General features: G+C 70.6%; 44 protein-coding genes, 1 tRNA gene, 1 other RNA gene and 1 pseudogene. 12 read left to right on the top strand and 35 right to left on the bottom strand.

The window, feature by feature from the left end; translation table 11 throughout:
* The first annotated feature begins 98 nt into the window (after positions 1–98).
* Positions 99–1,247 carry an MFS transporter gene (locus ACTIGN_RS01035; RefSeq protein WP_439620547.1) on the top strand — a complete coding sequence of 383 codons (1,149 nt, stop codon included), beginning with the start codon at positions 99–101 and terminating at the stop codon, positions 1,245–1,247.
* A 32-nt stretch (positions 1,248–1,279) separates the two neighbouring features.
* On the opposite strand, the gene trhO is transcribed toward ACTIGN_RS01035, so the two are convergent.
* On the bottom strand, positions 1,280–2,152 hold the full coding sequence (gene trhO, locus ACTIGN_RS01030; RefSeq protein ID WP_439620545.1) for an oxygen-dependent tRNA uridine(34) hydroxylase TrhO: 873 nt from the start codon (positions 2,150–2,152) through the stop codon (positions 1,280–1,282).
* A 123-nt stretch (positions 2,153–2,275) separates the two neighbouring features.
* On the opposite strand from trhO, the gene gloA2 reads away from it, so the two are divergent.
* Both gloA2 and ACTIGN_RS01020 read left to right on the top strand, forming a co-directional pair.
* The gene (gloA2, locus tag ACTIGN_RS01025) at positions 2,276–2,662 is read left to right on the top strand and encodes an SMU1112c/YaeR family gloxylase I-like metalloprotein (RefSeq protein WP_439620544.1); all 387 of its coding nucleotides are present in this window, start codon (positions 2,276–2,278) and stop codon (positions 2,660–2,662) included.
* Between the two features lie 85 nt (positions 2,663–2,747).
* On the top strand, positions 2,748–3,731 hold the full coding sequence (locus tag ACTIGN_RS01020; protein ID WP_439620542.1) for an alpha/beta hydrolase family protein: 984 nt from the start codon (positions 2,748–2,750) through the stop codon (positions 3,729–3,731).
* Positions 3,732–3,748: 17 nt separating this feature from the next.
* Here the strand turns inward: ACTIGN_RS01020 and ACTIGN_RS01015 are convergent, their stop codons facing one another.
* The 9 genes from ACTIGN_RS01015 to ACTIGN_RS00975 form a co-directional block, all read right to left on the bottom strand.
* Entirely contained in the window at positions 3,749–3,988 is a 240-nt protein-coding gene (locus ACTIGN_RS01015; RefSeq protein WP_439620541.1) for a hypothetical protein, read from the bottom strand.
* A gap of 381 nt (positions 3,989–4,369) precedes the next feature.
* The gene (locus ACTIGN_RS01010; protein WP_439620539.1) at positions 4,370–4,813 is read right to left on the bottom strand and encodes a hypothetical protein; all 444 of its coding nucleotides are present in this window, start codon (positions 4,811–4,813) and stop codon (positions 4,370–4,372) included.
* Positions 4,814–4,837: 24 nt separating this feature from the next.
* Positions 4,838–5,758 (bottom strand): DUF1559 family PulG-like putative transporter, encoded by a 921-nt coding sequence (locus ACTIGN_RS01005; protein WP_439620537.1) that lies wholly within the window; start codon positions 5,756–5,758, stop codon positions 4,838–4,840.
* Positions 5,759–6,242: 484 nt separating this feature from the next.
* A tRNA-Val gene (locus tag ACTIGN_RS01000) sits at positions 6,243–6,314 on the bottom strand.
* 17 nt (positions 6,315–6,331) lie between these two features.
* The gene (gene hscB / locus ACTIGN_RS00995; protein WP_439620535.1) at positions 6,332–6,853 is read right to left on the bottom strand and encodes a Fe-S protein assembly co-chaperone HscB; all 522 of its coding nucleotides are present in this window, start codon (positions 6,851–6,853) and stop codon (positions 6,332–6,334) included.
* An 85-nt stretch (positions 6,854–6,938) separates the two neighbouring features.
* Positions 6,939–7,364: a HesB/IscA family protein gene (locus tag ACTIGN_RS00990; protein WP_439620533.1), complete on the bottom strand. Its 426-nt coding sequence runs from the start codon at positions 7,362–7,364 to the stop codon at positions 6,939–6,941.
* A gap of 68 nt (positions 7,365–7,432) precedes the next feature.
* The gene (gene iscU, locus ACTIGN_RS00985) at positions 7,433–7,858 is read right to left on the bottom strand and encodes a Fe-S cluster assembly scaffold IscU (RefSeq protein WP_439620531.1); all 426 of its coding nucleotides are present in this window, start codon (positions 7,856–7,858) and stop codon (positions 7,433–7,435) included.
* Positions 7,859–7,911: 53 nt separating this feature from the next.
* Positions 7,912–9,132, bottom strand: a complete 1,221-nt coding sequence (locus ACTIGN_RS00980) for an IscS subfamily cysteine desulfurase (protein ID WP_439620529.1) — start codon at positions 9,130–9,132, stop codon at positions 7,912–7,914.
* Between the two features lie 22 nt (positions 9,133–9,154).
* Positions 9,155–9,661, bottom strand: a complete 507-nt coding sequence (locus ACTIGN_RS00975; protein ID WP_439620527.1) for an RrF2 family transcriptional regulator — start codon at positions 9,659–9,661, stop codon at positions 9,155–9,157.
* A gap of 294 nt (positions 9,662–9,955) precedes the next feature.
* Here ACTIGN_RS00975 and ACTIGN_RS00970 point away from each other — a divergent pair.
* Positions 9,956–10,414, top strand: a pseudogene (locus ACTIGN_RS00970) (glycosyltransferase family 2 protein); the annotation flags it as partial.
* A 265-nt stretch (positions 10,415–10,679) separates the two neighbouring features.
* Here ACTIGN_RS00970 and ACTIGN_RS00965 read toward each other — a convergent pair.
* The 5 genes from ACTIGN_RS00965 to ACTIGN_RS00945 all read right to left on the bottom strand — a co-directional run bounded on the left by ACTIGN_RS00965 (position 10,680) and on the right by ACTIGN_RS00945 (position 15,499).
* Complete coding sequence (locus tag ACTIGN_RS00965; protein WP_439620526.1) at positions 10,680–12,038, bottom strand: CCA tRNA nucleotidyltransferase; 1,359 nt, start codon at positions 12,036–12,038, stop codon at positions 10,680–10,682.
* A gap of 710 nt (positions 12,039–12,748) precedes the next feature.
* A complete protein-coding gene (locus ACTIGN_RS00960) occupies positions 12,749–12,949 on the bottom strand; it encodes a hypothetical protein (protein ID WP_439620525.1) in 201 nt (66 codons plus the stop codon).
* A gap of 79 nt (positions 12,950–13,028) precedes the next feature.
* Positions 13,029–13,766 carry a DUF7873 family protein gene (locus ACTIGN_RS00955; protein WP_439620524.1) on the bottom strand — a complete coding sequence of 246 codons (738 nt, stop codon included), beginning with the start codon at positions 13,764–13,766 and terminating at the stop codon, positions 13,029–13,031.
* 282 nt (positions 13,767–14,048) lie between these two features.
* A complete protein-coding gene (locus ACTIGN_RS00950; RefSeq protein WP_439620523.1) occupies positions 14,049–14,885 on the bottom strand; it encodes an amidohydrolase family protein in 837 nt (278 codons plus the stop codon).
* Between the two features lie 65 nt (positions 14,886–14,950).
* Positions 14,951–15,499, bottom strand: coding sequence for a hypothetical protein (locus ACTIGN_RS00945; protein WP_439620522.1), 549 nt, complete (start codon positions 15,497–15,499; stop codon positions 14,951–14,953).
* Between the two features lie 155 nt (positions 15,500–15,654).
* Between ACTIGN_RS00945 and ACTIGN_RS00940 the strand changes: the two genes are divergently transcribed.
* Both ACTIGN_RS00940 and ACTIGN_RS00935 read left to right on the top strand, forming a co-directional pair.
* Positions 15,655–16,794, top strand: coding sequence for an endonuclease/exonuclease/phosphatase family protein (locus tag ACTIGN_RS00940; protein ID WP_439620520.1), 1,140 nt, complete (start codon positions 15,655–15,657; stop codon positions 16,792–16,794).
* Positions 16,795–16,852: 58 nt separating this feature from the next.
* Complete coding sequence (locus ACTIGN_RS00935; protein ID WP_439620518.1) at positions 16,853–17,098, top strand: hypothetical protein; 246 nt, start codon at positions 16,853–16,855, stop codon at positions 17,096–17,098.
* Between the two features lie 51 nt (positions 17,099–17,149).
* On the opposite strand, the gene ACTIGN_RS00930 is transcribed toward ACTIGN_RS00935, so the two are convergent.
* The 19 genes from ACTIGN_RS00930 to ACTIGN_RS00840 form a co-directional block, all read right to left on the bottom strand.
* On the bottom strand, positions 17,150–17,407 hold the full coding sequence (locus tag ACTIGN_RS00930; protein ID WP_439620516.1) for a hypothetical protein: 258 nt from the start codon (positions 17,405–17,407) through the stop codon (positions 17,150–17,152).
* 89 nt (positions 17,408–17,496) lie between these two features.
* Positions 17,497–20,232 (bottom strand): hypothetical protein, encoded by a 2,736-nt coding sequence (locus tag ACTIGN_RS00925; protein ID WP_439620514.1) that lies wholly within the window; start codon positions 20,230–20,232, stop codon positions 17,497–17,499.
* 3 nt (positions 20,233–20,235) lie between these two features.
* Positions 20,236–22,986, bottom strand: a complete 2,751-nt coding sequence (locus ACTIGN_RS00920) for a hypothetical protein (protein WP_439620513.1) — start codon at positions 22,984–22,986, stop codon at positions 20,236–20,238.
* Positions 22,983–23,708 (bottom strand): hypothetical protein, encoded by a 726-nt coding sequence (locus ACTIGN_RS00915; protein WP_439620512.1) that lies wholly within the window; start codon positions 23,706–23,708, stop codon positions 22,983–22,985. Before ACTIGN_RS00915 ends, ACTIGN_RS00920 begins: the two co-directional genes overlap by 4 nt.
* Complete coding sequence (locus ACTIGN_RS00910; protein WP_439620510.1) at positions 23,705–24,841, bottom strand: AAA family ATPase; 1,137 nt, start codon at positions 24,839–24,841, stop codon at positions 23,705–23,707. The genes ACTIGN_RS00915 and ACTIGN_RS00910 overlap by 4 nt, the downstream gene beginning before the upstream one ends.
* A complete protein-coding gene (locus ACTIGN_RS00905) occupies positions 24,834–25,466 on the bottom strand; it encodes a hypothetical protein (RefSeq protein WP_439620509.1) in 633 nt (210 codons plus the stop codon). The genes ACTIGN_RS00910 and ACTIGN_RS00905 overlap by 8 nt, the downstream gene beginning before the upstream one ends.
* Positions 25,467–25,530: 64 nt before the next feature.
* Positions 25,531–28,968, bottom strand: a complete 3,438-nt coding sequence (locus ACTIGN_RS00900; RefSeq protein WP_439620507.1) for a hypothetical protein — start codon at positions 28,966–28,968, stop codon at positions 25,531–25,533.
* A gap of 532 nt (positions 28,969–29,500) precedes the next feature.
* Positions 29,501–30,283, bottom strand: a complete 783-nt coding sequence (locus ACTIGN_RS00895) for a dienelactone hydrolase family protein (RefSeq protein ID WP_439620505.1) — start codon at positions 30,281–30,283, stop codon at positions 29,501–29,503.
* A gap of 217 nt (positions 30,284–30,500) precedes the next feature.
* Complete coding sequence (locus ACTIGN_RS00890) at positions 30,501–30,977, bottom strand: hypothetical protein (RefSeq protein WP_439620503.1); 477 nt, start codon at positions 30,975–30,977, stop codon at positions 30,501–30,503.
* A complete protein-coding gene (locus ACTIGN_RS00885) occupies positions 30,940–32,505 on the bottom strand; it encodes a SpoVR family protein (RefSeq protein WP_439620502.1) in 1,566 nt (521 codons plus the stop codon). Before ACTIGN_RS00885 ends, ACTIGN_RS00890 begins: the two co-directional genes overlap by 38 nt.
* A gap of 58 nt (positions 32,506–32,563) precedes the next feature.
* Positions 32,564–34,984 carry a transporter substrate-binding protein gene (locus ACTIGN_RS00880; RefSeq protein WP_439620500.1) on the bottom strand — a complete coding sequence of 807 codons (2,421 nt, stop codon included), beginning with the start codon at positions 34,982–34,984 and terminating at the stop codon, positions 32,564–32,566.
* An 82-nt stretch (positions 34,985–35,066) separates the two neighbouring features.
* Positions 35,067–37,682 carry a transporter substrate-binding protein gene (locus ACTIGN_RS00875; protein WP_439620498.1) on the bottom strand — a complete coding sequence of 872 codons (2,616 nt, stop codon included), beginning with the start codon at positions 37,680–37,682 and terminating at the stop codon, positions 35,067–35,069.
* A 664-nt stretch (positions 37,683–38,346) separates the two neighbouring features.
* The gene (locus ACTIGN_RS00870) at positions 38,347–39,450 is read right to left on the bottom strand and encodes a DUF444 family protein (protein WP_439620496.1); all 1,104 of its coding nucleotides are present in this window, start codon (positions 39,448–39,450) and stop codon (positions 38,347–38,349) included.
* 193 nt (positions 39,451–39,643) lie between these two features.
* On the bottom strand, positions 39,644–40,063 hold the full coding sequence (locus ACTIGN_RS00865; protein ID WP_439620495.1) for a type II toxin-antitoxin system VapC family toxin: 420 nt from the start codon (positions 40,061–40,063) through the stop codon (positions 39,644–39,646).
* Positions 40,060–40,362, bottom strand: coding sequence for a hypothetical protein (locus tag ACTIGN_RS00860; RefSeq protein WP_439620493.1), 303 nt, complete (start codon positions 40,360–40,362; stop codon positions 40,060–40,062). The genes ACTIGN_RS00865 and ACTIGN_RS00860 overlap by 4 nt, the downstream gene beginning before the upstream one ends.
* Positions 40,363–40,473: 111 nt before the next feature.
* Positions 40,474–40,571: signal recognition particle sRNA small type (gene ffs / locus ACTIGN_RS00855), an RNA gene on the bottom strand.
* A 59-nt stretch (positions 40,572–40,630) separates the two neighbouring features.
* A complete protein-coding gene (locus tag ACTIGN_RS00850) occupies positions 40,631–42,676 on the bottom strand; it encodes a PrkA family serine protein kinase (protein WP_439620491.1) in 2,046 nt (681 codons plus the stop codon).
* A gap of 199 nt (positions 42,677–42,875) precedes the next feature.
* Positions 42,876–43,070 (bottom strand): hypothetical protein, encoded by a 195-nt coding sequence (locus ACTIGN_RS00845; protein WP_439620490.1) that lies wholly within the window; start codon positions 43,068–43,070, stop codon positions 42,876–42,878.
* A gap of 52 nt (positions 43,071–43,122) precedes the next feature.
* Positions 43,123–44,046, bottom strand: coding sequence for an FAD:protein FMN transferase (locus tag ACTIGN_RS00840; protein WP_439620489.1), 924 nt, complete (start codon positions 44,044–44,046; stop codon positions 43,123–43,125).
* A 188-nt stretch (positions 44,047–44,234) separates the two neighbouring features.
* Between ACTIGN_RS00840 and ACTIGN_RS00835 the strand changes: the two genes are divergently transcribed.
* From ACTIGN_RS00835 to ACTIGN_RS00810, 6 genes are all read left to right on the top strand, one after another.
* Positions 44,235–45,338 carry a formylglycine-generating enzyme family protein gene (locus ACTIGN_RS00835; RefSeq protein WP_439620487.1) on the top strand — a complete coding sequence of 368 codons (1,104 nt, stop codon included), beginning with the start codon at positions 44,235–44,237 and terminating at the stop codon, positions 45,336–45,338.
* 138 nt (positions 45,339–45,476) lie between these two features.
* Entirely contained in the window at positions 45,477–46,784 is a 1,308-nt protein-coding gene (locus ACTIGN_RS00830; protein ID WP_439620486.1) for a Gfo/Idh/MocA family protein, read from the top strand.
* A gap of 521 nt (positions 46,785–47,305) precedes the next feature.
* Entirely contained in the window at positions 47,306–47,872 is a 567-nt protein-coding gene (locus tag ACTIGN_RS00825; RefSeq protein ID WP_439620485.1) for a hypothetical protein, read from the top strand.
* Positions 47,873–48,589: 717 nt separating this feature from the next.
* Entirely contained in the window at positions 48,590–49,954 is a 1,365-nt protein-coding gene (locus ACTIGN_RS00820; protein WP_439620484.1) for an efflux RND transporter periplasmic adaptor subunit, read from the top strand.
* 88 nt (positions 49,955–50,042) lie between these two features.
* Complete coding sequence (locus tag ACTIGN_RS00815; RefSeq protein ID WP_439620482.1) at positions 50,043–53,591, top strand: efflux RND transporter permease subunit; 3,549 nt, start codon at positions 50,043–50,045, stop codon at positions 53,589–53,591.
* Positions 53,592–53,786: 195 nt separating this feature from the next.
* A complete protein-coding gene (locus ACTIGN_RS00810) occupies positions 53,787–54,710 on the top strand; it encodes an MBL fold metallo-hydrolase (protein ID WP_439620480.1) in 924 nt (307 codons plus the stop codon).
* A gap of 51 nt (positions 54,711–54,761) precedes the next feature.
* Here ACTIGN_RS00810 and lptD read toward each other — a convergent pair whose 3' ends face one another.
* Positions 54,762–57,485: an LPS assembly protein LptD gene (lptD, locus tag ACTIGN_RS00805; RefSeq protein WP_439620479.1), complete on the bottom strand. Its 2,724-nt coding sequence runs from the start codon at positions 57,483–57,485 to the stop codon at positions 54,762–54,764.
* Between the last annotated feature and the right edge of the window lie 186 nt (positions 57,486–57,671).

Raw genomic sequence — 57,671 nt, 5'->3', positions numbered from 1 at the left:
ACTTCGGTCGCCGGCTCCGTCTTTCCTGGGGTTGCCCCGCCCGTCCGGGTGCGTACGCAAGCACTGTGCGCCCAAAAAACCGACAAGGGGTCTGCGACATGGACGAGCAGCAGGGTGCGGGCCGCACCGCGGTCCGGAGCGTGTCGGCGTGGTTCTTCCTTAACGGGTTCACTCTGGCGGCGTGGGTGGCCCACGTCCCCCGACTGAAAGAAGACCTGCACACCACGACCGGGCCGCTCGGGCTGGCGCTGCTGTGCATGTCGGCCGGTGCGGTGCTGGGCATGACGCTCGCCCCGCGGGTCACGCGCCGCGTCGGCGCGGCGCGGGCCGCGTGGCGGGCCGGCACCGTGATGGCGCTGCTCCTCGGGTTCCCGCTGTCCGCCGGGTCCGTGCCCGGGCTCGGCCTCGCGCTACTCGCGTTCGGGGCCGCCAACGGGATCATGGACGTGACCATGAACACCGCAGCCGCGGCCGTCGAGCGCGACCTCGGCCGGCCGGTGATGTCGGCGTTCCACGGGTGGTTCAGCGTCGGAATGGTGCTGGGCGTCCTCGGCGGCGTCGCGGCGCTGTCCGCGGGCCTGCCGCCGCTGGCGCACGCCGGGGGCGTGCTCGCCCTCGCCGGCGTGCTGCTCTTCGCGGCCCCGCCGACCGGGATCGGGACCCCGCCCGCCCCGACCGAAGCGGCACCGGCCGCCGGCGGCAACAGCGGCCGCGTGTTCGCGCTCGCGGCGCTGGCGTTCGTGAGCATGTTCCTCGAAGGCGCGGTCGCCGACTGGGCCGGGCTGCTCTCGGCCGGGTTCGGGGCCGACTCGGCGACCGCGCCGCTCGCCTACGTCGCGTTCACCGTGACCTGGGCGGCCGGGCGGTTCGCGGGCGACGCGCTGACGCGCGCCGCGGGCGACGTGGTCATGGGCCGCCTCGGCGGGGTCCTCGCGGCGGCGGGCATCCTGGTCGGCGTGCTCTCCGAGTCGCCGCTCGGCGTGGCCGCCGGGTGCGCCGTGATCGGCTTGGGCCTCGCGAACGTCGTCCCGATCCTGTTCCGGGCCGCGGCCGCGGTCGACCCGAGCGGGCGGGGCACGGCGATGGCGACCGTCACGGGCGTGGGGTACGCCGGGTTCCTAGTCGGCCCGCCGGCCGTCGGGTTCCTGGCCGAAGCGGTCGGGCTCCCGCGCGCCCTGCTGCTCGTCGTGGTCGGCGGCGTCGCCCTGACCGCTGGGGCCGGCGCGCTGCGCCCGCGGGCGAGGTGAGCCGCACGCTGTGCCGCCGGGCAGCGGCGGCGTCACCGCACGCAACGTGTCGCGGTGCGCGTGTCGTTCCCTCGCTGGTCCCCTTCCGGCGAGCGGAAGCACCGCGGGCACGACACGCCCACCACGGTCCGCGGGTCGGCCGCCTCCTCGGGGGTGAGCACGCCCTGGCACGCGAAGCACAGCCCGTGGCCCGACTCTTCCAGCCCGGGCGTGAGGGCGACCCGCTTGTCGAACACGAAGCAGATGCCGTCGAAGTGCGCGCCCCCGCACTCCTCGAAGTACTTCAGGATGCCGCCGTCGAGCTGGAACACGTTCGCGAACCCGCGGCCGATCAGGTACGGGGCCGCCTTCTCGCACCGGATGCCGCCGGTGCAGAACGTGACGACCGGGACCGCGGGGTCGGCCGGCGGCAGCCTGTCGGCGGCGGCGGGGAAGTCGCGGAAGTGCTCGACGCCGATGGGCACCGCACCGCGGAACGTGCCGAGCCCGACCTCGAAGTTGTTCCGCGTGTCGAGCAGCGTGACCGGCCGGCCCTCGTCGAGCCACCGCTTCAGCTCCCGCGCCCCGAGTCGCGGGGCCGGGCGGGTCACCGGGTCGACGCCGGGCACCCCGAACGCGATGATCTCCTTCTTGATCTTCACCAGCATCCGCGAGAACGGCTGCTCGCGGCTCGTGCTCACCTTCGCTTGCAACCCCTCCAGCCCGGGGACGCCCCGCAGCAGCGCGAGGAGGTGCTCGACCCCCGCGGCCGCGCCGGCGACGAACAGGTTCACCCCCTCGGTGCTGAGGAGGACGCTCCCCTTCAGCCCCGACTCGCGGCACGAGGCGACGAGCCGCTCGCGCAGCGGCTCGAGGCCGTCGAGGGCGGCGAACTGGTACGCGGCGACGTTGACGACGGCCGACACGGCGGGCTCCGGAAGCGGCGACAAACGGGGCACGAGTTGGTGTATGGTTTCGTTCGGGCGCGGGCCCCGGTACGCGGTTCGCACCCCGGCCCCGCCGCCCGGTCCCCGCCCCCGCGAGACGCCATGAACATCCTCGGCACGCACCACGTCGCGGTCATCTGCTCGGACTACGAGCGGTCGAAGCGGTTCTACACCGGGGTGCTCGGCCTCGAAGTGGTGTCCGAGGTCCACCGGGCGGCCCGCGACTCGTACAAGCTCGACCTGCGGCTCCCGGACGGCACGCAGGTGGAGCTGTTCAGCTTCCCGGGCCCGCCGAGGCGGCCGAGTTACCCCGAGGCGTGCGGGCTGCGGCACCTCGCGTTCCGGGTGCCCGACGTTGCGGCGGCCGCCGCGGACCTGGAGGGGCAGGGGGTGGCGGTCGAGCCCGTCCGCGTGGACGAGTACACCGGAAAGCGGTTCACGTTCTTCGCCGACCCCGACGGCCTGCCCCTGGAGCTGTACGAGGCGTGACGCGCCCGGAGCGAATCCTGTAACCGGTCCGCCCGGTCCGGGTTGACTCGGCGGAGCCGCACCTCGGTCCCCTCGGGATTCGCACATGCCCACCCGCGCCCTCGGCCTGTTGGCCCTGTTCGTCGCTCCGTGCGCCCTCGCGGGGCGGCCCGCCGCGTACGACCCGCTCGCGGCCCCCAAGGGGGCGCTCCCCGAGCCGATCGACACCGTTGTGAAGGACAGGGCCCGCGACCGCGAGATCCCGGTCCGCGTGTTCCTCCCGTCCGACAAGGCGGCCGCGAAGGTCGTGCTGTTCAGCCACGGGCTCGGCGGCTCCCGCGAGATGAACGCGTTCCTGGGCCGGCACTGGGCCGGGCGCGGGTACGCCGTCGTGTTCCTCCAGCACCCCGGCAGCGACACCTCCGTGTGGAAGGGCAAGGCACCCAAGGACGTGATGCCGGCGATGCAGAAGGCCGCGTCGGTCGAGAACTTCTCGCTGCGGGTCAAGGACGTGCCGGCGGTCCTCGATCAACTCGAAGTGTGGAACAAGGAGGCCGGCCACGCGCTGAGCGGCCGCCTCGACCTGTCGCGCGTCGGCATGTCCGGGCACTCGTTCGGCGCGGTCACCACCCAGGCCGTGAGCGGGCAGACGTTCCCCGGCGGGAAGGCGCTGTTCACCGACCCGCGGATCAAGGCGGCGGTGGCGTTCAGCCCGAGCGCGCCGGCGGCCGGCGACCCGAAGAAGGCGTTCGGCGAGGTGACGGTGCCGTGGCTGCTGATGACCGGCACGAAGGACACGTCGCCGATCCGGGACATCGACCTGAAGTCGCGGCTCGCGGTGTTCCCGGCGCTCCCGGCCGGGAGCAAGTACGAGGTGGTCCTCGACAACGCCGAGCACTCGGCGTTCACCGAGCGTTCGCTGCCCGGCGAGCGGGAAAAGAGAAACCCGAACCACCACAAGGTGATCCTGGCGCTGAGCACCGCGTTCTGGGACGCGTACCTGCGCGACGACGCGGCGGCGAGGGCGTGGCTCGACGGCGACGGCCCGAAGTCGGTGCTGGAGAAGGGCGACACCTGGCAGAAGAAGTGACGCGAGCCCGGCCGGGGTCACCCGCCGTCGCGCGGCGGGAACAGGCGGGTGAGCCGGGCCTTCACGTACGAGTACGCCTCGACCTCCGCCCGGTGGAGTTCGGTGTGGTAGGTGACCTGACCGGGGATCTCGATGAGCCACGTCTCGCGGTCGAGCACATCGGGCCGCTTCATGGAAATGCGGAACACGTCCCGTGCGGGGGTGCCCGGCTCGGTGCGACTGAGGACCGCGTACCAAGTTGTGACTGCCGTCCCCACTGCGGCCCCTTCACCGGTCCCGGGCGAAGCGCTCCAATTTTACTATCGGTCATCAGTCGTACGCCGACAACAGATTCCGGTTGAATTCGGCACCGCCGGTACCCCCGGGGGCTCCCCAAGCGGCACGGACGGGTGACCGGCGACTGGGCGCCGCTGGGGAAAGTGAGAGCGGCCGCGGGGGGCCCCCCCGGGGGGGCCCCCGCCCCGCGGGGGGGGGGGGCCCCCCGGGGGGCCCCCCCACCGGGGCCCCCCCGGGGGGGGCGGCGCCGGGCGCCGCGGGGGAACGTGTGCGCGGCGGCGGTGCCACACGCGGGTGGCACCGCGGCCGCTCGGGTTTGCGTCCCCCCGGGCGTACCGCACTACGCGGTCCCCGGGAGCGGGTCACTTCGCAGGACCCGATTGGGTGATCGCGAACGGCGGCAGCTCGGTCGCCCCGTCGCGAACCTCTGCCGTCAGCGGGGTGTGGTTCCGGTCCTGGTACACCGCCGGCACCTCGTTCTTCTGCGCCTCCATGCCGCCGCCGGGCTGACTGGGGTCGTTGCCGCCGCTCACCTTGCTCACCAGGACGGCGTAGGTGCCCGGCTTGACGGGGTTGTTGGGCGCGTCCCGGGTGACCCGGAACCGGCCCCCCGCGTCCGTCTTCGCGGCGTGCAGGCCCAGCGCCGCGTTCCCCTTCGGAACGAACTGCACCTCGGCGCCCGCCAGCGGCTTCCCGTCCAGGGTCACGCTCCCCGTCACTTCGGCCGACGGGCTGCCCGCCGGGCTGCCGCACCCGACGGGCAGAGCGGCCACGAGGGCGGCGGCGAGCGTTCGTCGCAGTGTCATGGGTCGATCCTCCGGTCGGGTGGGTTACCAGTCGCTGCCGAGGACGTTCCCGTCCCGCGGGTCGCAGGCGTTCTGCCACGTCGCCGCCGACACGGCGGAGGTGACCGACCGCACGCTCGCGTCGCCCAGGCACACGTTCATCACCCCGGTGTGAAACGCCTGGCCGCCGCCGGAGTTGTTGGTCGCGCTGGCGACGACCGGGTTGGCCTGGAAGATCGGGCACGCGACGTACCCGGTCGTCCCGCGGGAGGAGCACATGGTGGGCGACCATCGCGGCTCGGAGTTGGCCCACAGCGACGCCAGTGGGCCGCCGCCGGTGTTGCCGGACCCGTACTGCCCGTACCGCTCGCCGAACAGCACGACGTTCGACGTCCCGTCGGCGAACGTGTTCGGGATCCGGGCCGCGCCCTCGGTCGAGCCCGTCGCGGGGTCGCCGAAGACTTCGTAGTTCGCCGCGTAGTTCGAGACCGCGTGAGAGGCGTCCGGGCCGGCCGGGTTGCCGAGCCCCGTTCCCGCGGCCGGGCTCGGGTCGGACGGGCACCGGAACGCCTGCAGGACGTAGCCGTAGGCGTTCTTCCCGTTGACCGCGTTCGACATGCTCCCGTTCGACGCCGTGTACAGCGCGCCCTGCTCGAGGTAGGGGAGGAGGTGGTAGAAGACCGCCCCGGCCAGGCCCTTGTACGGGCCGGTGCGGGCGATCGCGCCGTTCCACGAACCCGACGCCGAGCCCGCCGGCGGCAGGACGCCCAGGGTGTCGTGGCACGAGTGCGCCGCGATCCCCAGTTGCTTGAGGTTGTTGCTGCACTTCGCGCGGGCCGCGGCCTCGCGGACCTTCTGCACGGCGGGCAGGAGCAGGCCGATCAGGATCGCGATGATGGCGATGACGACCAACAGTTCGATCAGCGTGAAACCAGACCCGGCGTGTCGAACGAGTCTCGGGCGCATGAATGGACCTCGGAAGGGAGATTCGGGCGGGATGACTGTGGGGCGGGCAACGGGACCGGCTCGGTTCGGAAGAATGATGACCCGACGACCGCCCGGATAAAGTAGTACACCGCGGCAACTACCAGCGTCAAACCGGCCGGGGTCCGAGCGTCCCGGATTCCGCGAGAATAGAAGACAATTGCACAGCGAATGAGGCCGGACGAATTAGCTGATACTTGAGCCTCAACGCGAGGCGGGGCCAGAAGTGATCAGCCTCGCCCTGTACCGACCACTTCCCGAGGGACCGCCGTGGTAGTCGGCTCCTCTGTCAAAGTGGTCCCGAGCCCATCCCGTCGCAAGCTGTGTTCCCAGCGATGTGACCAAGAGTCGTACCGATCATTCCTGTCGCTCAAGTGATTCGCGGCATTCGGCTTCTGGGGCGGGGCGCAGGGCGCCTTCGAATAACGAAAAAGACCCCCGGGCGTGCCCCGAGGGTCTGGTGGAGTGCTCGCTGAGGGATTTGAACCCCCGACCTGGGCCGTGTAAAGACCTCGCTCTACCCCTGAGCTAAGCGAGCCGCTCGTTCACTTCCGTTCAATCGGCGTGCAGGTCGCGGACCAACCCGCGGGCGTACTTCGCCGCGTTCAACAGACCCCGCACCTGGGCCAGGAGGTTCGCCCGCCCCGCGTCGTCTGCTGTGGTCGCGTCGAGTCGCGCGAACAGGTGCCCGACCTGGTCCATCAACCCGTTGTACCGCTCCGAGAACTCGGCCCCCAGCCGGGCGACCGCTTCGGGCGACCCGCGGACCTCCTCGACCTGCTCCCGGGCCTCCAGCATCTCGGCCAGGAACGCCGGCGGCAGTTGCTTGTGCTCGCCCGCCGTCGGCCCGCCGAGGAGCCCGAGCAGGTGGTCGGCCCGCGTGAACGGGTCGCGGAGCGCCGCGTACGCCTCGTTGACGGCGGCCGACGCCTCCGTGCTCACCGCGAGGTCGGCGTCGGAGCCGGCGGCGTGGTAGTCCGGGTGGACGGCCCGCGACCCCGCGAGGTACGCCCGCTCCAGCGCCGCGGCGTCGATCGAAAAACGCCTCGGCAGGCCGAGGCGCTCGAAGTGGTCCATTGGAGTGTCGCGTTTCGTGTTCGACGATTCGAGTTCCGGTGCCGCGTCTCAACTTGAAACGTCGAGCGTGGAACTCGAAACGGGGTCACATCGAGTACGAGCTGCCGCAGCCGCAGGTGCTCTTGGCCTGCGGGTTGGAGATCGTGAACCCGCGCTTGTTGAGGTCGTCGTGGAAGTCGACGGTGGCCCCGTTCAGGTACAGCAGCGACCGCTTGTCGACCACGACCTCGATCCCGTGGAACTCGAACTTCTGGTCGGTCTTCTCGTCGTACTTGGCGTCGAGGTCCAGCTTGTTCTGGAACCCGCTGCACCCGCCGCCCTGCACGCGGACGCGGAGGTACAGCTTCGAGCCGGGCTCGACGTCGCTGCGCGACTCCATGTCGGCGATGTGCCGCTTGACCTCCAGCGCGGCCTTCTCGGTCACGACGACCGGCGGCGGGGCGGGCGGGGCGGCCGGGTTGGCGACGCCCAGGGTGTGGACTTCCGGAGCAACGGCGGTGGCGGTGGACATGGGTGATCCTTTGCGGTTGGGAGTGCGAATCGGGTACTGAATGATTCTACGCACCGGCCTGCGGAGTGTTACACCCCGACCGGCTCGGCCGCGGCGCCGGCGGGCACCTCGGCGTCCTGCTTCTGCTGGTAGTTCGCAATGGCCGCCTTGATGGCGTCCTCGGCGAGCACCGAGCAGTGGACCTTGACCGGGGGCAGGGCCAGTTCCTCGACGATCTCGGTGTTCTTGATCCCGAGCGCCTCGTCCACGGTCTTGCCCTTGAGCCACTCGGTGGCCAGGCTGCTCGACGCGATGGCGGACCCGCACCCGAACGTCTTGAACTTCGCGTCCTCGATGACGCCGGTGCCGGGGTTCACCTTGATCTGGAGCCGCATCACGTCGCCACACTCCGGCGCGCCGACCAGGCCGGTGCCGACGCTCGGGTCCTTCGCGTCGAAGCTCCCGACGTTCCGCGGGTTGTTGTAGTGCTCGAGAACCTTGTCGCTGTACGGCATCGCTTGCTCCTCAGTACAAGCCCACGCATGAACATCCGTGGGCTTGGATAATACTAGTGGTGCGCCCACTCGATCTTCTTCAGGTCGATCCCCTGCTGGGCCATCTCGTAGAGCGGGGACATCTCGCGGAGCCGGGACACCTCGCGGACGACGAGGTCGGCCACGAAGTCGACCTCGGCCTCGGTGTTGAACCGCCCGATCCCGAACCGGATGCTCGAGTGGGCGAGTTCGTCGCCGACGCCGAGCGCCCGGAGGACGTAGCTCGGCTCCAGGCTCGCGCTCGTGCAGGCGGACCCGGACGACACGGCCACGTCCTTGATCCCCATCATGAGCCCCTCGCCCTCGACGTACGCGAAGCTGATGTTCGCGTTGCCGGGGAGCCGCTCCTCGGGGTGCCCGTTGAGGTACGACTCGGGCAGCTCGCCCATGATCCTGCTGCGGAGCCGCTCGCGGAGCCGGAACGTGCGCTGCGACTCCTCGGCCATCTCCAGCCGGCACAGTTCGCTGGCCTTCCCGAGCCCGACGATCAGCGGCACCGGGAGGGTGCCCGACCGCATGCCCCGCTCGTGGCCGCCGCCGTCGATCTGCGGTTCGAGCCGGACGCGGGGGTCCTTTTTGCGGACGTACAGCGCCCCGATCCCCTTCGGTCCGTACATCTTGTGGGCCGTCAGGCTGAGGAGGTCGATCCCCATGTCCTCGACGTCCACCGGCACCTTCCCGACGACCTGGACCGCGTCGGTGTGGAACAGGACGCCCTTCTCCTTGCACAGCTTGCCGATGGCCTTGATCGGCTGGAGCGTGCCGATCTCGTTGTTCGCGGCCATGATCGAGACGAGCACCGTCTTGTCGGTGAGCGCCTCGCGGACCTGCTCGGCGCTGACGCGGCCGTACTGGTCGACGGGCAGGTACGTCACCTGATACCCGTCGCGCTCGAGCCGCTTACAGGTGTCGAGCACGGCCTTGTGCTCCGTCGCCTGGGTGACGACGTGGTTCCCCTTCTTCTTGTACATCGCGGCGACGCCCTTGATCGCCAGGTTGTTGCTCTCCGTCGCGCCGCTGGTGAAGATCACCTCCTTGGCCGACGCGCCGATCAGGGCGGCGATCTGCTCGCGGCCCTCCTCGACGGCGGCCTCGGCCGCCCACCCGAACGGGTGGTTGCGGCTGGCGGCGTTGCCGAACTTCTCGAGGAAGTAGGGCAGCATCGCGTCGACCACCCGGGGGTCGGTCCGGGTCGTCGCGTTGTTGTCCATGTATACGGGCATCTTCGCCGTCATCGGTGCGAAACTCCGGGGTGTGTTAGGCTTGCGGGGCCTTGGCCGCCTCGCGGGCCACGCGGGCCGGGGCGAGGGACAGCGAGAGCAGGGCCGAGGGCTGGTTCAGGCGGCCGTTCGGGTCGAACAACTCGGCGAGCGTGACCGCCCGCAGGACGTCGAGCAGCCGGTTGTGGACCGTCGTGAGTGCGCCCTTGAGGGTGCAGGTGCCGGCGTGCGTGCACTGCTCGTGGTTCGCGTCGTCGGCCTGCGACGGGTTGCACACCGTGAGGCGGAACCCCGACTCGATCGATTCGAGGAGTTCCGCGAGGGTGATCGCGTCGGCCGGGCGGGCCAGGGCGTACCCGCCCTTGACCCCGCGGTGGCTCGCGACGAACCCGTGGTGCCCGAGTTCCTTCAGGATGTTCGCGACGAACGACCGGCTCAGGCCGAACTTTTCGGCGACCGCGCGGGCGGTCCCCCCGCCGGCCTGCTGGTGCAGGTACGAGAGGATCAGGAGGGCGTAGTCGGCCTTGCGGCTGAGCAGCGTCACGACTCGTCCTCGCTGGGGAAAGGGAATCAGCACTACGGGTATACCATTTTTAGGCGCGTTAATCGCATAAGACAAGTGCTAATTAGCTGAGACTCCGTCTCACCAAGGCATTGTGGCCGATTCGGTTTGTTGGTTGGGCGAACCCTGAGCGCCAGCGAGGGGGTATGTGTTACCCCCTCGCTGGCGCTCAGGGTTCGCCAAGAAGAGCAGACGCGGTCGCCGCCGCTTCGCCTTTACCTCCGACCCGGTCGCGGGTACTCTCCCGCCGTTCGAAATCCCACGGATGGGGCGGGTATGAGCACATCTCTCCGGACCGAAGGCATCAGTCTCGTGATCCCGGCGTTCAACGAGGACAAGGTGATCGCGCAGGCGATCCGCGAAGCCGAGACTGCCCTGGCGGGCCGGTTCCGGGAGTTCGAGGTCCTCGTCGTCGACGACGGCAGCACCGACGACACCACCACCGTCGTCGGCTGGGCGCTGGAGCAGGCCGAGAACACCCGGCTCATCAGCCACAAGGGGAACCAGGGGTACGGTGCGGCGCTGCGCACGGGGTTCGAGGCCGCCAGGTACCCGCTCGTCGCGTTCACCGACGCCGACTGCCAGTTCGACCTGACCGAACTCGGCACGCTCGCGGCGCTCGCCGACGAGTACCCGATCGTCGCCGGCTACCGGCTCGATCGCAAGGACCCGTGGAAGCGGCGGTTCTTCTCGTGGGGCTACAACCGAATGGCCCGCACGCTGCTCGGCACGCGGGTCCGCGACGTGGACTGCGCGCTCAAGGTGTTCCGCCACGCGACACTGGCCCAGATGCTGCCCGAGAGCCGCGGGTTCTTCGTGAACACGGAGATGATGACGCGGGCGCGGCAGCTCGGCGTGCCGGTGATCGAGGTGCCGGTGACGCACCGCCCGCGGGCGAGCGGCGAAAGCAAGGTGTCGCTGCGTGAGATCCCGAAGACCGCGAAGCGCTTGCTGAGCTTCTGGTGGTCGAACGTGGTGCGCGGGCCGCGGGCGCGGCCGGTCACTCAGACGGTGTTTCAGACGCGGGTGGCGGTGCCGACCGCAGCTCCCGCACGAGTTGTAAACCGTCTGCTTTCGTGCGAATCTGACCTTCCAGTTGAGCTTCCCGTACGGCGTCCAGGAGCCGCTTGAACTCGCGGCCCGGCTTCAGGCCCATCGCGATGAGGTCGTCGCCGGTCACCGCCGGGGCCGGGTTCAGTTCCTCGGGGGGCGTGTCGCGGAGCATTCGTTCGCAGAACGTGACGTGGTCGAGCCCCTTGCCGGTGGCGAGGGCGTCGGCCCGGTGCAGTTCCAGCAACTCGCGAATCCCCGGGTGAACCAGGATCGGCTTCAGCTTGCTCGCCCGCATGGTCGGGGCGTCGGCGAGGTACTGGTGCTTCTCGACGAGCCACGCGACCCGCGTCTTCTCGGCGGTCGAGAGCCGGAGCCGGTCGGCGATGGCCTCGGCCATCTGCTTGCCGACGTGCTCGTGCCGGTGGAACGTGTACCGGTCCGGGGTGCGGGCGAACGTCCGCGGCTTGCCCACGTCGTGGAGGATCGCCGCGAACGCGAGCGGGAACGAGACCGGCCCCTTCAACTCCTCGACCACGCGAACCGTGTGCTCCCAGAGCGTCCCCGTCGGGGCGCTCGGGAGCCCCTGCGGGAGCGTGAACGTCGGCACCATCTCGGGCAGGACCGGCTCGATCAGTCCGAACTCGCGCAGCAGCCGCAGGCCGCGGGCGCGGTTCGGGTGCGTGAGCAGTTTCCGCAGTTCCTCGGCGATGCGCTCGGGCGACACGGCACGGATCTGACCGGCCATCTGCGTCGCGGCGGCCTGCGTCTCGGGGTCGATGGCGAGATCGAACCGCGTCGCCATCCGCACCGCCCGGAGGATGCGGAGCTTGTCCTCGGTGAACCGCTCGGTCGGGGCGCCGATCGCTCGCAGCACCTTCGCGCCCAGGTCGGCACGCCCGCCGACGAAGTCGATGAGTTGCGCCTTCACCGGGTCGAAGAACATGCCGTTGATGGTGAAGTCGCGCCGCTTCGCGTCCTCTTCGGGCGACGAGAACACGACCGAGTCGGGCCGCCGGCCGTCGGTGTAGGTGCCGTCGGAGCGGAACGTGGCGACCTCGACCGTGAGCCACTCGCCGTCATCCCCGCGGGGGCCGATGACCTGCACGACGCCGAAGCTGGCCCCGATCTCGTTGCGGTGCTTGAACAGCGGGCGGAGCTGGTCGGGCCGGGCGTCGGTGGCGACGTCGTAGTCGTCGGGCATAAGGCCGAGGAACTCGTCGCGCACGCACCCGCCGGCCCACAGCGCCGCGAACCCGGCCTGCTGGAGCCTGCGAACCACGTCCAGTGCGAACTCGCGCTCGGTCATACCGGGAGTGTAGAAAAAGGTGCCCCGGCCGGAGTAGCCGTCCGGCCGGGGCTTGGTCCAAAACCGGTTCGGTTTCGGTGTGCCGTCTCAGGGAGTGACCACAATGATCCGGTCGCCGGCGTTCAGCCTCAGTAACCCCGCGTCTTGCCGTTAGACCACCCCCACAGGTTGAGCGCGAACGGAGCGTGGGGGACTGGAATCGAACCAGTACTTCAAGGTTGCAGGTTGCCGGACAGTCGAGAAGTCACCTCGGCACGGGTTTGAAACTGGCGTGAGAGTCTGATTCTGACGAGCGGGACGCCTGCCTCTACCAGTTGGGCTACCCCGCCGTGGTTACGAGTGGCGGGAGTGGGACTCGAACCCACACTGTCGGACACCCCTGTGTCAACCTGAGCCGGAGCCTCAGCCTGCACGCCTGTGCGGAGGTAATGATGCGCGCCGGAGGAGAAAGGTTCAAGGAAAAGTGCCGATCACCGCCGAAGCGGACAACACGAGAGCGGGTGAAATTGAACAGCTTCTGCCCCTCACCCGCCGCTCGAAGACTCGCGGCGACCTCTCCCCGCAGAGCCGGGGCGAGGTGGGGTCAGTCTGCGTTTCGTCATCTTCGCGAGTGGTTCAGGTCGGATCGGGCCGAGGTGCCCCACCTCGCCCCGGCTCTGCGGGGAGAGGTCGCGACGAGTCTTCGAGTCGCGGGTGAGGGGTGCTTTCTCCTACGCGGGCATCACTCGCGCCGCCCGCTCCAGATCGCCGATGAACTCTTCGAGCTTGCGCCCGCCGCCGGCGCGGATCTCGCGGATCGCCGCGACGACCTCGGCCTCGTCAAAGTCGCGGAGCGCGGACTCGACGACCTCGGCCGGAACGGGGATCGGTTGGGGTGACCGATCGATCGGTTGACTCGGCTCGTTCGGCATGACGATCTCTCCTGAGGCCATGACCTCAACATAACGCAGACAGGCCGCCCGTTGCAACGGGCGACCTGTCGACGCGCTCTTACCCGCCGAACACGAAGTCGAGGAGCGGCTCGCCGGCCTTCTGGCGCTCGACCTCCAGGAGGTTGGCCTGCTCCTTCGCGGCCTTGATCGCGTCCTGGAGCTTGCGGACCCGGGCCAGGATCGCGTTCTTCCGGTCCGCCGAGATGCTCCCGCTGTAGAGGATCTGCGTCCACGTCCCGACCGGCACGTCCTTGGTGAAGAGTTCGGTTTGAGCCGGGTGCTCCTTGGTCGCCGCGTACTTCACGATGACGGTCGGCTCCTTGCTGGTCCGCAGCGACTCGCTCACCTTGCTCCGCAGCAGGCCGGTGCTCGGGTCGTGGTTCCACTCCTCGGCCGGGTCCGGGGTCGGGAGCTTCGACACGAACGTCTCCAGGTCGTTCACCTGCTTGTCGAGGAACAGCAGCGACGTGACCGGCACGTTGGCGAGGACGACCTTGCCGTCCACGACGATGTCGGCCCGCGCCGACTGGTTCCCGGTGTCCTGCGTGAGGACCAGGTTCCACAGCTCGGTCCACTTCTCGCGGGCCTGGCGGATCAGGTCGTCCACCCGCTGCTGGACCCGCTGGCTCTCGGGCGGGAGCTTCTGGCCGTTCAGCTCGTCGAGCGGGCGGTACATCCGCTCGCGGCCGACGAACAGTTGCTCCTTCTGCGACACCTTGTGCAACTCGGTGACGGCCTTCTCGGCCTCGTTCTTGCGGGCCGAGACAACGGCGTTGATCTGGTTCAGCTTCGGCACGGGTATCCTCCTTACGATCGTGAAACTGACGGTGAGTCTACCGCGGAGGACACGCCCCTTTCGTCACCGGTTCGGGCTCGGATCAATTGAGCCGTCACATGATTCGGATTAGGACCAATAAAGGAACTCGCGTATCGTGACCGCGTGCGTCGCTTAAATACAACCGCAGGAATATCTTGCAGATTCATGTGCAGGCGAAAATTGCTCGAATGATCATTCTTCCGGACAGGGAATATGGTTCCGGACATGGGGTGTGCCAGTCGTCCGGAATCATTTCTCCGCTCAGACGCGGAACAGGAGGCGGGCGTTGGCCTCGAAGACCTGCTCGTGGTACTCGGCGGGGATCGCCTCGAAGACGAAGTCGCGGTACGCGGTCATCGGGGCGAGCGGCCAGTCGGTGCCGTACACGAACCGGTTCGGGCGCTCCGAGTACCGAATCGCCCGCTGGACCACGTGACTCAGTTCCGCCGCCGCCTCGCGGCCCTCGTCGGACGCGAACACCTCGTCGGTGCCGACCATGAGCCCCGACAGGTCGGCCCACACGTTGATGTTCTTGTAGATCACCTCGGCCGCGTCGAGCGTCCACGGGTTGCCGACGTGGCACATCAGGAACCGCGTGTCCGGGTGGTCGACGGCGACCTCGTCCACGCCGAGCGGGTGCGCGAACTTGAGCTTCGCCCTGGGGGAATACGTGTCGCCGGTGTGGAACATCACCGGCACCTTGTACTTCCCGGCCAGTTCGTAGTACCGGCGGTAGTTCGGGTGCGCCGGCTCGAAGTGGAGGTAGCCGAGGTAGCCCTTGAGGGCGACGACGCGGCCGGCGGCGAGCAGCTCCTCGACGCGGAGGAAGTGGGCCGCGTCGGTGCGGGTCGGGTCGGCGACGCCGACGGCCCGGAGCCCCGGAACCTGCTGGGCGATTTCGAGGGTGAGGTTGATGCCGAGTGGGTCGTCGTCGCCGCAGTCCCACGCCCCCATCGCGAAGGCGAGCGTGGTGCCGCTGGTCTGCATCTCGCGCCGCAACTCGGCGGCGACGACCGCGGGCGGCTGGCGGAGCAGCGGCGCGAGCGGCCCCGTCCCGGGGAGGTTCGGCGGCACGGCGTGGACGTGGACGTCGATCATCGGCTGACCCGGCTCGGGCGCGTGGGCGACCGGGTCAGTGTATTAACGGTTCCAGCGTCGAGCGGTTACGGCTGGATCTGCGGGAGAATCGGGCCGCCCTGGGCGGCCGGCTGCGCGCCGCCGGGCAGACCGGGTGCCGGCTGGCCGGCGGCCTGGCGGAACTTGGTCATGTCGTGCCGGCGGATCGCAACGCCCATGTTGTTCTGCCCCGGCCCCATCGTGAACACGCCGAACTGGCCGGTCGTGGTCTCCGCGAGGTACAGCGCCGACTGGCCCTGGGTGATGTACCCGGTGGTCATCATGAAGTGGACGTCGGCGCGGGCCTGGAGGCCGAACTCGGTGGCGAGGTCGACCTCGGCCCAGCCGACGATCTTGCCCTGGTTGCGGTCGATGACGGTGCCGAGGAGCTTCCCGGCCTTGTAGTCGAGGAGCCACACGCCGTCGGTCTGGATCTTCGGGTTCACGGTCACGGCCCCGGTGGCCATGATCATGTCCTGGTACCGGTCGTTGGACGCGGCCCCGGCCTGCCGGGGCGGGGCGAAGAAGAACAGGGCCGCCGCGACGCCCGCCGCGCCCGCCGCCGCCACGACCCCCGCCTGCACCAGTGTGCGCATCGCCGCCCCTCCGCCAGTGTGGGTCCGATCTTGGGACGCAGGCATAGCGTCCGCGGCCGGGGTGTCCAGTCGAACTCGAAACGGGACCAGGAACCCGGTAAGCTGTGGGGGCCGCACGACCCAGGGACTCGGGAGAATTACACGTGGAGCGACTCATGGCGAGGAACTCGGACCGCAACTCGCAGGCCGCCCAGCAGGCACTCGCCGCGTTCCTGAAGCTGCCGTGGAAGGCCCGGGCCGCGCTCGCCGTCATCGCGGCGTTCGCGGGCCTCGTGCTCCTCGGGGTCAACTGCGCCCGCGACCGGCAGCACGCCCCGCCGCCGCACGAGAGCGGCTCGTTCCCCGAGGGCTCGAAGACCGTCCTCCTGTGCCACTGGAACATGGAGAACCTGTTCGACGACGTGGACAACAACCGGCGACAGGTCGATGAGGAGTACGACGCCTGGTTCATCCTCAAGCCCGAGGACCGGGTGGCGAAGTACCACAAGCTCGCCGCGTGGCTCCTCAAGCAGAACGGCGGGATCGGCCCGGACGTCATCGTCGGCAACGAGATCGAGAGCTACCGGGCCGCGGAACTGCTCCAACAGGCGCTCAACGCCGGCCTCCCGGCCGACGCCGCGAAGTACGACCAGGTGATCATGAAGGAGCTGGACTCGGGCCGGCACATCGCCCCGTGCGTCATCTCGCGGTACCCCCTCAGCGGCGGGCGGCTCCTCGGCAGCCGGCGGCGCATCCTGGAGGCGACCGTCACGGTAAACGGAAAGAACTTGTCCTTGGTCGCGTCGCACTGGACCTCGCAGCTCACCGACAAGGGGACCGGCAAGGAGGGGACCGGCCGCGACGGGTACGCCCAAACGATCTACGACGAGTTCTGCCGCGAGCTGAAGGAGAACCCGAGGGTCGACTTCCTCGTGTGCGGGGACTTCAACGACACGCCCGATTCGGACTCCGTTGCGAAGACGCTGCACGTCGTCGCCGACCCGAAGTTGGTGACGGCCGACGCGAACCCACCGGTGCTGCTCGGGCTGCTCTCGGGCAAGTCGCCGGAGGAGTTCGGGACGCACTACTACAGCAAGCCGCTGATCTACGACCACATCGTCGTGTCGCCGGGGTTGATCGACACAACCGGTTGGGGCTGCGTGGTGGACTCGGTGCAGGTGCCGACCGACGGGCTGATCCGGGCCGGGTCGAAGGGCCGGCGGCCGTGGCGGTTCGGCTCGGCGAACGACAACGCCGTCGGCCGCGGGTTCAGCGACCACTTCCCGGTGATGGTGACGCTCAAGGTCGCACCGTAGTCGTCCCGGGGCACACCATTTGCCTGCTCACGGCTGTTCTTCCCCTCAGGAGACAGTCATGGCAGCGCCCCAGTTGCGGTTGGAAGACGCCGAGAACCCAAAGTGCGACGTGATGATCGACGCCGACGCGCAGACCGCCGTGGTGCCCGGCCCGCGGCCCGGGACCGCAACGGTCATCTCGCCGGACGGCCGCCGGGTGCAGGTGATCGGCGACCACCAAGACATTCACGCCCGGGTCCAGGCCGCCGCAGCTCGGGCTCATGAAAGTGGAGAGTCACCCCAGAAGAACGCCGGGGTGAGTTGAGTTCGATGACGTGACCGCCGGGGCAGGTGTCAGAACCTGCCCCGTGTTCGTTCAGTCGCCACCGGTCGCGGGCATGTCATCGGCGAGCGCCTCGACGGTGCCGATCACCAGATCGGAAACCTGCTTCACCATCTGTTCCAGCTCCTCGCCCTGGTACCCGGCGTCGGCAACGATTTGCCGAACGACCTTGGTGTCCTCCGGGTTGAGCTGCTCGGTCTGCACGATGGCGGTAGCGTGATCGCTCTTGCTCCAGGCGCTCCGGCGCGCCTCACGCACCTGGTCGGCAAGGGCGCGTGCGGTGGTCGTCATGATAGCTCCGGTCTGCGGGAGAACCCTGGACGTCCGAATGCCCAGGCGCTCCGCGTACCCTATGCAACCGGCGTGCCGGCCCCCCGCACTTACGGCCGGCCGACCCGCACCGCGTACCCGTCGGCGAGGATCGCAACGACTTCGTTGTGGGTGGGCCGGGCGACGAGCGCGACGACCGGCGTGGGCACGTTCAGCCTGACCGACGCGACCACGTCGAGCCGCGTGCCGACGAGCCGGAACCACTGCACCTCGTTCTGCCGCGTGACCCCCGCGACCGCCCCCGGCCCCGTCAGGCACGCCGCAATGTAATCCTCGCTGGGTGCGATTGCATGACGCTTCGTCGGCTTTGCGGGGTCGTTCACACGAAACTCAGCCCACCGCAGGAACCCTTCCGCGTCGATCCCAGTGACTTCGAGCGTTCCCGGCTCCGGGGTCAGCCAGTCGATGCACGGGGCCGGCAGGGTTTCGTCCCCGTGGGCAGGTTTCCAGGGTTCGACCCACTGTGTCTCATCAGGCGGCGATGAGCCGTGGTTCAGGTGGTGAATCGATCCGTCCGACCAGTCCCAGGCGGCTCCGCCCGGTGCTTCCACGAGGAGACAAGTCCGCGGGCCGTCGGCGCGAAATGGGTGTTGAGTTCCAGGAACCATCACGAGGCTGCTGAAGCAACACCGCTGAGACGCCCCCGCGAGCACCAGTCCGTAACTCGAAGGCGGCCCGGTGACCGAAGGCTGGAGGTGATAGTCACCCCCGATCTCCTCGGTCGTTTCAGAGATTCGCGTGAACGAGGAGGTGCCGTCCGCCCTGAACGACGTGAGTTTGACCGCGTCGCCCAGCTCTCGGAGAGCGAACACGACCTGCCCTTGGGCACCGACCGACAGCGCGGTGGCGGGGTGATCCCCCTCGTCACCGAGCGGCACAACTCGGCCCTCGTTGACGCGCCACATCACGATCGCTTCGGTGGTCGCGACGACGATGTCGAACGTGCCGCGGGCGACGGCCACGGCGGTCACGGTGCCGCTCGCGAGCTTCACGGGCGGCGGGTGCGACGGTGCGGCCGGCGGCACGGGGCGGCGGTCCTTCTCGCGGACGGCGAAGCCCGCGTCGCGCACCACCGGACCGGACCACACCGGGTTGTGCCCGAACAGTTCGTTCGCGAGTCGCGAGCCCTCGTGACCTCTGCCGGCCGCGCGAAGGTGCGCCGCGAACATCAGTCGCACATGATCGGAGATGTCGTCGCGCAGTTCGGCCGGGAGGAAGTCCTTCCCGACGCCGATCGCGTAGTTGAAGAACCGGCCGGTGTCGCTCGGTCGGTCGGCGAGAACAGCCTCGGCTTCGGCGAGCAACGCCTTCGTGGCGGGCAGGTCGTCGGCGGCGAGGTGCTCGTCGATCAACCGCTCGCCGCACGTCACGTTCTCGGCGGTGATACCCTCCCAGCCGCGGCGGAAGTAGGAGAGCGCGAGGTCGCGGCGGCCGGCCCGGTTCCGCATCAGGAGGCCGGCGGCGAGGAAGTGCCCGCGGCGGGCGAGTTGTTCGGCGGCACGGGTGTGGAAGAGGAGCGCACGGGCCTCGTCGCCGATCCGCAGGAGCAGGTCCGCGGCCCGCTCGAAGTGCTCGTACGCCTCGTACAGCCGTACCGCCTCGTCGGTGTCGCCGGCCCGCTCGAAGGCGTCCGCCGCGGCAAGCGGGTCGTTCAGCCGGTCGCGGAAGAGCAGGGCGGCGTCGCGGCACAGGCCGCCGGCGAGGAGCACGTTCGCGGCACTGCGGAGGTCGCGGAGCAGCACCCCGTAGATGTACGCGGCCCGGCGGAAGTCGCCGCGCCTCGTGGCGTCCTCCGCGAGCTGCCGGTACACCTTCGCGAGTTCGTTCCACACGTCGCCGCCGCCGAGCCACGCCGTCGCGGGGCCGCCGCCGGAGCCGATCAGGTCGCGGAGGGAGTACCGCGGGTCGCGGTTGCCGAGGTGGGCGTTCGTTCCGACGCGGGCCGGCTGGTTCGGGTCGGCGACCGCGGCCGGCGCGCGGCGGAGCCCCTTCTCGATGTCGCCCGATTGGAGCTGACGCAGCACCTCGCGGAGCGCCGCCTCCTGGTCGCCGAGCACCTTCTCGCTGAGCCGCGGGACCGCTTCGAGCGCCCTCCGGGCCAAGTCGCCGCCGAGTTTCGCGAGACCGGCCGAACCGAGTTGCCGCCCGACCCATGCGAGGAACCCGCCGACGGCGAGCTTGCCGCTCGCGGTGAACCGGGTCATCGCCGAGTTCGCACCCGGAGGTCGCGCGTCGTCGGGGATGCCCTGTCCCGACCCGGTGCCGAGCGGTTCCGCGTCGTCGGGCGCGCCCGCACCGAGCGCATCCATCAACCCCGCGGGCGGGGCGGGGCGCTCGATCACGGTGAGCGTGTCGGGGCGGAGCGGTCGGGGCGGGAACGGTTGCCAGTCGTCGCGCCGGACAACGACCGGCCGCAGCCACTGCGTGACGCGCAGCGGTTGCGGGTCGAACGCCAGCACCTCACCGCCGGGAAGTACGACGAGGCCGCGGGCCTGCGTGAGTGCGGCCGCCTCGTCGGGGAGCAGCGCTGGTACCAGTTCCGCGTCGGCGGGGATCAGCAGGTCGCCCATCAATCGCCGCAGGGCGATCGCGCCGGGAACGTGGCGCGCGTCGTGGCCCGCGGGCGGCACCAGCACGAACCCGCCGCGGACCGCGAACACAGCCGGCACGTTCGCACCCAAACAGGCGCACGCCATCGCCAACTCCCTCGCGTCGGTTGCGAGCAGCAGGAACGCATCGGCCGGTGCGGGTGCGTCGCGCCGCGTCAGTCGAAAGGGGACGTCCACGCTTCACCTCCCCGCCGCTTCGATGGCCTTGGCGAAAATCTTCTCGGCGTTCGGCGTCGCGGGGCCGCCGATGAGCGCCGTGGTGCCCCAGAACACGCCGCCCGGGAGCCACGCCGCGGCCCGCTCGCGCCGCACGCTGAACGCCGCGACGAGTTCGCCCCTCGCGAACAGCAGCACCTGCCCGAGCCGGTCGAGGACGGCCCGCCACGCACCGGCCGCGGCCCCCTCGCCGACCGGGAACCGTGCCGGGTCGTACTCCACAGCGGCGAACGTGCGGGCGCTCGCTGGCAGCGGCACCTTCGGCTCGGGGAAGTTGTCCCACCCCAGCGCGAGCGAGTAGCGCAGTTCGCCGTTGGAGACGCGGAACGTGTGCGCGAACGTCCCGATGGCGACGACGAGGCGGAACGGCTCGGCGTCGAGGCGAACGTCGAGGGCGTTGTGCAGCGCCGCGTGCGGGGCCGTGGCGAGCGCCCGGCTCACATCGCTCGTCGCGGAGACGATCACCGACCGCACCGCGTCGCGTCGCGCCAGGAACCGGCCGTCGGCCGAGAGCGCGAAGGCGTTGCGGGCCGGGTGCGTGACCTCGCCGATCACGTTCCCGTCCGGCCCGCGGAGCAGCACGAGCTTGCGGTCGGACCCCTTCACCAGTGCGAGAGCGAGGACCGAACCCGCGAGCTGCGCCCGGTGAACGGTCGCCCCTTCGAGCAGCGGCTTCCCGTCGTTAAGCGGCTCGCACACCGTCGGCCACTCCGGGTCGGCGTACCGCACGCGGCAGGCGGTCCGAGCGATCCCCAGGAACGGTTGACCGGCGACGGGCTTCGCGGGATCGACCGACGCGGTGATGAGGGGCAAGTTGTGCGGCGGCGTGTCGCCCGTTGCGGAACGCGCCCAGGCCACGCGCGCGCGGCTCACGAGTTCCGACGAACCGCCCATCAGGTCGGGGGACCGGCCGCTCGTCCCGAGGTCCAGCGCACAGCCGGTGACGGTGTCCGCCCGCACGGCAATGCAGTGCAGGTCCGGGTAGGCGTACCACCGCGCGTCGTGGAGCGCCGGGCCGAGCGCGTGGACCGTGACCGTGCGCGTCGTGCGGTCGTAATACGCCGCGATCTGCTCCCGGCGGCCCGCGGGGCCGATCCGCCCGCACACGACCACGCCGCCGGTTATGCCGAGGACGGCATCGACCTCCTGGAGTGTGGTGCCGCCGTGAACCGCCCGCGGGAGCACCTCCGGGGCCGAGCCGTCGAGAGCGAGGCCGTGCAGCACGCCGTTCGCGCCAGCGATGACGCACCACTCGCAATCGGCGTCGAACCCGAACTGGTGCGGCTCGGCCACCAGCCCCGTGCGGAACGGGAACGGCACCGGCTCGACCGGCCCGTTCCACTCGCTGACCGCCCCGAAGACCGGCCGCGGCGCGCCGAGTTCTTCGTCGGGCCGCGCCGCTTCGGCGGCGTCGAGATCGACGCGGAACGTGCGGATCGTCGCGACGCCCCCGGCGGTCCACTGGCTCAGTTCGGCGCGGCCGCGGTCGTCCACCGCGAGGGCGAACACGCGGTCCCCGGGCCGCTGCTCAAGCTCGTCGGATACCGACAGGCCGGGAACGCTCCGCGGGTGCGTCAACAGGATGACGTCTCGCGGACCGGTGCCGGCGTCGGGGTCGCGGAGCGCCCGGGCGAGGCACGCCGCGGGGTCGGGCGTGAGGTCGCTCGCTTCGAGCACCTCGGCGACCGCTTCGGGCTCCGGGCCGGTCACGTCGACCGGCCCACGGGCCGACGTCGCGTGCAACTTCACCGACGCGCACCGCTTCGCCCGCGGCGCGAGGAGCGAGAGCGCCGCCGCGGCGAGTGCGAGCCGCACGCTGCCCCAGGTTCGCACCCCCTGGTCGAGTACGATCACGCGCTCCGGCACCGCCGGCTGGTGCGGTTCTTCCTTCTGGAAGTAGAGCAGTTCGTGCGACGCGAACCGGCGGATGAACTCGTCCGGGTCGAGGGCGAACTGCGTCGGCAGCAGTTGCTCGGGCTCGCCGCGGGTGGTCACGTCGCAGTACCCGCCCTGCGGCGGCGCGTCGGGCGAGCGGCGGCGCGGCGGGAGCGTCAGCCCCGCGTCGAGCGCCGGCACCAGCACCGCCGCGCCCACGAGCCGCTGCCGCTTCCGCGCGAGCGCCAGCAGCCGGGCCACGCGGGCCGGCAGCGCTTCGGCTTCTTCCGCGAGCTTCTCGTAAGCGGCGCTCGGGCCGGTGCCGTGCGTGAGCCACTGCCTCAGGTCGTCGTCGGTGAGTCGCACCAGTCGCGAGGCGACGTAGCGGTCGAACTCGTCGGGCGTGAGTGGCGGCTCCTCCGGGGCGGTCCGGGCGTGCTCGCCGTACATCCGCAGGCACTGCAGCGCCGCCGCGATGTCGTCGGTCGAGACACCGGCGACGCTGCCGGGCAGCCCGCGGCACAACTCGGCGGCCAGGAGCCCGACGTTCCGCCGGCCCACCCCGCCGCGGGTCGCCTCGAACGCCCGCCGGAGCGGGGCGAGGCCCGGGCCGCGGTCGCGCTTCATCGCGTCCAGGACCGCCAGCACGAACGCGAACGGAGGCACCTGCGGTGCGGCGAACACGCCGTCGAGGATCGACCGCAGTTCCTCGGCGAACGCGAGGACGCTCTCGTCGTGCCGCTCGATGGCGTCGCGGCCGCGGCCCCAGCGGATGCCGAGCGCCTCGGCGTAGGCCCGCGGAACGGTGAGGTACGCGTCGGCGCGGTCGAGGCTGTTCATGACGGCGCCGCCCCGAGCCGCACCCCGGCCCGCGTCAGCGGCTCGAACGCGCCCTTCGGGACCACTTCCGCACCCGCCTCGTCCAGAAGGAGAAGCTCGTCCGGTTCGGCCCCGCACGCCTCGCGCAGCGCCGCCGGCGGTAGCTCGGGATCGGGCCGGAACCCCACGGGAACGAGGACGGTCGTGCCCCAGAACCGGACCGCTCCGGCGAGCGACGGGAGCCGCGGACCGAGCAGGACCGCCCGGTCGCCGCAGCGGGCCGCTCGAACGGCCGCGAGTTCGGCGGTGGTCGCGACGTCGGCCCACTGCACCAGCGATTCGACCGGGCAGACGAGGGCGGTCGCGGGTCGCGGTTCGCCGCCGCGAACAATTCCCAGGACCGCGGGGCGGGTCGCTTCGCGCGGCGGCGCGGCCTCGAAGCGCCCCGGCACCAGCACGGCCGCGACCGGCAGGCCGTCGCCCTCGGGCGGCACGTCGGAGGTCGGCAGCGTGCTCCCGAGCTTGCGCCACACGCCGCGAAGGTGCGTGAAGAACGTCACACCCGGCACCGGCAGCAGGCACCGCACCACGTCGGCGCTCCCGGCCGGCCAGCGAATCCACGTGGTCGCGCCGGTCGCGTGAACGCGGACGCCGCTGCGGTCGCGGACGGGCGCGAGCGAGTCGAGGTGTTCGGCGGGGATGCGGGCCGCGACGACGTCGCGCCACCGGTCGACGGGCGTCATCCGAGCTTCTCCAGGAGCTTCGCGGAGCGGCCCAGAAGGTGCGAGCGTGCGGCCGAATCGGCGACCCACGAGGCGCGGTCGGCGACGGCCTGCACCCGCTCGCGGAGCCGGGCCAGTTCGACGAGCTTCAGTCCGGCCGCGAGTTCGCGATCGGCGGTTTCCAACTCGCCCGCCAGCGAATCGGCGTCCACCGATTCGGGCCGGCGGGCGCGGGCGTGCGGCCGGTCGGCGTCCGGGGCGCGTTCGAGGACGCCCGACACGAGCGTCCCGAGCGGCCCGATCTGCTCGGCCCGGTCCCAGACGTACCGCAGCACCCACAGGTCGGACGGGTTCGCCGCGGTGCGGCCGCACATCACCGCCGACGCCGCGACCAGCTTCAGCACCTTCACCGCCCGCCGGTCCGACAGCGCCACGCCGAGGTCGCGGACCTTCGTGACGGCGTCGGCGTAGGGCTCCAGCACGACCGCGAGGTCCACGGCCTTCGTGCGGCGGGCGAGGTCGCGGAGGTCGTCGGCGGTGGGTGCGTTGGGGCTCTCGGTCCGGTGCTTCCCGTCGCGCTCGATGGCCCACCCCGCTGCGAGCAGCCCCGGGAGCTGCGCCGCCGGCAGCGCGTCCACCTTGCACCGGAGCAGGAAGCGGTCGAAGAGCGCCTGGAGCGCGTCGTCCTCCGGGAGGTGGTTCGACGCCGCGAACACGCTGAGGAGCGGGAGCCGGTGGGTCTCGGCCCCGCGGCGGTAGACCCGCTCGTTCAGCACCGTCAGGAGGTTGTTGAGGATCGCGCTGTTGGCGTTGAACAGCTCGTCGAGGAACGCGAACTCGGCCTCGGGCAGCATCCCGGTGGTGACCGTCGCGACGACGCCGTCCCGCAGGCGGGCGAGGTCGACCGGCCCGAACAGCTCGTTCGGCTCCGAGAACCGCGTGAGGAGGTACTCGAAGTACCGGCACCGCACGGCCCCGGCGAACTCGCGGACGAGGAGCGACTTGGCCGTGCCGGGCGGGCCGTACAGGAACAGGTGCTCGCCCGCGACCACGGCGAGCGCGATCAGGTCGATCACCTCGTCGCGGCCGACGAACCGGCCCTTCAGGGCGTCGGTCGCGTACTGGCGGAGGCGGTCCGCGGGGGCGTCAGGCATGTGGCTCCGGCTCCTCGGGCGGCGCGGCGGGTAGCGGCTTGCCCAAGCCATGATAGACCCGCTCGGCCCGGTCCCTCGCCGGTGACGAGACAGGCACCCAGCCGGCGCGGCCGCCGGTTGTGGCGAGCCGCTCGGCGTAGAGCAGTTGCAGCCCCGCGTGGCCGCCGAACTCGGGGGCGGATGTGGGCGCGCCGTTCAGGTCCGCCAGCACGCCCGACAGGGGCCACTCGCGCAGCAGTGCTTCGATCAGACGCGCGAGAACGCCGCCGGGTTCGCGGAGGCGGGCGCGGCGGTGAACGGCGGGCAGGAGTCGCAGTGCGACGTCGGCCGACAGGTGCGCCGCGGGCGACGGGTTCGCGGCCAGCGTCAGCGTGACGGGTGAGGTGTCTTCCGGCGGCCGCACAAGAAACCAGCACGCCCGCGCCAGCGCGACGGCCGCGTCGCGTGCGGCTGCGGCATCGAAGGTCAGCGGCGGGCCGGCGACGTCGAGCGCGTGCGTGGCGAACGCGGCGCGCAGGAGTTCGTCGACGTCGGCGTGGTGAGCCGGGAGCAGCGCCGCCGGCGCGTCCAGAACGGACTCGCCGAGCGAGAGGGTGCGTTCGAGCCAGTCGCGGAACGTCGGCATGGCGGTGCGTCTCGGGTCCCGGCCATGGTAGCACGAAACCCGGGCGCCCGCAGTGAGGGGGAGGTCACTTTCGCGGGAACGGGAAGAACACGCTCCCGCCGGTGTTGCCCGGTGGGATCAACCCGGGGAACGCCTTGTCCAGTTCCTTCTGGAGCGCGGCCTGGCCGACCTCCTTGGCGACGCTCTGGGCGAGCTTCGCGACGGCGGCCTGGAACTGTTTCTGGTCCAGGGCGGGGGCCGCGAGCGTCCCCTTGATCGGGACCGTGACGCGCTTCCCGGTCATCGCCTTCGCGAGCGCCGGCGCGTTCTTGAACCCCGGGAGCCCGCCGGGGATCGGCACGTCGGCCACCAGGTCGAGGGTGTTGTCGAACCCGACCGAGCCGGTCGTCTTGACGATGTACCCGCCGACCTTGATGTTCAGGTTCTCGTGGTGGACGCGGCCCCGCTCGACCCGCACCGGGACCGTCTGCTCGTTCGCGAGCGTCATGGTGCCGCTGTCGGCCCCGAGCAGCTTCGCGACCTCCGTGATGACCGGCCCGCCCGTCACCGTCGCCTTGTGGACGATCAGGTTGCCGCGGACCGTGGCCTGCTGCGGGTCGTTCAGCGGCACCCGGTTGTCGTCGAGCACGAACGACACCTCGCCCTCGGCCTTCCCGGAGTTGGCGACCGCCGGGAGGGCGTACCCGATGGCCCCGGCGCACACCGCGGGCGTGAGTTTGGCGCGGTCCACGACGAGCCCCTTGGCGAGCGTCAACTCGCCGGGGGCGGGGACGAACCGGGCGGTCGGGTGGACCGCGACCTTCCCGCCGCCGAACGTCCCGCTGACCGGCGCGAACTGGGCGACGCCGTTCGCGAGCTTCGCCCGGAGCGCGCCCGGCCCCATCGCGAACCCGTGCGTCTGGAGCGAGTCCCACCCGAGGCCGAAGTCGCCGGTCGCGGCCGCGAGCACCGACGGCGGCACCTTGGCCCCGGGCGTCACCGGCGGCGTGAGGCTCCCGGCGAAGGTGACCGGCTTCGTCCCGGTGCCCGTGATCGTGAAGTTCGGCCCGAACGCTTCGCGGAGCTTCGGGGTGAGCTTCGCGTAGTCGTAGGTGACCGTGCCGGCGAAGTTCGCGTCGGTGGTCGTCTCGAACCGGCCGATGCTCCCCGCCGCGGCGAGCGCCAGGCCGGGCCGCTCGACCTTCGCGGCCTTCAGCGCGACCGTGTCGGTGGACTGGGTGTACCAGCCGTCGGCCTCGACCCGCATCGCCGGCTCGGCCCAGGCCGGGTCGGCCCGGAGCCCGAGGAAGAAGTTGGTCACGTCGAGCTGCCCGTTGAACGTGGTCACGTCGCCCGAGTAGCGGAACTGGATCGGCCCGGTGGCCCGGCCGTACACCGAGGTCGGGCCGGGCGCGTCGGCGAACATGCCGAGCGTGCGGCCGAGGCGGTTCAGGTTCGCCGCCGCCGGCCCGCCGCCGTACACGACCGTCGGCCCGACCTGCGGGGCCTCGATGACGAGCTTCCCGCGGGCGACGCTGAGCGGGGCCGACGTGATCGTGAAGTTGTCGAACGTCGTGGTGCCGGCCTTCGTGTTCACCGTCAGGTCCGCGACCGCCGCCATCTTCGGCTCGTCGATGTCGAGGCCCGCGCCCCGGAACCTGGCGTTCTCGATGCTCAGCGACAGTTGATCGACGTGCAGCGCGTCGGGCGCGAGCCGCACCGTGCCGCGGGCGGTCGCCGCGCCGCCCATCTGGTAGCCGTTGAGCGTCGGCACCACCGCCCCGACCCGCTTCTTCCAGCGGCCCAGGTCGCCGGACGCCCTCGCGTCGAATTTGCCGGTGCCGAGTCGCCTCGCGTCGGCGATCGGCTCGAGGAGCGCGAGGTCGAGTTCGTCGCCGCCGGCGGTGCCGGTCAGTTTGGCGGTCGACACGGTCACGTGCCCGGCGTCGGTCGCCGTCCCGGTGGCCGTGAGGTGCAGCTTGAGCGCCGGCTCGCGGAGCCCCTTGCCGGTGCGGTCGAGGCAGGCGAACTGCTTCAGCTCGACGCCCGCCTCGGCCTTGAAGTCGTTCGTGGCGCTCCGCGACGCGACCACCCACGCGGCGGCCTCGCCCTGGAGGTCCACGCCGCCGAGGTCCACGAACTCTGACAGCCGGTCCGAGAGGCGGTCGAGGTACACGTTCGCCGCGGCCCGCACCGAGTCGCCGGTCACCTTGGCGTTCACGGCGATGAAGTCCGACTTGCACACGAGCTTGTCGAAGGTGGGCAACGCGCCGGCCCTGGCCCGGCCGACGAACTCGACCGCCAGCGGCTCGTCCCAGCGGAACTCCTGCCCGCCGCGGACCGCCTTCAGGGCCGACGTGGTGACGCTGCCGCTCCACGCGGTCCCGCCGGCGTCGGCGTGGCTCTCGACGCTGAGCGCGACGCGGCCCTCGCGGACCTCCGTTCCCGGGCGGATCTGGAGCACCTTCGGAAGCACCGCGGCGAGCTTCGCGATGTCCACGCTCGCGTCCAGTTGGACCCCGGGGCGGTCGAGGAGCTTGTCGAGCGACTCGGGGTCGAAGGTGCCGGCGACGCGGACCGTTCCCAGGTCGCACGTCAGCGCGGCGCGCTCGACGCGGAGCGTGCCGCCGCTCACCGACGCGCGCACCGGGAGGTCGGCGCTCGCGAGGCGGAGGGTGTCCCCGGCCAGCGCCGGGGCGGTGACCACGAGCCCCTTCACGCCAAGCGTGCCGTCAACGCTGCCGGCCCCCGCACCGACAACGACCGTGAGGTCCGCGGTGAGCGCGCCGGCGACGGCGAGCTTCGGGTCGGCGCGGCGGAGCAGGGGGGCGAGCGCCTCCAGGGCGAAGTCGCTCGTCGCGACCCGCACGCGGCTCGGCTCGCCGATCGACGCCTCGACTTCCACCCGGGTCGGCGCGTTCGCCGTCAACGTGATCGCGACCGGCTCGGACCGCGCCGCGGGAACGCTCACCGCGGCGTCGATGTCGCGGAACTCGCTGAACCGGCCCGTGTCGGCGTCGCGGACCGTGAGCGTGCCGTCCACCACCCGCAGGTTGATCGGCGTGCGCGGGGCGCTCGACGGCGGGGTGGTGTCGGCGATCAGTTTCTGGAGAACCGTTTCGAGGTTGCTCGTGTCCTTCTCGCAGACGACCTCGACGACCGGCCCCGTGACGACGATCTCGCCGAGGTCGCCGTGGTCGCGGATCAGCGCTACGAGCGTGCGGCCGACGGTCACCTTCGGGACGTGCGCGACGACGCGGCCCTGCGGGTCGGTGAGGGTGACCCCGCGGAGTTCGACGTTCGAGAACCAGCCGAGCGAGGCGTCGCCAATGTCCAGAGAGCCGTTCAGGTCGCCCGCGGCGGACCGGGCGATGCGGTTGCGGAGTGATGTCTTCGCGACGACGGCCGGGGCGAACCACACCGCGAGGAGCAGCACCGCGAGCGGGCCGATGAGCTTGAACCGCCACTTGCGGCGGGCGGCGGGCTGGGGTGCGCTGGGGGCGGGCGTCGCGGGGTCAGACATGCTCGGCGTCCTGCAGCGTGCGGGTCGGGCCGCGTCCGGCGGCACCGGGCAGGATTAGAGCTTGAAACCGCCGGGCGGGCAACGCCAAGTCTCGGGGCGCTCTCATTGATTCGGCGCGCCCGCGCCACCCCTCGCCGATGAACTCCGATTTCGCCAAATCAACATAATTCTTGCGGACAAATTTCAATTTGAGCAACTGGCCGAGTTGTAAAGTCAGATGTGTCCGTTGTTTACCGTTAGTGCCTGGAGGTACTTAATGGCTCGGCCCGAACGGGCGAACTCCGGACGAACTCGTCACCGAACCGGCGGTCCGCAGTTGAACGAGTGGCGAGTCGCGCCAAGTCCGGTTGATCCGTACAGGTGTGTTTGACCTTCCCCTGGTGGAGGCGGTCGCCACGAGTCCTCGAGTGGCGGGTGGGGGAGGCGTGAACACCTCGTCCCGCGTCCCCCACCCGGCTCACAGAGCCTCGCCACCCTCCCCCACCAAGGGGAGGGCAAAAACACACGGCGCGACGGGCGGGCGTGGCTCGCCTCACTTCCCGAGGGTGTCCTTGAACAGCGCGAGCATCGCGGCCCACGACTTCTCGTCGGCCGCCTTGTCGTACTTCATCCCCTTGATCATGTGCTTGTCGGCCGCGGGCACGGTGAAGCTGTGGACCACGCCGGGGAACGCCTCGAACGTGTACTTCACCTTGGCCGCGTCGAGCGGCTCCTTGAACGCGGTCACCGCCTTCTCGGGGACGAACGGGTCGTCGGCCCCGTGGGCGAGGTACAGCGTCGGCTTGATCGCCTTCGCCTCGTCGGCCGTCGGTGCCGGCAGCGCCGCGTGGAACGTGGCGACGGCCTTGAGGTCCGCCCCCGCGTAAGCCAGTTGTAGGCAGGTGCTGCCGCCGAAGCAGTACCCGATCGCCGCGAGCTTGGCGGGATCGACGTTCGGCTGCGAGGCGAGTTGCTTCAGCCCGGTCTCGGCCCGGCCGCGCCACGCCTTGACGTTCTCGCGGACGGTCGTCGCCATCTTGCGGGCGTCGTCCGGGTGGTTCACCGTCTTCCCCTCGCCGTACATGTCGCAGGCGAACGCGACGTACCCGAGGCCCGCGAGCTGCTTGGCCCGGTCGCGGGCGTAGTCGTCGAGCCCCCACCACTCGTGGACGACGAGGACGCCGGGGAGCTTCCCCTTCAGCGCGTCGTCGTAGGCGAGGAGGCCCTTGAGCTTGGTGCCGTCGTGGTCGTACTCGACCACCCTGGTGACGACGGCCGCCGGTGCGGGGCCGGCGAGCAGTGCGGCGGCCGCGACTGCGAGTGCGGTGCGGAGCATGGTGCGGTTCCCTCGCGGGGTGGGTCCGAGTTGGGTTGATTGCTGACTGTAGCCGGCCTCTGTGAGGCCGGTGCCTGGGGATTCCCAACCGCCCGGCCTCACAGAGGCCGGCTACAGATCAACCCGACCCGGGGTGGGGTCAAGCGCGGCCCCGAAACGCGGACGGGACCGCCACACTCAGTGTAGCGGTCCCGTCCAGGTGCTGTGCGGGCGCGGCTCAGCCGGCGACGTCGCCCGCGACCCGTGCGATGGTTTCGTGCGTGAGGGCGAACGCGACCTGGTCGCGGCCGGGCTCGGCCTTGCTCGCGGTGAACCGCCGCAGCACCGCCTCGGTCGTGCCCTGCAACCAGACCTCGTAGTACGCGAGGTTGTCGGCCTTCTTGGCCGGCGCGACGCTGCGGAGCACCGCCTCGTCGCGGGCGGCGTCGATCTCGTGGACCTTCAGGGGCTCCATGAGCCCGCCGACCCGTGCGGCGACGGCCGCCGCCCAGGTCGCGACCGTCAGGCCGGCCGGGGGCGCCGCGGTGCGGGTCAGTGCGACCTCCCACACGAGGCACGAGAGCGAGTCGGCCTTGTCGGCGGCGACCCGGACGTCCCAGCCCGCTGCCGGAAACGCCTCCGCCCAACTGTGCCGCCCCGCGCCGGCGGGCCGCCACTCACTTAACTTTGGAAGGAGCGTTTCGGGAAGCGTCATTGGTCCCTCCGATGGCTTGTTGCGTGTGGTCGGTTCCGTCAAAACTCATGACGGTTGGTTGTCCGTCGAACAGTGTCTCGAGATGCACAGGGCGTGCCCAAATGAACTGTACGTTCGCCAACGTGTCCCTCGCCTCGTCCCCCTTCAAATCTACCCCATTGTGTTCGTGCCGCAACAGCAGTTCGCCGCGGTTGCGGTAGTTGCCGTCGACCACGTAGATCCACGGCTTGCCGAAGTTCGTGAGGCTGAACAGGAGACGCTGCTTGACCTTCTGGAATTCACGGCTCTCGACGACGTAGTTCGCGCCGGGCTCGTTGTAGTTGAACGAGAACAGGCCGTGCTCCTTGCAGAACTCGGGCGTCAGGAAGGTATCGATGAACGTGATGTCGTTGTGGATCTTGCGCACCTCGAAGATCTTCTTCCGGCCCAACCCGGCCCCGGTGTCCCACTTGCGCTTCCGCTCCATGTCGTCGCAGTTCTCCCAGTCGGGTCCGAACTGGCCCATGTTCCAGCGCCGCTCGATGTCGCGCAGGAGTTCGATGCCGACCTTGTACGGGTTGAGCCGCCGCGAACTCGTCGCCATCGTCCCCGAGTGGTGGTCAGCATAGTCGATGACCTCCGACGGTTGCAGGATCTTCTGCGTCATCATCGTCGAGTGCCAGAAACTCGCCCACCCTTCGTTGATGATCTTCGTTTGACCTTGAGGATAAAAGTAGTAGGCCTCGTCGCGGATGATGCTCAGGATGTCCCGCTGCCAGTTCTTGAGCGGGGCGTGCTCGATGAGGAACAGGAGCACGTCCTTCTCGGGCCGCTCGGGGAAGTGGGCGACCCGCTGGTCCTTGAGGTGCTTCCGCTCCTCGTCCTCGGCCTTGAGCGTGGCGCGGGGGTTGATGTAGTCGGCCATGTACCCCTTGGCCTTGAACCGCCGGGTGTGCGACTCCTCGGCCTCGCCCTCGGCCGGGGCGGGGGAGAAGTCGTACTTCGAGTGGTCGTCGCGGCGCTTGATGGCGACCGAGTGGATGTCGATCAGGTCGTCGATCGACATGCACTTGTCGAGGAACGCCTCGACCTCGTCCTCGCCGAACCGCTCCACGTAGTGCCGGATCCGGGCCGCGTGGTTGGCGATCTCGTCCATCATCTTCCGGGTCGTGTGCCCGAAGTACGCGTTGTTCTTGAAGAAGTCGCAGTGCCCGTAGACGTGGGCCATCACGAGCTTCTGGTCGACGGTGTGGTTGCACCGCATCAGGTACGCGTAGCACGGGTCGTTGTTGATGACCATCTCGTAGATCTTCGACAGCCCGTACTCGTACCCCTTCTTGAGGTCCTCGTACTGCATGCCGAACGACCAGTGCGGGTACCGGGTGGGGAACCCGCCGTAGGCGGCGATCTCGTTCAGGTCGTCGGCGTCCACGACCTCGAAGATGGTCTCGTAGAAGTCGAGCCCGTACTCGCGGGCGTACCCCTCGATCTCGTCCTTGAGCACCCGCAGGTGCGGCGGCAGGTTCGTGTTGTAGAAGCCGAGGTGCATGGTTCGCTCCGCGAGTACGGCCGTCCGTCGGATACCCCATCATACCCCAGTCGGGGTGTCATTTCTGCTCCGGGCCCGGGGCCTGCCACCGGCCGCCCCATTCCAGGTACAGGGTCATCAGCAGGTGCTCCCACTCGCGGCGGGTGCGGGTCGCGGGGAACGGGTCGGCCCGCACCGCCGCGGGGGCCTGCGCCACGATCTGCACGGTGCCGTCGGCGCGGATCCTCCCGAGCCGCCACGGCCGCCAGCCGTAGTGGTTCTCCGGGTCGATCAGCAGGCGGGCGCTGGGGCCGTCGAACTCGATCCCGCCGACGGCCCGGAGGACCTCGACCGGGTCCGGGGTGCCGGCCCGGGTCGCCGCCCGCGCCCAGATGTGGACCCCGCTGTACGCCGCGGTCATGTTGTCCGTGACCACCCGCTGGTCGCCGAACCGCCCCTTCACCTTGGCGAGGAACACGCGGTTCTCCGCGCGGTCGAGTTCCTGGAAGTAGTTGGCCGCGAGGTAGTCGCCGGCCACGAGCTTCGGGTCGAACCCGATCAGGTCGTGCTCGGTCAGGGTGATCGAGAGCGTGGGCGTCGCGTCGGCGGTGACCCCCCGGCGGCGGAGCTCGCGGTAGAACGGGAAGTTGCTCCCGCCGTTGAGGATGTTGATGATCGCGTCGGGCTTCGCGGCGGCGATCGCGTCGACCACGGCGGCGAAGTCGCTGGTGCCGAACGGGACGAACCGGGCGTCGACGATCTCGCCGTCGCGGAGCACGTCCCGCAGGTGGTCGCGGACGACCTCGGTGGTGCACCGCGGGGAGACGAGGTCCGAGCCGACGACGAACAGCCGCTTCTTCCCGAGCGTCTTGACCAGGTACTCGATCGCCGGGAGGTGCTTCTGGTTCGGCACCGCCCCGGTGTAGACGATCCGCGGCGACTGCTCCAGCCCCTCGAACGAGACGGGGTAGAAGAGGAGCCCGTTGTCCCGCTCGACGGCCCCCATGACGGCCTTCCGGGCCGGCGACGTCATGCACCCGAAGATGACCGACACGCGGTCCTCGGCGAGGAGCCGCTCGGCGGCCCGCTGGAACTCGGCCGGGTCCGACTTGCCGTCCACGACGACGGCCCGGAGCGGCCGCCCGAGCACCCCGCCGGCCGCGTTCAGCTCGTCGATGGCGAACACGGTCGCGTCGATCAGCGGCCCCTCCTGGACCGCCATGGTCCCGGTCTGCGAGTGGAGCACGCCGATGAGGATCGGTTCGGGCGGGGGCGGGGCCGGGGGGAACACGCCCCGGACCCCGACCGCGACCGCGGCGAGGACGACGAGCCCGATCGCGGCCCACGCCGCACGGGACGCCCACCGCACCCGCCGGACGGTGCGACTGGTTGGGGAAATAGGGGCCGACCCGGACGACGCGGGGGAGGGGCCGGCCGGGATCCGGGCGACCGTCTCGCCGATGAAGTAGTTCCCGGTGGTGTGGCCCGTGGAGCACGGCCGCAGCGGCACGTCGTCCCCGACCGCGGCGCCGAGCACCTCCAGCGCCGCGGCCGCGTCGCGGGCCGACGCCGGGCGGCGGTCCCGCTTCTTCTTGAGCAGCGCGGCGACGAAGTCGGCCACGTCCTTGGGGATGCTCGGGTTGGCGCGGTCCACGCGGGGCGGGGTCTTGGTCGCCAGCGCGAGCATCACCGCCATCGCCGTGTTCCCGGGGAAGGGCAGGTTCCCGACGAGCATCGCGTACAGGACGCTGCCGAGGCTGAACAGGTCCGACCGGCCGTCGAGGTCGAGCCCGGCGGCCTGCTCGGGCGACATGTAGTTCGGCGTGCCCATGACGAGCCCGCTCGACGTCAGGTTCGTCTCGCCGGACGTGTGCCGGGCCAGGCCGAAGTCGAGGATCTTGACGCGGAACGGGGCGGCCGGGGCGCGGGCCGAGGGCCCCGAGGGCGGGCCGTCGCCGCGGGGGGCGGGGGTCAGGAGGATGTCGCCCCGGGACCCGCGCTCGGCCCCCCGCGCCTGTTCGAGCCACAGGTTCGCGGGCTTGACGTCGCGGTGGACCAGCCCCTTGTCGTGCGCCGCGGCCAGGCCGAGGGCCGTCTGCCGGGCGACCTCGAGCGCCTCGCGGAGGGTGAGCGGCGGCTGGCGGTCCATCCGGGCCTGGACCGTCTCCCCTTCGAGGAACTGCATGGCGAGGTACGGCACGTCGCCGGCGGCGATGTTGTAGATGGTGACGACGTGGTCGGACTGGACCGCGGCGGCGGCCCGGGCCTCGCGGAGGAACCGCTCGCGGCTGTCGCGGTCCCGGGCCAGCTCGGGGAGCAGCACCTTGAGGGCGACCCGGCGGGACAGGGCGACCTCCTCGGCCTCGAACACGACGCCCATGCCGCCGGTGCCGAGGACGCGCAGGACGCGGTAGTCCCCCAGCCGGCCGAGTTCGTCCGGTCCCGCGGGCGGTGAGAGGAACGGGTAGGGGCTGCCCCGGGGGGCGGGGTCGATCGACATTTCGCTGGTCGTCTCACACTCCCGGGGGTCGCTGGGGCTCATGGCTCACCTGGCGGGCGGAACCCGCGGCCGGGGGGGTTGGTCACGGGGCGGCCGGGGCCTGCCACCGGCTCCCCCACTCGATGTACAGCCCCTCGAGGAGCCGCTCCCACTCCGCCCGGGGGCGGCTCGCGGGGAACGGGGCCGGGGCGACGTTCTCGGCCGCGGTCGCGACCGTGTCCACCTGGCCGTCGGCCCGCACCCGCCCGATCCGCCACTCCTGCCAGGTGTGCAGGGTCACCGGGTCGACCCTGAGCGGCCCCCCCGGCGACGGGAACGTCGCGCCGCGGAGCTTGGTGAGGACCGCGTCCGGGTCCGTCTTGCCGGCCTCGTTGGCGGACCGCGCCCAGAGGTGGACCCCGGCGTAGGCCGCGGCCATCGCGTCCGAGGTGACCCGGTCGCCGCCGAACTTGGTCCGCACCTTCTTGACGAACGCCCGCGACTCCTCGCTGTCCACCGACTGGAAGTACGCGGCGACGAGGTGGCTGCCGGCGACCGCGTCCGGGTCGAGGCTCCGGAGTTCGTTCTCCGCGATGCTCGACGACAGGACCGCCACGTCCCGGGCCGTGAGCCCGGCGGCCTTCATCTCCTTGAAGAACGAGAGGTTCGTGGTGCCGTTCAAGAGGTTCACGACCCCGTCGGCGTTCGACTTGCGGACCTGCTCGACGACCCCGACGACGTCCCGCGAGCCGAGCGGCACGAACTCCGCCCCGACGACCTCGACGCCGGGCTTCTTCTTGACGTGGTCCCCGACGACCTCGGCCGCGGTCCGCGGGAACACGTAGTCCGAGCCGACGACGAACAGCCGCCTCTTCCCGAGCTTGCCGGTGAGGTAGTCGATCCCGGGGAGGATCTGCTGGTTCGGGGTCGCGCCCAGGTACACGATCCGCGGGGACTGCTCCAGCCCCTCGTACTGGACCGGGTAGAACAGCACGCTCCCGTGCCGCTCGACCGCCGGCCGGACGGCCTTGCGCGCCGCGCTGGTCCAGCACCCGAACAGTGCGGCGACCTTCTCCTCGCCGAGGAGCTTGTCGGCCGCGAGCCCGAACGTCTCGGAGTCCGACTTGCCGTCGATCACGATCGGCTGGACCGGCCGCCCGAGGACGCCGCCGGCCTGGTTGATCTCGTCCACCGCGAGGAGCGTCGCGTCGAGGACCGGCGACTCGCTCAGGGCCATCGACCCGGATTTCGAGTGGAGGACGCCGATGCGGACGGGCTCGCCCGCGTCGGCGACCGGGGCGGGCCCGGTCCCGAGCCGCCCGCCGACGCCGAGCATCAGCCCGAGCGCGACCAGGGCGATGGCGACGGCCACCAGCCCGACGCCGACGCTGACCCCCGGGGGCTGGTGGCCCGCGTGCGGGGCGGGGGGCGCGGCCGGGAGCGGGGCGGGCGGCACCGCGGGCGGCGGGGTCGCCCGCCGGAGGGCCGGGGCGATCGACGGGTTCGGCGCCGTGACGGCGCTGCCCGTCGGGTTGGGCGTGGCCATCCCCGCGGCCGAGTTGGCCGGGAGGTTCTGGCGGCTCTTCAGCTCCGGGACGACCGGGCGGCGGGCGGCCTCGGCCCACCCGACCTTGCCCGACCCGGGCTTCCGCACCGGGGGCGGGGGGGGCGGCCGCTCGAGTTCCGCGTCGAGGATGCCGGTGAGGTGCTCGATCACCTGGAGGGCCGACGGGGGCCGCCCCGCGGGCGACTTCGCCATCATCTTGGCGACGAGCTGCGACAGCTCCAGCGGCACGGCCGGGTTCATCTCGTGTAGCGGCGGGGGCGTGTGGTTGGCCAGGGCCATGAGCACGGCCATCGTGGACTCGCCCGGGAACGCGAGTTCGCCGGTGAGCATCGTGTAGATCACGCACCCGAGGCTGAACAGGTCGGCCCGGTGGTCCACCTCGGTGCCGCCGGCCTGCTCGGGGGCCATGAAGTGCGGGGTGCCGACGACGACGCCCGCGGTGGTGAGCCGCGGGCCGCCCCCGCCCCGGACGAGCCCGAGGTCGAGGATCTTGACCCGGAACGAGTTGTCGTGCTGCACCGCCCCGCCGACGACGAGCCGGCCCGAGTCGGCCGACTTCTTCGCGCCCTCGTCCTTCAGTTCGAGCCACAGGTTCGCGGGCTTGATGTCCCGGTGGACGAGCCCGGCGTCGTGGGCCGCGGCCAGCCCGGCGGCCGCCTGGGAGGCGATGGTGACCGCGTCCACCACCCCGAGCCGGGGCTCCCGGGCCAGCCGCGCGTCGAGCGCCTCGCCCCGGAGCAGCTGCATCGCCATGTACGGGACGTCGTTGTCCTGCCCGACCTGGAACACGGTGACGATGTGGTCGGAACTCAGGGCCGCCGCGGCGCGGGCCTCCTTGAGGAACCGCTCTCGGGCCGCCTGCGACGCGGCGATCTCCGGGCGCATGACCTTCAGGGCGACGAGCCGGCGGAGCTGCGAGTCGATCGCCTCGAACACGATCCCCATGCCCCCGACGCCCAGCACCCGCCGGACGCGGTACGAGCCGAGCAGCCCCAGGTCGCCGGGCTCGACCGGCGGGCCGAGGAACGACAGGTCCGGCGGCGGCGGCGGACCCTCCGCGAACCCGTCGGAACTGTCCGGGGCGCCCCGGACGGTGGCCGACGGGTCCGGGGTGTGGATCTGCGTCGTGTTGTCGGGCGTGTCTGCCGCCATGGGGCGCTCCGGATTCCGCGGGGTGCCCGCCCACCCCGTCCGCTTATGGTATCACGGCGGCCGCGGAGCCGCCGCAACTCGGGGGCCGATTCCGGTGCCAGAGGGGCCGGTTGGGACGGGTGCCGGGGTCGGGGCGTGCGTCACTTGCACGCGAGTGAGACGACGAGCCCGGACGAGAGGACGGTGCCGGTGAGCAGATAGATGAAGGTTAGAACCCAACTCTCCCAGTGATGCTGCTCGCGCTCGCGGCTTATTTCGGACCCGCACCGCCTGGGTGGAGCCGCGAGCATCGCCAACGCGCCTCCGAGGTGTGTGCCGGCCATGAAGCAGGAGAATCCCATCAGCACGGGATCAGTTGCCATGAGGCACCGGAGGGCGGCGGTCTCGGTTGGTTCGACCCTGAGAGCCAGTGGCGAAATCGTTGAGGTGGCCGCACCTCACCCGCCGCGGCCAGAGCCCCGCGGCGACCTCTCCCCGCAGAGCCGGGGCGAGGGGGGGCGGTTGGTCCGACGCCACGCGCACCCGATCGCGTTGCTGAAGAACAGGCCCAACGCCCCTCGCCCCGGCTCTGCGGGGAGAGGTCGCGACGAGTCCGCGAGTCGCGGGTGAGGGGCGGCCACATGAACCTTGCCCCCGCGGCGTCGCCTCATTCCGCCACCGATTCTCAACGACCGGTCTTCAGGAATTCCTTGATGCTCCCGAGGATCGCGTCGCGGTCCGGGACCCGGCTGGCGACGACGTTCTTGTGGTCGTCCACCAGCTCGTTGACGTGCTCGAAGAACTCCCCGCTGCCGTACGGCGACTCGACCTGCCCGTACCCGAACAGGTTCAGCTTCGGGAGCATCTGGGTGGTGAGCAGGTCGACGCACTTGGGCACGTCGTCGCCCCAGTTGTCGCCGTCCGAGAAGTGGAACGCGTACACGTTCCACTGCGACGGCGGGTACCGGGTGTCGATGATCTTGTTGCAGAGTTCGTAGGCCGAGCTGATCTTGGTGCCGCCGCTCTCGCGGGTGTGGTAGAACCGGTGCTCGTCCACCTCTTGCGCCACGGCGTCGTGGATGATGTAGACCGTGTCCACGCCCTTGTAGTGCTTCTTGATCCAGGTGTCGATCCAGAACGCCTCGATGCGGACGATCTCCTTCTGCTCGTCGGTCATGCTCCCCGAGACGTCCATCATGTAGATGACGCACGCCACGGCGTCGGGCTTGGGCACCTCCTTCCAGCTCCGGTACTGCTTGTCCTCGCGCTGCGGGATCACCTTGGGTGAGATCGGGTCGTAGGTGCCGGCCGAGATCTGCCGCTTGATGGCCCGCTTGTACGTCCGCTTGAAGTGCCGCAGGCTCTCGGGGCCGACGCTGCGGATGCTGGTGTACTTGTCCTTCTCGGTGACGACGTTCTTGTGGCCCCGGGGCTCGATCCGCGGCAGCGCGAGTTCCTCGCCGAGGATCTCGGCCAGCTCCTCCATGGTGAGGTCGACTTCGAGGATGTGGCCGCCCGGCTGGTCGCCGGCCTGGGGCTCGCCGTCCTCGCCCTGCTGCGGCGTGAGGGGCTGCCCGGGCTGGCCCGGCCCGACGCCGACGCCGCCGGAGTTCTTGTTGCCGTACCGGAACTGCGGGAGGTTGATCGACGGCACGGGGATGGACACGAAGTCCTTCCCCTTCTTGCCGATCATCTCCCCGCGGCCGATGTACTTGGACAGGTTGCTCTTCACCTTGCCGCGGACGATCTTGCGGAACCGCTGGAGGTCTTGTTCGATCTTCTGGCCCACGGGGGAGTGCCTCGCGTATGAGGGTGACGAGTCCGATACCCAATCGTACCAGACAACGGGGCCGGTCGAGAAGCGAAACGGGTGTCCGGAGTCGGGCGGATTTGCGTGCCCCGTCGGGCGGAGTGCCGCTGCGGGTCGCGTCGGGGGCAAGGGGAGTGCAGGAACGCGACGGCGTCCCCGGCAGGGCTCCGCGCTACGTGGCCCAGTCCTCGATCTGTACGCCCCGAATTCGTTCAAAGTCGCGGCGGTTGTGGGTCACAACCGCGGATCCGGTCTCGAGCGCGATCGCGGCAATCTTGAGGTCGTTGCCCTTCACGTTCAACTTCTGCCGCTTGAGTGCGGTGTACCGGTTCACGGCCCCGAGCGAAAAGGAGACGACCGGCCAGTACCGCAACTCGTTCAACGTGTCGGTCAGTCGCTGGTAGGCCGTTGCGGCCTGTTCCGGGGTCTTCGCGCGGCCGATAACCGCGGCCCACCCGTCCCACACCTCCTGTACGGTGATGATGGGGACCGCAACGTGGTCCGAGAGGTGCCGCACGACTCCGGCGAGCACGTTCGGGTCGTGCCGGAAGTAGAGCGACAGCGTGTCGGTGTCGAGAATGAACCGGCTCACGGCTCGCCTGCCGGAGCGTCCCACGTGTCCGCCCGCTGGTCGGCCGCTTGGCGCGCCGCTTCAATTCCGTCGAGCCAGGCGCGGGTCAACTCATCGTCGGGCCAAACGGGTGCCGTTCCGGAGCGGCCGAACTGCAACCGGACGACTTCGACGCCCGCGGTCTTCACTTCGAGCGCGGCACGCAGGTTCGCGAGCGCTTCCTCACGCGTGGCCCCCTCTGCCGTTGCCGGCACCGGTTCCCCGCTCCAGGCGCGGAAGTTGGTGCCGGCGGTCTGCTGAACCAGGACGGGAAGTTCCATGTGGGCTCCACACACGCGTACCTTACCTCGGATTATACCGCGAAGTGCCGTCAACGCAGAAGGCCCACCCGGGATCGGGTGGGCCTTCGTGTGCTCGCCACCAGGGGCGGGACGGATGGGGGTGCCCTGAGCCGCAACCTCCAGCACTTATGGCTGCTTCCTTCCGGACCTGACCAGGTTCATACTTTTAGCTCGGTCAGGCCCCCACCCGTCTCGACCCCGGCGGCGCGTATCGTCGGGCGCGGCGACCAGATCGGGGTCGCCCGCGTCACTTCTTCGTCTGGCCCCGGGCGAAGATGCTCGCCACGAAGTTCAGCACGTCGGTCGCGCTGGACTCGTTATATCCGTAATTCCGGATCAGGCGACTCTTCACCACGTCGATTTTTTCCTGGGTCGCCTTGTCCACCACGTTCGACACCAGCGAGCTGAGCTTGATCGTGTCCTTCTGGTCCTCGAACAGCTTGAGTTCCAGGGCCTTCTGGAGCCGCTCGTTGGTCTTGTAGTCGAACTTCTTGCCGTCGATGGCCAGCGCCCCGATGTAGTTCATGATCTCGCGGCGGAAGTCGTCCTTGCGGCCCTCGGGGATGTCGATCTTCTCCTCGACCGACCGCATGAGCCGCTCGTCGGGGTCCTCGTTGGCACCGGTGAACTTGTTCCGCACCTTCTCGCGGAGCGTGTACGACCGGACGTTGTCGATGTAGTTCCCGCACAGCCGGGTGAGCGCGTCCTCGTCGGCGGCGATGGCCCGCTGGACCTCGTTCTTCACGATGTCCTCGTACTCCTCGCGGACGACCGCCAGCAACTCGCGGTAGTGCCGGTACTGGTCCTCGTCCTTGATGAGCGAGTGGTGCCGGAGCCCCGACTCCAGTTCGTGCATCACCATGAACGGGTTGATGTTGTCCTCGTCCGGGTGGGCGACCAGGGCGTTGCTGATCTTGTCCTGGATGTACCGCGGGCTGATCCCGGTCATGCCCTCGTTGGCCGCGTCCCGCTTCAGCTCGATGACGTTGTCCTCGGTGAACCCGGGGAGGGTCTTCCCGTTGTACAGCTTCATCTTCTGGAGCACGCTGAGGCTGGCGTGCTTGGGCGGGGTGAGCCGGGTGAGCACGGCCCACATCGCGGCGATCTCGACCGTGTGCGGGGCGATGTGCTTGCCCCGCACCTTCTCGGGCCGGTAGTCCTTCTCGTAGATCTTGACCTCGTCGCGGAGCCGGGTGACGTAGGGCACGTCGATCTTCACAGTGCGGTCCCGGAGCGCCTCCATGAACTCGTTGTTCTGGAGCCGCCGGTACTCGGGCTCGTTCGTGTGGCCCAGGATCACCTCGTCGATGTCCGTCTGCGCGAACTTCTTCGGCTTGATCTTGTGCTCCTGCGACGCCCCGAGCAGGTCGTAGAGGAACGCCACGTCGAGCTTGAGCACCTCGATGAACTCGACGATCCCGCGGTTGGCGATGTTGAGTTCGCCGTCGAAGTTGAACGCCCGGGGGTCGCTGTCGCTGCCGTACTCGGCGATCTTCCGGTAGTTGATGTCGCCGGTCAGCTCGGTCGAGTCCTGGTTCTTCTCGTCCTTCGGCTGGAACGTCCCGATGCCGATCCGGTCCTTCTCGCTGAGCACCAGCCGGTACACCTTGACCTCGTTGTCGACCATCTTGAGCCAGTCGCCGTCGTACTTGGCGAGCCGGGTCTTGTACTCGTACCGGCTGAACGGGCTCAGGTCGCCCTTGATCTTCACGTCGTAGGCGTAGGGCTTCTTGGCCTTCTCGTTGAGCTGGGCCAGCAGGGCGGCCCGCTGCTCCTCCGGGACCAGTTGCAGCGGTTCGCCGTGCATCGGGTCCTTAACCCAGGTGCCGTCCGGCCCCTTCCACGAGAAGCTGAACAGCATCCCGTCGTCGGTCCGGCTGTACTCCTCCAGGCCGCGCTTCAGGAGCCGCGCGATGGTGGACTTGGCGCTGCCGACCGGCCCGTGGAGCAGGATCACCCGGCGCTCGGTGCCGTAGCCCAGGGCGGCGCTCTTGAACGTGTTCACGAGTTGCATCAGCGAGCGGTCGAGCCCGTAGATGCCGTCCCCGTGGCGGGTCGCGAAGTCGGTGAAGAACTTGAACCGGGTGATCCGGTCCTTGTTCTCGTACACGTCGTCGGTGCCGTGCGACAGGATCATGTCGTACAGCCGCTGGAACGCGGTCCGGGTGACGCCGGGCGTCTCCAGCACGATGTTGAGGTAGTCGGTGAACGAGCCTTCCCGGTGGAGCTTGCGGTACTCGGTGGTATCGAGTCGGGCGCGAAGGCCGTCGAGGATTGCCGTGGCGGTGGCCATGAGTGGTGGTGTCCTCCGTGGAAGGTCGCCAGAGGTGGGCGCGGCGATCGGGCCGCACCAGCCTAACGCCTCGCACGCGCGGGTTCAAGTCGCGGCCGTGTGCACCCCGGTGCGGGGTAGGGGTACGGTACTATTGTACCCGCGTCGCGTGTCGTACACCAACACGAGACGGCACGTGCGTGCCGCGGCCGGGGGTGGATCAGAGCCCGAGCTTGCCGCGGAGGTTCCCGATCACGTCCGCCGCCCCGCCGGTGCCGTTGAGCACCCCGGCGATCTGGTCGCCGAGGCCGGGCACCTTCGCCTTGATGAACTCGACGACGCTGGCGACGGCGCTCTTCGCCTGGTCCGGGGTGATGCCGGCCCGGTCGGCCACCGTCTTGATTAACTCGTCCACGTGTCATCTCCACAGGGGCGCACGGCGGGCCGGAGCGGCCGCAGCACTGAGTCTACTCGGTTCCCGCGAACTTCGGAAACCGCTTCGACGCCGTCGCGACGGGTTTTTCGTCCGCGTCGAGCACCACGACGTACGCGGCCGCGCCGGGGGTGGCTTCGACCAGCTCCAGCGCCCGCTCCGGCGGCAGCACGCTCACGGCCTTGGTCATGCTGTCGGCGGTCGTGCCGTTCGGGGCGACCACGGTGACGCTCCGCCGCCCGGTGAGGCCGAGGCCGGTCCGCGGGTCGAGGACGTGCGAGTACCGCACCCCGTTGATGACGACGAACTGCTCCAGGTCGCCGGACGTCGAGACGGCCGCGTTCGCGAGGTGCAGCGTCCGCGGCCTCTGCGACTTCGCGATCGGCGCGATGTCCACGGCCCAGTGGTCCTTGCCGGGGGGCGGGTCGCCGCACGCGATGTCGCCGGCCGCCGCGACGAGTGCCGACGCGATCCCGAACTTCTCTTTGAGCACCTTCAGCGCCTCGTCGGCCGCGTACCCTTTGGCGATGCCGCCCAGGTCGAGTTGCATGCCCGGCGTCGCGAGCTGGACCGTCTGCTTCGCGGGGTCGAGCCTCACCTTCTCGTACCCGACCTTCGCACGCGCCGCGGCGAACTCCTTCGGGTCCGGGAGCTCCTGCGTGCGGCGCGCGTGCCGCCACAGCTGCACGACCGGGCCGACGGTGGCGTCGAACGCGCCCTCCGAGCGCTTCGACAGGTCCCCGGCCCGGCTCAGCACGAGGAACAGGTCGGCGCTCACCTTCCGCGGCTCGCCGACCTCGGTCGCGAACGCCTTGCACAACTGCATGAGTTCACTGGTCGGCTTGTAGTCGCTCATGCATTCGTCGAGGGCGGCCACACGAGCGAACGCGGCGTCCGCGGCCGCCTTGGCGGTCGCGGCGTCCGGCGCGTACAGCACGACGCGGAACGTCGTGCCCATGTGCTTCGACTCGAACTCGAAGCGCTCGGGCGCCCGTGTCCCCGGTGCAATAAATGGGCGCGGCGGAGCGTCTAGAATAACATGACCGCACGCCCCGGCCGCCACGATCGCCACCCACGCAAACATTCGCTGGCCCCGCCGCGGTTCGGTTGTTGACAGTGCCGCCGTTATCGGAGAATCTAGCAGACATGTCGCGCCGATTCACCTACTCGCTGTTCCTCTTGGCCGCCCTCAACGCGGCCGCCGTTTCGCTCGCCCCCGCCGACACGAAGGACGCCCCGCCGGCCCCGCCGAAGCTGGAGCGGAAGAACTTCGTGCAGACCGTCGAGGGGTACAAGACGGTCGCCGACGCGAACATGAAGGACGCCAAGAAGATCGCGATGCAGTCGCAGTTCGAGATGGTCTACGTCCCCGGCGGGGAGGTGACCGTCGGGAGCCCGGCAACCGAGGCCGGCCGCGGCGAGAACGAGGGGCCGCAGTACAAGGCGAAGGTCGGCGGGTTCTGGATGCAGAAGGTCGAGGTCACCTGGAACGACTGGGACATGTTCTGGTACGACGAGAACTTCCTCAAGGCCGACCACAAGGACGCCGCCAAGCTCGCGGCCGACGCCGTCACCCGCCCGACCAACACGTTCCTCGACGAGACCTACGACCACGGCCGCGACGGGCACCCGGCCCTGAGCATGACCCACCACGCGGCGATGGTGTACTGCGAGTGGCTCCGCAAGAAGACCGGCCGGCCGTACCGGCTCCCGACCGAGGCCGAGTTCGAGTACGCGGCCCGCGGCGGCAAGGGCGACGCCCCCTACTTCTTCGGCAGCGACCCGAAGGAACTCGCCGAGTACGCCTGGTTCGCCGAGAACTCGAAGGACGAGGAGTACCCCGAGAAGCCGAAGGGCTGCACGCACAAGGTCGGCACCCGCAAGCCGAACCCGTTCGGGCTCCACGACCTGTACGGCAACGTGTGGGAGTGGACCCTCGACCAGTACGACCCGAAGACCTACGAGGCCCGCGCCAAGATCGCCCTGAACCTGAACCCGGTGAACGTGCCGACGGACGAGAAGTGGGCGCACGTGGTCCGCGGCGGCTCGTGGGCCGACAAGGCCGACAAGCTCCGCAGCGCCGGCCGCCGCGTCTCCGAGGAGAGCTGGCAGAAGCACGACCCGCAGGAGCCCCGCAGCATCTGGTGGCTCACCCGGATGGACGTCGTCGGGTTCCGCGTCGTGCTCGCCGAAGAAGACACGCCGGCCCTCGCCGGCGTGAAGCCCAAGGTCGTGAAGAAGTCCGAGTGACCCGAATTCGGAATGCGGAACCCGGAATGCGGAATCGAAGACGGGGGCCCCCAAGCCCTGCCAGACTCCCGATCCCGTCTTCGCTTTTCACCCCGCACTCCGAACTCCGCATTCCGAAGTTCCCCAGGAGCCTTTCCCATGTCGAGCGCGAACCACCGTCGTGATTTCCTGAAGGCCTCGGCGCTCGCCGGGGCGGCCGTGTCGGCGTCCGGGGCGGGGCTGTTCGCCGCCGGCAACGACGCGGTCATCAAGGTCGGCCTGATCGGGTGCGGCGGCCGCGGCACCGGGGCCGTCCGCGACATCCTGGAGGCCGAGGGCCGGATCAACGGGAAGAACCCGAAGGTCGAGATCGTGGCCGTCGGCGACGTGTTCAAGAACAAGGCCGAGAACGCCGCCAAGACGTTCAAGACCGGGAAGAACTACGCCGCCTTCGCCAACCAGATCAAGGTGACCCCCGAGACCACGTTCGACGGGCTCGACGCCTACCAGAAGGTGCTCGCCGCGAACACCGACCTGGTGATCCTGGCCACCCCGCCCGGGTTCCGCCCGCTGCACCTCGAGGCGGCCGTGAAGGCCAACAAGCACGTGTTCTGCGAGAAGCCGGTGTGCGTCGACGCGACCGGGGCGCGGAAGTGCTACGAGCTGGTCGAGGAGTCGAAGAAGAAGAACATCGCGATCGTCGCCGGCACCCAGCGGCGGCACCAGAAGGGGTACATCGAGACGGTCAAGAAGCTCCAGGACGGCGCGATCGGCGAGATCCTCGCCACCCGGTGCGCCTGGAACGGCTCGGGGATCTGGTTCAACGACCGGGCCGCGGACGTGAGCGACGCCCAGTACCAGCTCAACAACTGGTACCACTTCCTGTGGCTGTGCGGCGACCACATCGTCGAGCAGCACGTCCACAACCTGGACGTCATCAACTGGATCATGAACGACCACCCGGTCAAGGCGATCGGCATGGGCGGCCGGGCGAACCGCAAGGTCGGCGACCCGAACGTGGTCGGCAACATCTGGGACCACTACGCGGTCGAGTTCGAGTACAAGAACGGCGTGAAGATGTACTCGTACTGCCGGCACATCCCGGGCGAGAACGACGTCTCCGAGTCCGTGGTCGGCTCGAAGGGCAAGTGCAAGGTCAGCTCGTACCTCATCAACGGCGAGGAGGTCGCGAAGGACGACATCAACGCCTACGTGCAGGAGCACATCGACCTGCTCAACAGCATCCGCGCCGCGAAGCCGCTGAACGAGCTGAAGAGCGTGACCGACTCGACGTTCACGGCGATCCTGGGCCGCAACGCCTCCTACGCCTGCCGCACCCTGAAGTGGGACGACGCGCTGGCGGCCGCCGACGCGACCATGCCGAAGGACCTGACCCTCCAGTCGGCCCTCCAGGTGACCGCCGCCCCGACCCCCGGCTCGTGGAAGCTCCCGCCCGCCGCCGGGTGAGATGAGACCGTTCCCGCGGGCCGCCGAAGCGCGGCCCGCGGGCCTTCGCTGCCGTGCGAGGTGGGGCAAGTGCCCCGCGTCGCACGGCGGTTTCGTTGGGAGACGTGGCCCGGCGGCGAAGCCGGAACGCGGGCGTTCGGCCGAGCGCTTCCGTCGCCAGTGTGCCCGCCGCGCCGCGGCACGACCGCTCGAAGCCCGACCGGGCCGCCCGTCGATTCACCCCTCGGTCGGTTCGATCACTTCCACACCCGTCGGGCACGTCCACTCCCTCGCATTCCCTCGCGAAGAGCGCACTTCACCGCCCCGCGGCGCGGGCGCTCCGGCGGGTCCGATGTTCCGAGAATCACTATCAATTTTCCGTAATGCGTTAATGGATGGTGTTATAAGTGTTGAAGGTACGGACGAGCCGGGCCCCTCGATCCCGACCCGCCGGTGAGCTGGGGACCGGTCGCGCCGGGTGGACCGGAGCCCGGCCCCGCACGCACCGCCCCGACGCCGGAACGCCCCCCGGAGAGGCAACCATGCACAACTGTCGCACCGCCGCGGTCATCCTCGCCCTGTCCGCGGCCGCCGTCGCCGCGCACTCCCGGTGGGGCGCGTCCCTCGTTGACGAGGCGTCCGAGGCCCGGAGCACGCGGGTCGAGTTCCGGGAGGAGGTGGAACTCCAGGACCACCTCGCGGTCGTCAACCGGGAACTGCTGCACCGCATCGCGATCAAGAACGAGTTGATCGCCGAGCTCATCGCGGGCCGCACGACCCTCGCCGAGGTGACCCAGAAGTTCCTCGTGATGAACCAGTCTCGCTCGGAGTGCATGACGAGCATCCGGGCCACGTACCCCGGCGGCACCGACGAGGAGAAGACGGCCCAGAACGTATTGGGGTACCTTCGGGACGAACTGGGCCGGCAGACGCCGGCCCGCCGCGCCGAGGTTCTCCGCCGCCTGAAGGCCGAGTTCGAGACCGCGTACCCCTCCGGGTTCGGAGCCGACTTTCCCGGCGACCCCGCGCCCGCGGGGGCCGGCCCCGGAACGCACCGGTTCATCTTCGGCCTGATGTACCAGAGCGCGGCCCACGACGCTCAGCAGTGAGTCGTCGGCCGCGTTCCGTCACGTCACCTCGCACGGGGCCCTCGCGAAGTGACCCCGTGGTCGGTCAGCGGCCGCCGTACCCGCTACCGCCGCCGGAGGTCGAATGGACCCCCAAAACTGGACCGCCGGTTCAACTCCACCGGTCGCCCGGGAAATGGGAACCGGTGGCGGGCAAGCGGAAGAGTCACTCGTCGGCGTTCAAGGCCAGTCGCCCTGGCGGCCGTGAGGGGCGTCAACACGATCAACGAACTTGCGTCGCCTACGGGGTACACCAGACCCTGATCCACGCCTGGAAGATGCATCTCCGGACCGGTGCCGGGCCGTGTTCGCCTCGGGAGCCAAGACCCCCGGACCCTTCTGAAGTCAACTCAAGACACGACGGCCGAACTCTTCGAGCACATCGGGCAACACGAGGTCGAACTCGCCAGGGTGAAAATCATCTGCCGCCCCCGTCTGTGACGCCCGGCAGGCGGCGGCACGCGCTCTACGCCAGCGCGCGTCGGGACCGGTCCTGACGCGACGTGTCGCGTTTTTACCCATTCCGGCCGGGCGCGGTTTCGCACGAGCCTTGGGCACGGCAGGTGCGACGACTGTGACCCTCCGTCGGGGGCCGGTGCCGCAGTCCGGGACCCGTCGGAACTGGGCTCCCGGGAACGCACCGGTGGACCCCCTTCGCCGCGGGACGCCGCCACTTCGTGTCCAACCCAAAGGTATCCGATGGGCTCTGCCGCCGCTCGTGCCGCCCTCTCGCTGAGACGAGTCGCACCCCTACTGTTCGCCGCCGGAGTTGCGGGGCTCGGGTGCAACGCGCGGCCGGCGGGGCCGCCGAAGGGTGCCGGGCCGCCCAAGGTCGCCGCCGCGCCGCCCCTGGTCCGGTCCGTGACCGAGTTCACCGATCTGACGGGCACGCTGGCCGCGGTCAAGGCGGCCGACGTCCGCGCCCGGGTGAGCGGGTACGTCCGGGCGGTTCCGTTCCACGAGGGGGCGGAGGTCAAGGCCGGGGACACGCTGGTCCAGATCGACCCGGAGCCGTTCGAACTGGCCGTCGGGCAGGCCCAGACGGCGGTGAAGAGCGCCACCGCCCAGCGGGAGCAGGCCGCCGCGACCGAGACCCGGTTGGCCAAGGGGCTCGGTTCGGGGGTCGTGAGTCAGGAGGAGTACGACCAGGCCAAGGCCCAGGTGCTCGTCACCCGGGCCGGGGTCGAGAAGGCGCAGAAGGACGTCGAACAGGCCCAACTGAACCTCCGGTACGCCACGGTCGTGGCCCCGTTCGACGGCCGCGTGGACCGGGTGTTCGTGAACGAGGGGAACCTGGTGACCGGCGGGACCGGCCAGGGGACGGTCCTCACCCGCGTGGTCACCGTGGACCCGACCTACGCCTACTTCACGGTCGACGAGCACACGGTGCTGGAGTACCTGCGGCGCACGGCCCGGGAGGGCCGGGTGACGACCGGCCAGGGGGGCGGTGTGCCGGTCGAGATCCAGCTCCGGGACGAGACCGGGTACCCCCACAAGGGAACGATCGAGTTCGCCGGCTCGGAACTGAACCCGTCCACCGGCACCCTCCAGATCCGCGGCACGTTCCCCAACCCGGGCCCGCCGCGGCTGCTCCGGCCCGGCCTGTTCGTCCGCGGCCGCATCCCGGGGGCCACCGTTCCCGACGCCGTTCTGATCCCTGACGAGGCGGTCGTCTCCGACCAGGCCCAGCGGGTGGTGTACGTCGTCGGGCCGAACAACCGGGTGGCGGCGAAGCCGGTCCGGCTCGGGCCGCTGTCGCTGGGGCTGCGGGTGGTGGAGGGGCTCGCCCCGACGGACCGGGTCGTCATCACCGGCCTCGCGCGGCTCCAGCCGGAAATGGAGATCGACCCGCAACCGGGCGAGATCACGCCGGTGGCGGACAAGAGCACGGCCGCCGGTCCCGGTGGGTGGGGCACCCCGGGCGGCCCGGGGGCGGTGCCGACCGGCCCGAACGGGAACCCCGGGCAGGGGGCGCAACCCGGCACCGGCGGCAACGCCGCGCCGGGGGGCGGTGCCCGCGGCCGGCCCGCCACGGTCGCCGACCCGCAGGGCCGCGGCCCGTGACGAAGGGGCCCTCCCCCGGCCCCGTTCAGCACGGTTGTTCCCCGCGGGCGGTGCCCCGCACACGCCGGTTCCCGCCGCAGGAGGGGTAATGTTTGCGCGCGTGTTCATCGACCGCCCGGTCCTGGCCTGGGTCCTTTCAATCGTCATCCTCCTGTTCGGGGCGGCGGCCCTGTTCCGGCTGCCGATCGCCCAGTACCCGGAGATCGCCCCGCCGACCGTGACCGTGTCGTGCAACTACCCCGGGGCGAACGCCGTCGTCGTCTCGAACAGCGTGGCCGCCCCGATCGAGCAGCAGGTCAACGGCGTCGAGGGCATGCTGTACATGTCCTCCAACTCCGGGAACGACGGCTCGTACTCGCTGACCATCACGTTCGCCCTGGGCACCGACCTGAACATGGCGCAGGTGCTGGTCCAGAACCGGGTCCAGCAGGCCACCCCGCTCCTGCCCGAGGACGTGCAGCGGCAGGGGGTGCTGGTCCGCAAGCGGACCCCGGACATCCTCCTCATCGCCAACCTGTACTCCCCGGACGACACCCGCAACCAGCTCTACCTGTCGAACTTCGCCACCGTACAGGTGCGGGACGAGATCGCCCGGATCGACGGGGTCGGGGACGTGCTGGTGTTCGGCCAGCAGGACTACAGCATGAAGGCGTGGCTCGACCCGGACCGGCTGGCGGCGAACGGCCTCAGCGCGTCGGACGTGGTGGCCGCGATCCGCGAGCAGAACGTGCAGGTCGCGGCGGGGCGGGTCGGGGCCGAGCCGGCCGCCCCGGGGGTCGCGTTCCAGTTCACCCTCAACGCCCTCGGGCGCCTGGAGACCGTCGAGCAGTTCCAGAACATCGTGGTGAAGGTCGGGGCCGGGGCGGGCGGGACCGGCGGCGGGGCCGCCGCGCCTGCCGCCCCGCCGGGGCTCGCTGCCCCGCCGGCGTCCGACGCCACCGTCCGGCCCGTCGTCAAGCTCGGGGACGTGGCCCGGGTCGAGTTGACGGCACGCACCCAGGACATCACCAACACCCTCGACGGCCGCCCGGCCGTGGGCCTGGCCGTGTTCGCCCTGCCGGGCTCGAACGCCCTCGACGTGGCCGAGCGGGTGAAGGCCCGGCTCGCCGAGATGAAGCGGCGGTTCCCCCCGGGGGTGGACGCCGCCGTCCGGTACGACACCACCCCGTTCATCCGGCAGTCGGTCGAGGAGGTGTACAACACGCTGTTCGACGCCACCCTGCTCGTCGCCATCGTTGTCCTGCTGTTCCTCCAGGACTGGCGGGCGATGATCCTCCCGATGATCGACGTCCCGGTGTCGCTCGTCGGCACCCTCGCCGTCATGTACGTGTTCGGGTTCACCCTGAACAACCTGACCCTGTTCGGCCTGGTGCTGGCGATCGGCATCGTGGTGGACGACGCGATCGTCGTGCTGGAGAACGTCGAGCGGTGGATCGCGAAGGGGTTCGAGGCCCGCGAGGCGACGCTCCGGGCGATGGGCGAGATCACCGGCCCGATCATCGCCATCACGCTGGTGCTCAGCAGCGTGTTCCTGCCCAGCGCGTTCCTGGGCGGGATCACCGGCCAGTTCTTCCGCCAGTTCGCGCTGACGATCTCGGTGGCGATGATGATCTCGGCGGTGAACGCGATGACCCTGACCCCGAGCCGGGCGGCGGCCATCTTCCGGGGCCGGGGACCCGGGCAGCACCGCGCCACCGAGACGCTCCCGCGGTGGGGGTGGGCGCTGCTCCTGGGGTACGCCGGCTACCGGGCCGCGGCCGCCGCGCTGGGCCCGCTCCCGCTGGTGCCCGCGGCGACACCGGCCGTGGCCTACGACCCGACCGGCCTCCGGCTGTGGGCCCAGTGGCTCGGGGCGCACGCGCTGTACATGGCCCCCGGGGCGGCCGCCGGGTGGCTCGTGGCGGCCCGCGTGAACGCCGCCCTGCGGTGGTTCTACGGGCTGTTCAACCGCGGGTTCGACCGGACCGCCCACGGGTACACCTGGGCCGTCGGGCGGCTGCTCCGCGTCGCCCTCGTCGTCCTGGCCGTGTACGGCGCGCTGCTGGTCCTGACGTACCTCGCGTTCACCCGCACGCCGACCGGGTACGTCCCGCCGCAGGACAAGGGCTACCTGCTGGTGTCGGTGCAGCTCCCCGACGCGGCGTCGGCCCAGCGGTCCCGCGAGGTGATGCGGCGGATCGACGGCCTCGTCCGCGCGACCCCGGGGGTCGCCCACACCCTCACCGTCACCGGGCAGTCGTTCGTCCTCGGGGCGACCGGGTCCAACTTCGGGACGATGTTCGTCATCCTGGAACCGTTCGAGGACCGCAAGGGTGACCTGTCGCGGAACGGGTTCGTCGTCATGATGGGCCTGACCGCGACGCTGCTCCGCGAGGAGCCGAACGCGCAGGTGCTCATCCTCCCGCCGCCGCCGGTGCAGGGGCTGGGCAGCGCAGGCGGGTACCGCGTCATGGTCGAGGACCGCGGCGCCCTCGGGCCGGTCGGGCTCCAGCGCGAGGCGGACGCGCTCATCCGGGCGATCGGGGAGGCCCCGGAACTCGGGACCGCGTTCACCGTGTACCGGGCGAACGTGCCGCAACTGTACGTGGACGTGGACCGGGTGCGGTGCATGCAGATGGGGGTGCCGCTGCGGGACGTGTTCGCAACCCTCCAGGTGTACCTCGGCGGGGCGTACGTCAACGACTTCAACCGGTTCGGCCGGAACTGGCAGGTGACCGCCCAGGCCGACGTGCCGTTCCGGATGACGGCCGACACGATCCAGAACCTGCGGGTGCGGAACGACCGGGGGGAGATGGTCCCGCTCGGGGCCGTGGCCCGGATCGAGGACGCGGTCGGGCCGGTGGTCATCCAGCGGTACAACACGTTCCCGGCGGCCGCGGTGAACGGGAACCTCGCCCCGGGGACGAGCACCGGGACCGGCATCCGGATGGTCGAGGCCGCGGCCGACCGGTCCCTGTCGAACCAGGCCGGGTACGAGTGGACCGACATCTCGTTCCTCCAGAACACCGAGGGCAGCACGGCCATCTACGCCTTCGTCGGCGCGGTCGTCCTCGTCTACCTGGTGCTGGCCGGGCTCTACAACAGTTGGTCCCTGCCCCTGGCGATCATCCTGGTGGTGCCGATGTGCCTGCTGTCGGCGGTCGGCGGGGTGTACGCCTTCTCGCTGCTGGTCCCGGCGGTCCGCCCGGAGATCAACATCTTCACCCAGATCGGGCTGGTGGTGCTCGTCGGGCTGGCGTGTAAGAACGCCATCCTGATCGTCGAGTTCGCGGAGCAGCAGCGGAAAGAGGGCAAGCCGCTGCGCGAGGCGACCCTGGAGGCCGTGCGGCTGCGGCTGCGGCCGATCGTGATGACCAGCTTCGCGTTCATCCTCGGGGTGGTCCCGCTGGTGCTGGCCCAGGGGGCCGGAGCCGAGATGCGGCGGACGCTGGGCATCGCGGTGTTCGCCGGGATGCTCGGGGTCACGTTCTTCGGCGTCTTCCTGACGCCCGTCTTCTACTACCTCATCGAGCGGTGGTTGGCCGGGGCCGAGACCGCGAGGCCGCCCGCCGCCCCGCAGACCCCGCCCGCCGCGGCCGCCCCGACTCCCACAGCGACACCTGTGCCGGGGCCGGTGCCGCCCGAACCCGCCGCCTGAGCGGCCACCCGGGAAGCGTACCTCCCCGCACCCGGCGCCATCTCGCGCCGGCTGGGCGGAGCGATCGGGGGCGGCCGTCGCGCTGCCACCTCCGGGACGAGCGGGGGGGCACACGACGGTCGGGGGCAAGGCGCGGGTTCAGTGGCACTCAGGTTGCTGCACCACGTCTGGCTGTTCCGAACCTGGGGGGGTGCGATGAACGGAAGTAACAGTGTGCGGGCCGCGGAGGGGGTGATCCGCGTCCCCCTGTCGATCGTCAACGCGTACCTGATCGGCCCGCCCGGCGCGGGCGACCGCGGGTGGGTGCTCGTGGACGCCGGGCTGTCGTTCTCCCGCGGCGCGATCGTCGCCGCGGCCGCCGCGGCGTTCGGGCCGGACGCGCGGCCGGCCGCGATCGTGCTGACGCACGGCCACTTCGACCACGTCGGTTCGCTGGAGGCGCTCGCGGAGATGTGGGACGCGCCGGTGTTCGCGCACCCGCTGGAGTTGCCGTACCTGACCGGCCGGGCCGACTACCCGCCGCCGGACCCGAGCGTCGGGGGCGGGGCGATGGCCCTGCTGTCGCCCCTGTACTCGCGCCGCGGGGTGGACCTCGGCACCCGCGTGCGCCCCCTGCCGGAGCGCGGGGCCGTGCCGCACCTGCCCGGGTGGCGGTGGCTCCACACGCCCGGGCACTCGCCGGGACACGTCGCACTCTTCCGCGACGCCGACCGCACGCTCGTCGCGGGCGACGCGTTCGTCACGACGAAGCAGGAGTCGTTCTTCGGGGCGGTGTTCAAGCCGCAGGCGATTCACGGCCCGCCGGCGTACTTCACCACCGACTGGGACGCCGCGCGAGCGTCGGTGCGAGCCCTCGCGGAACTCGACCCGGAGGTGGCCGCGACCGGGCACGGGGTGCCGATGCACGGCGGGGAGCTGCGCAGCCAGTTGAACCGCCTCGCGCGGGACTTCGACCGGCTCGCGGTGCCGGCCGGCGGGCGGTACGTGGGGCACCCGGCGCGGGCCGACGCGGGCGGCGTGACGTACACCCCGCCCGCGGTGTTTCCGCCGGCCGCGGTCCTGCTCGCACTGGGCGCAGGGGTGGCCGTCGGCGCGCTGACCGCCGGCTCGTCGGAGTGACGCGACGCGGCCGTTGCGCGCAGGCATCCGCGCCCCGCCGCCGCTGGGGCTCTAGCGGCCGCGGCCGCCGTACCCGCTGTTGTTGCCGCCGACCGGGGTGCCCGTGAACCGCCCGCCCGCGAACGCCGTCAGCAGGTTCGGCATCACCATGAACTGCACCCCCAGGTTGTTCTGGAGCGAGTTGTACGTGACCCCGACGGTCACCGTCAGGTCGGTCCCGGTCCGGGTCAGGAAGAACGAGTTCGACAGCGCCTGGCTGATCCCGAAGTCGTAGCTCGCCGACACGCTCGTGTAGTACCGCGGGCTGAGCTGGTACCCGACGCTCCCGGTCACCGCCCGGCTGTTGATCGGGTCCGTCTGCCGGTAGCTCACCACGAAGTTGGTCCGGTCCGTGCGGTTCAGCGCCGCCCCGATCGTGTAGTACCGCGACCCGGTGTCGTACGGCTCGAACCACCCGGACGAGAACAGGGCCGTGCGGTCCCCCACGTTCCACAGCGCGTCGTACTCCAGGAACCCGAACGGCTTGCCGAAGTTGTCCCGGCCCGAATCGGGGAAGTACGACACCGAGGTGTCGAGGGTGAACACGTCCACCGTGTGCTCGGCCCCGGGGTACCCCCGCTTGGTCTGGAACCGCTGCCGCAGGTCGCCCTGGAGCACGTTGATGTCGTCGAGCGTGTCGACCCGGTTCGTGTACCCGCGGCGGATCAGGTACCGCTGCGGGTTGAACTGGCTCGTCGGGTCGCCGCCGGTGGCCAGCAGCGGCCCGTTCGGCCCGGAGACGAACATCGGCTGCATGGGCGTGATGTTCCGCCACGACTGGTCGGTCGCGTCGTCGTTGAGCCGGTCCAGGAGCGGGAGCTGCGAGAACGGCACGTTGGTCTTGGCGTACAGGTAGTTCGCCCCGAACACCATCTTGTGGTTCAGCCCGCGGACGTTGAACAGATCGCTCGACACGTCCTCGTAGAGCCGCGACAGCGGCAGGCTCGCCCGGGTGCCGCCCCCGCCCCACACCCGGCCCACGCTGTTGCCGTTGAGGTCCTCGGTGTACGCGGCCAGGTCCACGGTGGCGTAGGGCGCGAGCTTCACCGGCCCGAGCGCGAGCGGGACGCTCAGCTCCTGCATCAGGTCGAACCGGCCCGTGTTCACGTTCCGGTCGGTCGAGAGCACCGCGGTCGGGTTGATGGTGCTCGGCCGGGCCTCGGCGTACCCGCCGCTGGCGTGCCCCGAGTACACGAACAGGTCGTTCAGGAACGTCTGCCCGATCGCGTACCCGTCGACCCGCGGGAGCCACTGGGTCTCGGACACCCACGGGCGGTTCAGCCGGTACTCGAACAGGCCGGCGACCGCGAGGTTCCGCTGCTGGTACTTCAGGTACGCGAACGTCTCGTGGTTCGGCCCGGTGTCGAACTCCTGCTTGTAGAACTCTTCGAGGAAGTTCTTGTCGCTCAGGTACGCGATCTGGCCCTGATAGTACAGGCCCTGGATGATCTCCTGTTGGTGCCGCCAGTCGGCCCGGCCGCGGAAGTCCGGTTGGACCGGCTCGGGGCCGCGGTTCCCGCCCAGGATGTCGGTCCCCTGGTCCCGGAGGCCGTAGAGCTTCACGAGCCCGGCCGGGGGCTGGAGCCCGGTCAGCGGGTCGGCCGGCACGTTGTACTGGTAGTCGGTGCCCAGGGCCGGGCCGCGGTACCCCATGTAGTCGGCGTTGAGCCGCCACTTCTGGCCGGGCGGGGGCTTGAGGGCCAGCAGGTCGAACATGTCCCAGGTCGTGTACACGCTCGGGCCGAACATGCGGCTCTGGCCGAGCGAGAACCCGATGAACGGGCCGAGCGGGTCGGTCGCGTCGGCCCGGACCCGGGGCAGGTAGAACACGGGCACGCCCGCGACCTTGGGCACCGCCCCGTAGGCCGTGAGCATCTGCTCCTCGCCCTGGACCGGCTCCCCGGTCAGCAGGTTCCGGTACGGGATCCCGAACACGTTCCGCAGCTGCACCTGGCGGATGCTGAGGGTGACGCGGTTGGCGTCGATCCGCAGGCCCGGGTCGCTCGGCAGGTAGCTCCCGTCGAACGACGCGCCCAGCGCCTCCCAGTTCTCCGTGTCGAGCCGCAGGAGCTCCCGGCCCCGCATCCGGATCGGCTGCGGGAGCTGGTCCGGCTTGAACTCCAGGCTGGCCGCCAGCGCGACCGCCCGCTCCCGCTGCATGTCGTAGTACACCTCGGTCGCGCGGAGCGTCTGGAGCTGCCCCTCCTTGGACTTCGTGCGGACGATGACGTTGCCCGACAGGTACGCCTCGACCTCGGTGGTCCCGGGGCCGCCGGCCTGGAACCCGTTGGCGATGTTGTCGATGGCCAGCCCGCGGACCCACACGACCGCGTCGTCGGTGGCGAACTCGGTCTCCTGGCCGGTCTCGGTGACCGCGTTGACGATCACGCCGCCGGCGAACACGAACCGCCGGGTGCCGTCCGGCAGGAGCTGGCTGTCGAGCGTGTTCGGGGTGCCGTACCGCCGGGTGAACCGGAACTGCTGCGACTTCCCCTGCGGGATCGGCACGACCGACCCGTCGGGGAGGGTGAAGTCCGGCTCGTCGGGGACGCCCGGCGGCTGCCGGGTCGGCTGGAACGCGGTGCGCGGCGGGACGGCCGGCGCGGGGCTGAACAGCGCGTCCGTCGGGAGCGCGCCGCCCACGGGCCGGCCGGTCACGGCGCCCACCGGCGGGGCGGGCGGCGGCGACTGCGCCGGCGCGGGTGCCCCCAGCGCCGTTGCGACGACCACCGCCATCCAGAATGTCACCCGGCCCCTGACCACGGTGCCTCCGCGTCGGCTGCCACACGAGTAGTTTGTGCTTGAAGGCGGCGGGAATATAAGCGCGGCTCCGGGGGAATCAAGCCGGGATCGCGGCCCCCGCGCGAGGGGGTAGGGATCACATTAGTTGGTAGACGTTCGTTTCATGCGGCCGTGGACCGC

Source organism: Gemmata sp. (assembly GCF_051859125.1).
In the GTDB taxonomy this organism is placed as follows: Bacteria; Planctomycetota; Planctomycetia; order Gemmatales; family Gemmataceae; genus Gemmata.
This window is presented reverse-complemented; position numbering and strand designations above follow the sequence as displayed.

Bases quoted from the DNA above. Each gene is read 5' to 3' on its own strand.
- ACTIGN_RS00810 (WP_439620480.1), top strand. From the start codon at position 53,787: ATGAACGGAAGTAACAGTGTGCGGGCCGCGGAGGGGGTGATCCGCGTC.
- ACTIGN_RS00910 (WP_439620510.1), bottom strand. From the start codon at position 24,841: ATGCCTGACGCCCCCGCGGACCGCCTCCGCCAGTACGCGACCGACGCC.
- ACTIGN_RS00850 (WP_439620491.1), bottom strand. From the start codon at position 42,676: ATGGCCACCGCCACGGCAATCCTCGACGGCCTTCGCGCCCGACTCGAT.
- ACTIGN_RS00935 (WP_439620518.1), top strand. From the start codon at position 16,853: ATGGCAGCGCCCCAGTTGCGGTTGGAAGACGCCGAGAACCCAAAGTGC.
- ACTIGN_RS00905 (WP_439620509.1), bottom strand. From the start codon at position 25,466: ATGCCGACGTTCCGCGACTGGCTCGAACGCACCCTCTCGCTCGGCGAG.
- ACTIGN_RS00965 (WP_439620526.1), bottom strand. From the start codon at position 12,038: ATGACCGAGCGCGAGTTCGCACTGGACGTGGTTCGCAGGCTCCAGCAG.
- ACTIGN_RS00835 (WP_439620487.1), top strand. From the start codon at position 44,235: ATGTCGCGCCGATTCACCTACTCGCTGTTCCTCTTGGCCGCCCTCAAC.
- ACTIGN_RS01010 (WP_439620539.1), bottom strand. From the start codon at position 4,813: ATGACACTGCGACGAACGCTCGCCGCCGCCCTCGTGGCCGCTCTGCCC.
- ACTIGN_RS00875 (WP_439620498.1), bottom strand. From the start codon at position 37,682: ATGGCGGCAGACACGCCCGACAACACGACGCAGATCCACACCCCGGAC.
- ACTIGN_RS00815 (WP_439620482.1), top strand. From the start codon at position 50,043: ATGTTTGCGCGCGTGTTCATCGACCGCCCGGTCCTGGCCTGGGTCCTT.
- ACTIGN_RS00950 (WP_439620523.1), bottom strand. From the start codon at position 14,885: ATGATCGACGTCCACGTCCACGCCGTGCCGCCGAACCTCCCCGGGACG.
- ACTIGN_RS00900 (WP_439620507.1), bottom strand. From the start codon at position 28,968: ATGTCTGACCCCGCGACGCCCGCCCCCAGCGCACCCCAGCCCGCCGCC.
- ACTIGN_RS00945 (WP_439620522.1), bottom strand. From the start codon at position 15,499: ATGCGCACACTGGTGCAGGCGGGGGTCGTGGCGGCGGCGGGCGCGGCG.
- ACTIGN_RS00980 (WP_439620529.1), bottom strand. From the start codon at position 9,132: ATGACGGCGAAGATGCCCGTATACATGGACAACAACGCGACGACCCGG.
- ACTIGN_RS00885 (WP_439620502.1), bottom strand. From the start codon at position 32,505: ATGCACCTCGGCTTCTACAACACGAACCTGCCGCCGCACCTGCGGGTG.
- hscB (WP_439620535.1), bottom strand. From the start codon at position 6,853: ATGGACCACTTCGAGCGCCTCGGCCTGCCGAGGCGTTTTTCGATCGAC.
- ACTIGN_RS01035 (WP_439620547.1), top strand. From the start codon at position 99: ATGGACGAGCAGCAGGGTGCGGGCCGCACCGCGGTCCGGAGCGTGTCG.
- ACTIGN_RS00940 (WP_439620520.1), top strand. From the start codon at position 15,655: ATGGCGAGGAACTCGGACCGCAACTCGCAGGCCGCCCAGCAGGCACTC.
- ACTIGN_RS00895 (WP_439620505.1), bottom strand. From the start codon at position 30,283: ATGCTCCGCACCGCACTCGCAGTCGCGGCCGCCGCACTGCTCGCCGGC.
- ACTIGN_RS00920 (WP_439620513.1), bottom strand. From the start codon at position 22,986: ATGAACAGCCTCGACCGCGCCGACGCGTACCTCACCGTTCCGCGGGCC.
- ACTIGN_RS00830 (WP_439620486.1), top strand. From the start codon at position 45,477: ATGTCGAGCGCGAACCACCGTCGTGATTTCCTGAAGGCCTCGGCGCTC.
- ACTIGN_RS00840 (WP_439620489.1), bottom strand. From the start codon at position 44,046: ATGGGCACGACGTTCCGCGTCGTGCTGTACGCGCCGGACGCCGCGACC.
- ACTIGN_RS00825 (WP_439620485.1), top strand. From the start codon at position 47,306: ATGCACAACTGTCGCACCGCCGCGGTCATCCTCGCCCTGTCCGCGGCC.
- ACTIGN_RS00860 (WP_439620493.1), bottom strand. From the start codon at position 40,362: ATGGAACTTCCCGTCCTGGTTCAGCAGACCGCCGGCACCAACTTCCGC.
- ACTIGN_RS00880 (WP_439620500.1), bottom strand. From the start codon at position 34,984: ATGTCGATCGACCCCGCCCCCCGGGGCAGCCCCTACCCGTTCCTCTCA.
- lptD (WP_439620479.1), bottom strand. From the start codon at position 57,485: ATGGCGGTGGTCGTCGCAACGGCGCTGGGGGCACCCGCGCCGGCGCAG.
- iscU (WP_439620531.1), bottom strand. From the start codon at position 7,858: ATGCCGTACAGCGACAAGGTTCTCGAGCACTACAACAACCCGCGGAAC.
- ACTIGN_RS00915 (WP_439620512.1), bottom strand. From the start codon at position 23,708: ATGACGCCCGTCGACCGGTGGCGCGACGTCGTCGCGGCCCGCATCCCC.
- ACTIGN_RS00960 (WP_439620525.1), bottom strand. From the start codon at position 12,949: ATGCCGAACGAGCCGAGTCAACCGATCGATCGGTCACCCCAACCGATC.
- ACTIGN_RS00930 (WP_439620516.1), bottom strand. From the start codon at position 17,407: ATGACGACCACCGCACGCGCCCTTGCCGACCAGGTGCGTGAGGCGCGC.
- ACTIGN_RS00990 (WP_439620533.1), bottom strand. From the start codon at position 7,364: ATGTCCACCGCCACCGCCGTTGCTCCGGAAGTCCACACCCTGGGCGTC.
- ACTIGN_RS00890 (WP_439620503.1), bottom strand. From the start codon at position 30,977: ATGACGCTTCCCGAAACGCTCCTTCCAAAGTTAAGTGAGTGGCGGCCC.
- ACTIGN_RS01020 (WP_439620542.1), top strand. From the start codon at position 2,748: ATGCCCACCCGCGCCCTCGGCCTGTTGGCCCTGTTCGTCGCTCCGTGC.
- gloA2 (WP_439620544.1), top strand. From the start codon at position 2,276: ATGAACATCCTCGGCACGCACCACGTCGCGGTCATCTGCTCGGACTAC.
- ACTIGN_RS01005 (WP_439620537.1), bottom strand. From the start codon at position 5,758: ATGCGCCCGAGACTCGTTCGACACGCCGGGTCTGGTTTCACGCTGATC.
- ACTIGN_RS00820 (WP_439620484.1), top strand. From the start codon at position 48,590: ATGGGCTCTGCCGCCGCTCGTGCCGCCCTCTCGCTGAGACGAGTCGCA.